Below are 57,671 nucleotides of genomic sequence, written 5' to 3' on the forward strand. Positions count from 1 at the left end.
AAGGCCTGGTCGGCGCATATCGAAAAGGCGTCCGGCGGCCGCGCCCACGGCGCCGTGATGGAAACGTCGCCCGATGCGCGCCTCATCGATGGCAAGCCCTACCATGACCTGAACTTCGTGGAAAACACGCCGGATGCGGCGCACCGCTGGGAAAGTTTCGTCGTCTCCCAGGATGGCAAGCGCATCCTCGTCGACGACGTCGTCAGCGGTGAGCTGATCAGCCTGGAGCAATGGCGCAAGGACAATGCGCCCATGCAGCGCATCGCCACCCAATAACTACCTACGCGCGGCCCCCTGCCGCGCCGCGCACGCGCGCCACCCACCACACGGTCCACAGCGACAAGCCCGCCGCCAGCCAGCCATTGATGCCATAGCCGCTGATGTGGCCGGCCGCATCCGTCTGCAGGGTCAGGCCGCCCAGCCAGGCGCCCAGGCCGCTGCCAAAACTTTGCAGGGCTGAATTGGCGCTGAGAAACGCGCCCCGCTTGTGCGGTTCCGGTATCGTCGTCAGCAGCGCCTGCAGCGGTACCATGCGGCCCGAGACGAGGGCCATAAAGAAGGGAAACGCCAGCATCAGCGCCAGCAGCGGCAGCTGGGGCAAGTGCGTCATGAACAGCAGCGGCGCGATCGACAGCAAGGACACCCAGCGGTACACCTGCTGCTTGCCGGCCCGGTCCGCCCAGCGGCCGATCAGGCGCGCCGTGAAGATCGTGGCGCAGCCGCCCGCCAGGTAGACCCAGGTGACGTCGGCCGGCGCCAGCCCCATATTGCCCACCAGCACGGGCGAAATGAAGGGAATGACCAGCATGCCGGCCGTCATATTGACAATGGACAAGGAAAACGCTTGCAGGTGGCGCCGGTCCCGGAACAGCGCCAGCAGGTTCGGCAGCACCTGGCGCAGCGGCGTGGGAGCGGCGCCCATGTGCGCCGTCAGCGATGGCAGCACGCGCGCCGCGCCCAGCCAGACCAGCAGCGACAGCGCGACCAGCAGGAAAAACGGCGAAGCCCAGCCAAAGTGCGCGGCCAGCACCACGCCGATGGGCACGCCGCCCACGGCCGCCATGGCAAACGAGGTCATGACGACGCCCGTGGCCGCGCCGCGCCGCTCGGAAGGGATCACGTCGCCGATGATGGCCATGACGATGGCGCCCAGCACGCCGCCCGTCAGCCCGGCAAACGCGCGCGACCACAGCAGCACATGGAAGTTCGGCGCCAGCGCGCAAGCGAGGTTCGACACGGTGAACAGGCAAAACATCGTCAACAGCAGCTTCTTGCGGTCGAAGCGGTCGATATACGTGGCCGCCAGCAAGCCGGACAGTCCCGCGCACCAGGCGTAGGCCGAGACGGCGCCCGAGACGGCAGCCGGGCCGATGTGGAAGGCCTGCATCAGCTGGGGCGCCAGCGGCATCATCACCATGAAATCCATGATGACGGTAAATTGCGTCAGCGCAAGTAGCCACAGCATCGCGCGCTCGCGCGCCGGCGTCAGAGCCGCGCCAGCGGAGATATCAGGGGAAGGGCTCGGTACAGGTTTCATGCGGCAGATCTTAAGGATGGCGGCGCTGGACGGCAAGGTTTACTTTCTGGCATCAAAGCCCGATACTCGCCCACATGCCCGCCATCACCATCCGCCCCCTCGCGCCAGACGACGCGCCCGCCTACCGCGCGCTGCGCCTGGCCGGCATCGCCGAACTGCCCGCCGCCTTCTGCACGACGTACGCGGCGGAAAGCGGCTTGCCGCTGGCACAGATCGCCCAGCGCTTGCGCGCCTCTTCCCACCAAATAATATTTGGCGCCTTCCACGAGGAACAATTGATCGCCATGGCCGGCCTGCGCCGCGAAGCGATCGCCGTCGTGCATGACAAGGCCAGCCTGTGGGGCGTGTACGTGGCGCCGCAGGCACGCGGGCATGGCGCGGGACGGCAGCTGGTGCAGGCCGCCATCGCCCATGCCTGCGCCATTCCCGAACTGGGCCGCGTGCGCCTGGCCGTGGCGCAGGACAACCACGCGGCATTGACCCTGTACCTGGGCTGCGGATTTACCCTGGCGGACAGCCCCGCAGCGGATGGCATGCTGCAAATGCAGCTGTTGCTGCCCCGCCCCGCCCCGCTCGTGCCAGTGCCAGTGCAAGCGCAAGCGCAAGTGCCGAAAGTAATGTCTTTATGAAAATCAATACCTTACAAATCCCTGCGAAATAGCGGACAGGCCGTTTTTTCTGTTGCAAGCAAACGCGGCAGGCCTTAGCATCGCGGCTTACAAAAAAAACTTGGGGGAGAGCCAATGTCATCGGCCGAGACACAAACCGCCACGGGCAAAATGCCGCGGCAAATACCGTACATCATCGCCAACGAAGGCTGCGAACGCTTCAGCTTTTATGGCATGCGCAACATCCTGACGCCATTCCTCATCAGCACCCTGCTGCTGATGATCCCGATCGACCAGCGCACGGGCGAAGCCAAGCACGTGTTCCACACCTTCGTCATCGGCGTGTATTTCTTCCCGCTGCTGGGCGGCTGGCTGGCCGACCGCTTCTTCGGCAAGTACAACACCATCTTCTGGCTCAGCCTTGTGTATTGCGCGGGCCATGCCTGCCTGGCCCTGTTTGAAAACAGCGTCAACGGCTTCTATTTCGGCCTGTTCCTGATCGCCTTCGGCTCCGGCGGCATCAAGCCCCTGGTCGCCTCGTTCGTCGGCGACCAGTTCGACCAGACCAACAAGCACAAGGCCAAGCTGGTCTTCGACCTGTTCTACTGGATCATCAACTTCGGCTCCTTCTTCGCCTCGCTGCTGATGCCGATGTTCCTGCGCGACTACGGTCCGTCGATCGCCTTCGGCATTCCCGGCCTGATGATGCTGGCCGCCACCATCGTCTTCTGGATGGGCGCGAAAAAATACGTGCACGTGCCGCCCGCGCCGCCGAATCCCGATTCGTTCACCCGCGTGGCCCGCACGGCCCTGCTGGCCCGCGTCGACGGCGGTTCGCGTCCCGGCCTGTACGTGGCCTACGTGGGCGTGATCGGCGCCCTGTACGCGTTCTACAGCATTCCCGAATGGGGCTTCGTGATTTCCGCGTGTACGGCGCTGGTCCTGCTGCTGGCCTTCGGCAGCATCGGCACGGCCATGCAGCTGGAACGCGCGCGCGGCATCCACCCGGACGAAGCCGTCGAAGGCGTGCGCGCCGTGCTGCGCATCCTCGTCATCTTCGCCCTCGTTACGCCCTTCTTCTCGCTGTTCGACCAGAAGGCATCGACCTGGATCGTGCAGGCGAACACCATGGAAAAACCAAGCTGGTTCCTGCCGGCGCAGATGCAGGCGCTGAACCCGATGCTGGTGATGCTCTTGATCCCGTTCAACAACCTGGTGCTGTACCCGATGCTGAACCGCTTCGGCCTGGAAGCGACGGCCCTGCGCCGCATGACGGCCGGCATCGGCTTTTCTTCGCTGGCGTGGATCGTCATCGGCTTGCTGCAGCTGGCCCTCGACAGCGGCAATGCCGTCTCCATCATGTGGCAGATCCTGCCGTACGCCCTGCTGACGTTCGGCGAAGTGCTGGTCTCGGCCACCGGCCTGGAGTTTGCCTACAGCCAGGCGCCCGTCTCGATGAAGGGCGCCATCATGAGCTTCTGGAATCTGTCGACCACGGTGGGCAACCTGTGGGTGCTGATCGTCAACCGCAGCGTCATGAACGAAGGCGTGATCGGCAAGATCGCCGAAAGCGGCATCAGCGTGACGGCCTTCCAGATGTTCTTCTTCGCCGCCTTTGCCGCGGTGGCCATGCTGGCCTTCGGCCTGTATGCGAAGCGCTACAAGATGGTCGACAACTACCGCCAGGCGGTCATCCCGGCGAAAGCGTGATGACGGTTTGATGTAACGCAATGCAGAAGGGCGCCCTCGGGCGCCCTTTTTTTACGTCGTCACGCTCGGCGCGTCGCGCCCCGTGCGCGCGCGTATCTGCGCCACTTTTTCCGCCACGGCGAGCAGCCCCGCCAGCGCTTGCTGGGTCGGGATGCTGTGCTGCGCGGGATCGGCCTCGTAGCGCTCCAGGTACAGGCGCAGGGTGGCGCCCTCGGTGCCCGTGCCGGACAGGCGCAGCACGATGCGCGCACCGTCCGTCATGATGATGCGGATGCCCTGCTGCGTCGCCACGGAACCGTCGACGGGATCCGTGTAGCTGAAATCGTCGGCCAGCGCCACCGTGTAGCCATCGAACGCCTGGCCCGGCAAGGCGCCCAGCCGGCCGCGCACGGCTTCCATCAGCTGCTGCGCGGCGTCGCTGTCGATGTCTTCGTAGTCGTGGCGCGAGTAGTAGTTGCGGCCATACGTGGCCCAGTGCGCGCGCACGATCTCTTCCACCGATTGTTTTTTCTCCGCCAGCAGGTTGAGCCAGAACAAGACGGCCCATACGCCATCCTTTTCGCGCACGTGGTTCGAGCCCGTGCCGTAACTCTCTTCGCCGCACAGGGTGGCCATGCCGGCGTCGAGCAGGGTGCCGAAAAACTTCCAGCCCGTCGGCGTCTCGTGGCAGGGGATGCCCAGCGCGCCAGCGACCCGGTCGGCCGCGCCCGACGTCGGCATGGAGCGGGCGATGCCCTTCAAGCCGGCGCGGTAGCCGGGCGCCACGGCGGCGTTGGCGGCCAGGATGGCCAGGCTGTCCGAGGGCGTGACGTCGAAGCGCCGACCGACGATCATGTTGCGGTCGCCGTCGCCGTCCGAGGCGGCGCCAAAGTCGGGGCCATCGTCGGATGCCATGATGGCGATCAATTCCCGCGCGTTGACGGGATTCGGGTCCGGATGGCCGCCGCCGAAGTCTTCCAGGGGCACGCCGTTGATGACGCTGCCCTTAGGCGCGCCCAGCATGCCTTCCAGGATGGCCGTCGCATACGGGCCGGAAACGGCGTGCATGCCGTCAAAGCAGATGCGCAGGCCGCCCGCGAACAGGGCGCGGATGGCGTCGAAGTCGAACAGCTGCTGCATCAGTTCAGCGTAGTCAAGCACCGGGTCGATCACCTCGACCGTCATCTGCTCGATGCGCACGGTGCCCAAGGCGTCGAGGTCGATGTCGGCCGCGTCGCTGATGCGGTATTCGCGGATCGTTTGCGTGCGCGCAAACATGGCTTCCGTGACCTTCTCGGGCGCCGGCCCGCCATTCGCGATGTTGTACTTGATGCCGAAGTCGCCATCGGGGCCGCCCGGGTTATGGCTCGCCGACAGGATGATGCCGCCGCTGGCGCCATGCTTGCGGATCACGCAGCTGACGGCCGGCGTCGACAAAATGCCGCCCTGCCCCAGCAGCACGCGCGCGTAGCCGTGCGCGGCCGCCATGCGCAGCACCGTCTGGATGGCCGCGCGGTTGTAGTAACGCCCGTCGCCGCCCAGCACCAGGGTCTGGCCGCGGCAGTCGCCCAGCGTGTCGAACACGCTTTGCACGAAGTTTTCCAGGTATTGCGGGGCGCTGAAGACCGCCACCTTCTTGCGCAATCCCGAAGTGCCGGGCCGCTGGCCGGCCATCGGCGCCGTATTGATAACTTGAATAGCCATGTTGTCTCCCTATTAACTTCCCATGCTAACCGATGCGGGCCGCGGGGCAAAGCGTTGTACGCCTGCCACGGTGCGGCAAGCCGCTTAACGCCGCATCCCGGCATACCGTATAATGAGAATCATTCTCATATGCGGCATTCCTGGCTGCGGACTCAGACATCGGACGCCGTGGTTGCACGCTATTACCAAGAACTGTTGAACTTTTGCTGGCGCAACTTGCGCAACCGCGAGGCTGCTGCCGACCTGGTGCAGGAAAGCTATGCGCGCGTGCTGGACGAAACGGCCGTGCGCGAACCGCGCGCGCTGCTGTACCACACGGCGCGCAATCTGCTGATCGACCAGCACCGCCGCGCCGCCTTGCGCCAGCACGAGGCACTCGACGCCCTGCCGGAGGCCGCGCATCCGCCGCACCGCGCCATTTGCAGCCGGAACAGGCGCTGGAAAGCAGCCAGGACTGGCAAGCCTGCGTGGCCGCCATCGACGCCCTGCCGCCCCGCTGCCGCGACGCCTTCGTGCTGCACATCTTCGAGGAATTGCCGCACGCGCAGATCGCCGCGCGCATGGGCATTTCCGTGAGCATGGTGGAAAAACATATCGCGCGCGGCATGCTCAGTTGCCGGGCGCAGTTGCATTCTTTGCGGGAAGCCACATAATGGCGCCCATGACCGCCCACCCGCCCCGCCATGATTTCGGCCCCTCCGCCCAGGAGCAGGCGGACTTGCGCGAGTACGCCGACTTTGCCGCCACGCAGGACCCGCTGGCGCTGGCGGCCGCCACCTGGTTCAGCCGGCGCGGCAACCTTGATGCGCAACAACAGGCCGAGTTTGCCGCCTGGCTGGCGGCCGATGCGCGTCACGCGCAAGCGTATGCGCAGCTAAAAGATACGCACCGCGCGGCGCGCCGGATTCCCGCCCACGTCGCCGCGCGCTGGCAAGTGCCCCAAGGCCCGCCGGCTTCCGCTCCCCGCCGGCACTGGCTGCGCGCCTTGCCGTATGCGGCCGCCGCCATGCTGCTGCTCGGCGTGGGCGCGGGCGGCTACCAGTGGTGGCAGCAGCAAGCCGTGTTCAGCCAGTCGTACGCCACCGCGCGGGGCCAGCGCCTGGCCGTCGCCCTGCCCGACGGCAGCAAGCTGCAGCTCGACACGGCCACGCAGCTGCACGTCACCGTGTACCGCCAGCGGCGCGAAGTGCGCCTGGCGCACGGCGAAGCGCTGTTCCAGGTGCAATCGAAGCAAGGGCAGCCGTTCAACGTGCTCAGCGGCCCCTTGACGGTGACGGTGGTGGGCACGCAGTTTGCCGTGCGCAACACCCTGGCCCAGGACGGCCAGCTGCGCGTGGCCGTGCAGCATGGCCATGTGCGCGTGGCGGGCGCCCGGCAAGAGCAAGTCGACCTGACGGCCGGCCAGGGCGTGACGGCCGATGCCGGCGGCCGCCTGTCCGCCGTCGCCAGCCTGGCGCCCGGCAGCGTGGCGGCATGGCGCGACGGCAGGATCACCTTCGACAACGTGCCGCTGGGCGCGGCGCTGGCCGAATTCGAGCGCTATGGCGACACGGGCCTGGCCGTGCGCGATCCCGCCGTGGCGCGGCTGCGCATCGGCGGCAGCTTCAGCCTGGCCCAGCTGGACCGCTTCGCCGCCGCCCTGCCCCAGCTGCTGCCCGTGCAGCTCGTGCGCAGCGGCACTGCCAGCGAGATCCGCATGGCGGCAAAAATGCCTGCGCAGGCACCGGCCATGCACATCCAAAAAAATAAATGAAAATAATTCGCATTCGCAGGTGAGGATTTTTCCCGCTGCCGCGTCTACCAGGTTAATCGAAAATAAATTAACCTGGAGAAATGCAACATGTGGTCCCCCCGCTTCAATCTGCAACCCGCCCCCTTCGCCCTGGCCGCCATGCTGGCCCTGGGCACGCTCAGCGCCGCACAGGCGCAAACCTTGTCGCCCGTCAAACTGTCCATCGCCGCCCAGCCGCTGGGGCAAGCCCTGAATGAACTGGCGCGGCAAGCCAATCTGCAACTGCTGTTTTCACCCGACTTGGTGGCCGGCAAGACGGCGCCCGCTCTCAGCGGCACCCTCAGCGTGCGCGATGGCCTGGAGCGCCTGCTGGCTGGCAGCGGCTTGCAGGCGTCCATCGACGGCAGCGCCGTCATCATCAAGGCGTTGCCCAAGGCCACGGGCGAGACGGCGACCCTGTCGGAAATCACGGTGATGGCCAATGGCGAGCGCACGGCCACCAGCGAAGGCACGGGCGCCTACACGACGCGCGCCGTGACACTGGCGGGCGCCGAGCGCTCGCTGCGCGAGACGCCGCAATCCGTGTCCGTCGTCACGCGCCAGCAGATGGACGACAAGAACCTGTTCACCCTGGACCAGGTGCTGGAGCAAAGCACGGGCCTGACGCGCATGAACCGCAGCTTCGGCTCGCATGAATTCCTGTCGCGCGGCAACGCCCTGTCTTACCTGATCGATGGCATGCCCGGCATTTCCGACAATGCCACGGGCTGGCTGATTCCCGACATGGCCGTGTACGACCGCGTGGAAATCCTGCGCGGTTCGGCCGGCCTGATCGTCGGCGCCGGCACGCCGGGCGGCGTCGCCAACCTGGTGCGCAAGCGCCCGCGCGCCGAAGCGCACGCGGATCTGACGGCCACCGTGGGCAGCTGGCAGCAGCGCCGCGTGGAGCTCGACGCGGGCGCGCCGCTGAACGCGGCCGGCACCGTGCGCGGCCGCGCGCTGGTGGCCTATGAAGAGCGCGATTACTTCTATGACGCGGCGCACAGCCGCATGCCATTGTTCTACGGCATCGTCGAGGCCGACCTCGACGCCGCCACCACCGTGCGCGCCGGCGCGCGCCGCCAGCACACGGTGACGGACGGTTACTGGCTGTTCGGCCTGCCCCGCTACAGCGACGGCGCCACCTTGCCGCTCCGCCGCTCGACCTCGCTGGCGCAGGACTGGAACCGCCACGACGCCACCATCGGCGAGCTGTTCGCCGACCTCGAACACCGCTTTGGCGCCGGCTGGAAGGCCAAAGTTGCCATCAACCGCACGTATGGAGCCTTCGACCAGCAGGCGGCCATCGTGCGCGGCAGCGTCGACCCCGCCACGCAGCAGGGAGCGCGCCTGTACACGGTCAACTACCGCAAGCAGGATATCGTCACCACGGGCCTGGACGCCAACGTGGGCGGCACTTTCCAGGCCTGGGGCGGCAGGCATGAAGTGCTGCTGGGCATGAACGCCTCGCGCGCCCTCACCGACGATCACGCGGCCTCGACCTCGCCCGGCCTGCCCTTCGACGTCTTTCATCCGAACAATACGCTGCTCGCGCAGCCCGCGCATCCGGCCTGGGACTCGCTGCCGCACCTGAACGAGCAGCATTACGGCGCCTACGCCAGCACGCGCTGGGAGGACTGCGCCCGGACCTGCATCTGCTGCTGGGCGGCCGCCTGAGCTGGTTCGACAAGCAGACCACGGGCAAGCTGGCCACCGATCCCGTCAGCCGCTACAAGGAAAGCCGCGAATTCACGCCCTACGCGGGCCTGGTGCACGACCTGGGCAAGCAATGGTCCGTGTACGGCAGCTACGCCAGCATCTTCCAGCCGCAGAGCCTGTACTACACGCTGGGCGGACAACCGTTGAAACCCGTCGTCGGCGACACCTATGAGGCGGGCGTGAAGGGCGAGCTGTACGACGGGCGCCTGAACGTGGCGCTGGCCGCCTTTCGCATCAACAAGCGCGACACGGCCGTGTACGACGAGGCCAGCAATGAAGATTGCCTGAAGTGGGACATGACGGGCAGCTGCTACCGCAATGGCCGCCCCATCCGCAGCACGGGCATCGATGCGGACGCCAGCGGCGAAGTGCTGCCGGGCTGGCAGCTGTCGTCCGGCTATACCTACAACATCGCGCGCGGCGAAGGCGACGAGACGCCACCCACCGTCACGCCCAAGCACATGCTGCGCGTGTCGACCAGCTACCGCCTGCCCGGCGCGTGGAACCACTGGACGGTGGGCGGCGGCGTCTCGGCGCAAAGCGGCTATGTCTATCGGGCCGATGACAATCCTGACGTGAGTTTCCGCAACGGCGGACGCGCGGTGTGGGATGCGCGCGCTTCGTACGTGTTCAACCGCAACTGGAGCGCCAATCTCAGCATCGCCAATGTGACGGACAAGGCCTATTGGGCCGCCACGGGCGAATTGCGCCGCGGCAATTACTTCGGCGAACCGCGCAACATCATCCTGACCGTGCGCTACACGCCGGCTTTGTAATCCAGGCAGGTTTCCGGCGCTACACTTTTCCACTCTCGATAAAGATATCCGATGCGACATTTCCGTTTTCAAGTTACCCCCCTCGCCCTGGCCGCCATGCTGGCCCTGGGCAACATCCCCCTGGCACAGGCGCAAACCTTGTCCCCCGTCAAACTGGCCATCGCCGCCCAGCCGCTGGGGCAAGCCCTGAATGAACTGGCGCGGCAAGCCAATCTGCAACTGCTGTTTTCACCCGACCTGGTGGCCGGCAAGACGGCACCCGCCGTCAGCGGCACCCTCAGCGTGGCCGACAGCCTGGAGCGCCTGCTGGCCGGCAGCGGCCTGATGGCTGCCATCGACGGCAACAGCGTCATCATCCGCCCGGCGCCCGCCGCCACGGGCAAGGTGGCGACTCTGGCGGAAATCACCGTCAGCGCGCGCCAGGAAGCGACGCCAGACAGCGAGCTGACCAAGTCGTATGCGGCGCAGGCGGTGAGCATCGGCAAGGGCCGGCAAAGCCTGCGCGAGATTCCCCAGTCCGTCTCTGTGCTGACGCGCCAGCAGCTGAACGACCAGAATTTGCTGAACCTGGACGACGCCATGCGCGGCGTGACGGGCGTCACCGTCGAAGCGAGCAGCACGGGCGGCAACCACGGCAATTTTTACTACTCGCGCGGCCATGCGCTGGACTCGGTACAGGTCGATGGCGTGATGACGCCGGCCAGCACGGGCAACGATCTGTCGGCCGGCTTCGGCCTGGCCATCTATGACCGCGTGGAAGTGCTGCGCGGACCGGACGGCCTGTTCCAGGGCGCGGGCGACCCGGGCGGCAGCATCAACCTGGTGCGCAAGCGGGCGCGCGACACCTTCGCCGCCAGCGGCGTGCTCAGCGCGGGTTCCTGGGACCGCTACTATGCGGAAGCGGACGTCACGGGTCCCTTGAGCGCGGACGGCAAGGTGCGCGGCCGCCTGGTGGCCGCGTATGAACACCGGCGCTCCTTCGTCGACCACGTGTATGCGGAAAAACCGCTGCTGTACGGCACCGTCGCCATCGACCTGGCGCCGGGCACCGTGCTGACGGGTGGCGTCACCTGGCAGGAATACAAGGGCCGTCCCGCCTTCGGCCTGCCCGCCTATGAAGACGGGCGCCTGCTGGACGTACCCCGCTCGACCTACCTGGACCCGGCCTGGAACCACATCACGGAAAAGGTCACGGAATATTTTGCCGAACTCGATCACAAGCTGGACAACGGCGGCCAGTTCAAGGTGACCGCCCTGTACCGCGAACAGGACGAGCCATCGCGCAACTTCGGCTGGCCCGATTGTTCGGCCGACCCCGTCACGGGCGACAGCTGCCTGATCAGCTGGACCTACCGCAGCCACTGGAAGACGCAGGGACTCGATGCCTGGCTGGCGACGCCGTTCCAGGCGTTCGGCCGCAGCCACGACCTGATCGTGGGCGCCGACTACCGCCAGGTGCACAAGAATTTCCGCTACGGCGGCGGCAACACTGCGCCCATCAATATCTTCCACCCGGATAACAATATCGCCCAGCCCAGCTACACTTTTACTGACGGCAACGACAACCGCACCAAACAGTTCGGCCTGTACGCGCGCACCCGCCTGCAAGCGACGGACCGGCTGGCCGTCAACCTGGGCGGACGCCTGACGCACCGGAACAACCATACCGTCAACCGCAATACGTATTTCAACCAGTTCACCGACGTCAGCAACACCATCAAGGCCAAGTTCACGCCGTACGCGGGCCTGGTCTATGAGCTCGACAAGCAGGTCTCGGCCTACGGCAGCTACACGCGCATCTTCTCGCCCCAGACCACCACGGACGCAGCCGGCCAAACCCTGAAGCCGCGCACGGGCCAGCAATTCGAACTGGGCTTGAAGGCGGAACTGTTCGACAAGAACGTCAATGCGCATGCGGCCCTGTTCCGCATGGAAGACGAGAACCGCGACATGCCCGATCCGGCCAACCCGCTGTTTTCCATCGGCGCCGGCAAGATGCGCAGCCAGGGCCTGGAAGCCGAGCTGAGCGGCAGCCCCCTGCCGGGCTGGAACATCACAAGCGGCTATTCCTACACCAGCACGCGCACCCTCGAAGGCAGCGATGACCAGAAAGCGCAACTGTATTCCTTCATCGCGCCTCGCCACAACTTCAACCTGTGGTCCAATTACCGGCTCGCCGGCGCGCTCGACAAGATCAGCGTGGGCGGCGGCTTGCGCAGCGTCAGCAGCATGTACCGCCTGAACGGGCCCGTGAAATTCGAGCAGGGCCCCGTCACCACGGTAGGCTTGCAGGCGGGCTACCGCCTCAGTCCCAAGCTGGAGCTGTCGCTGACGGTGAATAACTTGTTCGACAAGAAATACTACACGCGCGTGTGGGCCGCCTATGGTTCCAACTTCTATGGCGAACCGCGCAACGCCATGCTGACCCTGCGCGGCCAGCTGTAAAAACTCCCGCGCCCCCGCGTCCGCACGGCCGCCGCCAGCAATGGGGCGGTCGTTCTCGTTTACAACATCGCACTCTTGCATGTCTCGCAACCCCACACTATAATAAGAATAGTTCTCATTCACATTTGAATTCCATCCGGAGTCCGCCTCCCGCATTTCCCGCCCGCCATCGACTGGCCAGGACGGCATGACTGGTGCGCAGCTGGATGACACGCTGCGCCAGCCAGGCATCGCCGCCAAGCAAGCTTCCCCCTATCAATCAGGAAAAAAAGGAAGTTCCATGGCACGAATACGTTCGCCGGCCGGCGTAGCGCCGCCACTTCCCGGCACCGATGCGCCGCTGCGACCACCACGTTGCTCCTAACAAAACAAGGGATACACCATGCACATCACTTCCATCGCGCGCCCCGGCGCCCTCGCCACCGCCCTGCTGGGCGCGGCCCTCGCCTGCGGCAGCGCCAGCGCAGCCCCACCAGATCTGGCTGCAGCAGGACGGCAAGGCGGCCAGCGTGTACTTCGGCGAATTCGGCGACAACCTGCGCGAAGCATCGCCCGGCCTGCTGGACAAGTTCAGCATCAAGAACGTGACGTGGGTATCGGCCAAGGGCGCGCAGCCGCTGCAGGCAAGCAAGACGGCCGGCGCGTTCCTCCTGAATGGCAAGGTGGCCGCCGGCGAAAGCATCATCGTCGAGGAAGACAACTACCCGTCGTGGGAAGAGAAGAAGGATGGCAAGAGCACGCGCACCGTGTGGATTCCCGCCGCGCGCCTGGTCGCCGACGCCAAGGCGCAAGCACAAGCGCTGACCCTGGACCTGGTGCCGACCGGCACGCCGGGCCAGTTCCAGGTCAGCTACCAGGGCAAGCCGCTGGCGCAGGCCAAGGTCAGCGCCGTGGTGCAATCGGGCTGGGGCAAGGAAGCGTGGAGCGATGCGCAAGGCCTGGTCAGCTTCCCGCTGCCATGGAAAGGCACGTATGTGCTGGAAGTGCAGCATACGGACAAGACGCCCGGCCAGCGCGGCGCGCAAGCGTATGACAAGGCCATGTTCGTGACCACCCTGAGCCTGCTGCAGCCGCAAGGCGTGACGCCGCTGCCGGCCGGCCCGGCCCTGCCACCGAGCAAGGACCACGACTGACCATGCAAGCGCCAGCCATCCTTAAAATGCCGCGCCTGCGGCTCTCCGCCGGCGCCGTCTAACCGCCTCGGCGTGGCCTCGCGCAGCGTGGCGGCCATCGGCGGCGGCTACGTGCTGGCCGCGCTGGTCACCATGCTGCTGTCGGTGAGCCTGCCCATGGCCCGTTCCGAAGCCGTCATGACGGCCACCCTGCTGTCGTTTGCCATCTACACCTGCGCCGTGATGTGGGTCTTCGCCACGCGCAGCGCCCTGCGCGCCTGGCTCGGGCTCGCAATCCCCGCCGCCGTCATCGCCGCCATCCTGCAATTGATGGACGCACTCTCCTGGAGTCTCGCATGAAAGAAGGTTTCCGCCAGTCGATGGCATGGCTGCATACCTGGTCCGGCCTGCTCGTCTGCTGGATCTTGCTGCTGGTGTTTTGCGCCGGCACGGCCAGCTACTACCGCAATGAAATCACCTTGTGGATGCAGCCCGAACTGCACGGCGCCGCCGCCAGCGACGTGACGACGGAAGTAGCGGCCACCGTCGCGCAACAAGCGATGCAGGAGCGGGCCACGGGGGCGCCACGCGCGCGCTGGTTCATCAGCCTGCCCGGCGAGCGCAATCCCGCCACGCAGCTGGGCTGGAGCAAACCCTCGAAGCCAGGCGAAAAGAAACGCGGACGGCGCGGCAATTTCCATAGCGAGCAAGCCGACCCGGCCACGGGCGAGGTGCTGTCCAAGCCGCGCGAAACGCGGGGCGGCGAATTCCTCTACCGCCTGCATTTCGACCTGCACTACATGTCGGCCATCTGGGGCCGCTGGATCGTGGGTTTCTGCGCCATGTTCATGTTCGTCTCCATCATCAGCGGCATCGTCACGCACAAGCGCATCTTCAAGGATTTGTTTACCTTCCGGCCGAAAAAAGGCCAGCGCTCGTGGCTCGACGCGCACAACGTGACGGCCGTGCTGGCCCTGCCTTACCACATCATGATCACCTACACGGGCCTGGTCACCTTGATGTTCCTGTACATGCCGTCCGGCGCCACGGCCGCCTACAAGGGCGACAAGGACGCCTTCTTCGCCGAAGCCTTCCCGGGCCGTTCGGGCGACAGCAAGCCGGCCGGGGTGGCCGCGCCGCTGACGCCGTTCGCGCCCCTGGTGCGCCAGGCGGAGCAGCACTGGGGCGGCAAGGTCGAACGCATCTCCGTCAACCACCCGGGCGATACCAACGCCACCATCACGCTGTCGCGCGCGTCCGGACGCGACATGTCGTCGAAGCAGCCGTCGATGGAATTCGATGGCGTTTCCGGCAAGCTGCTGGCTACCGACGGCGACGCGCTGCCCGGCGCGGCCGCCACGCACGGCGTGATGTATGGCCTGCACATCGCGCATTTCGGCGGCCCGCTGCTGCGCGCCCTGTTCTTCCTCTCCGGCCTGGCCGGCTGCGCCATGGTCGCCACCGGCGCCCTGCTGTGGGCCGTCAAGACGCGCCAGAAGCAGGCCAAGGCGCTGGCCGCCGGCAAGCGCGCCAGCTTCGGCCTGCGCCTGGTGGAAGCGCTCAACATCGGCGCCATTGCGGGCATCCCGATCGCCTTCGGCGCCTACTTCTGGGCCAACCGCCTGCTGTCGGTGACGATGGAAGAGCGGGCGAAAGAAGAAATCGCCTGCTTCTTCGGCGCCTGGGCCCTGGCCGCCATCATCGCCCAGCTGCGCCCCTCGCGCGCCATGTGGCGCATGCAGCTGGCCGCCGGCGCCTTCCTGCTGGCGTCCCTGCCCGTGCTGAACATGTTCACCAGCGATGTACACCTGGGCGTGACCCTGTTCCTGGGGCGCGGCCCCGTGGCGGTGGCCGCTTTCGACCTGGTGGTGCTGGTGCTGGGCCTGGGCCTCGCGTATGCGGCGTTCAAATTGAAACCGCTGCCCGTGAAGGCGGCCAAGGCGGCACCCGTAAAACCGGCGCCAACGATGGAGGCCGCGTGATGGAATTACTAGCCAATTTCCTCGTCTTCGCCCTGTGCTATGCGGGCCTGTCCGCACTGTGCCTGGCGATGGACCGCCACTACGCCGATCTGCACGGACGCGGCGCCGAACCGCCCGCCCCGCTGCGCCGCCGCCTGCAGTGGACCGGCTGGCTGGCGCTGGCGGCGGCCCTAGCCTGGGCCATGCACATCGCCGGCGGCGGCTACGGCCTCGTCTACTGGGTCGGCAGCCTGACGGGCTGCGGCTTGCTGCTGATCTGGCTGCTGCCCTACGCCCCCCACCAGGCCATGCGCCTGGCGCGCATGATCGGCGTGGCGGCCGTGCTGGCCGCCGTCGCGCTGGCCATTCTGTGAACTACGCCGGGGCGCCGCACCTGAGCAGCGCCTCGACGCCTTCAGGCCCCATGGCGCGGCCGAGAAAATAGCCAAACGCCTCGTCGCAGCCCATCTCGGCCAGCAGCTCCAGCTGCTCGCCGCTTTCCACGCCGCCGGCGATGGTGCGCAATCCCAGCGTGCGCGCCATGGCCACGATGGCGCGCACCATGGCGCCGTCGCCGCCCGGCTTGCCCACGTCGTCGACGAAGCACTTTTCAATCTTCACGGCATCCGTGGGGAAGCGTTTCAGGTAATTGAGCGACGCATCGCCCGTGCCGAAATCGCTGATGGCAATCGCCATGCCCAGCTGGCGGAACTGGCGCAGTATCAGTTCGCAGTTCTGGTTGCGGTCGATCAGGATGCCGGCGGCGATTTCCAGTTCGATGCAGTGCCCCGGCACGCCGGCCGCTTCCAGTGCGGCGGCAAAATTGCGCGCGATATCGCGCTGGTAGAACTGGCGCGCCGACAGGCTGACGGACACCGTCAGCATCTGCCCCTGCGCGATCCAGCTGCGCGCCTGTTGCACCGCCGTGGCCATCACCCACGCCCCCACCGGCAGAATCAAGGCGCTTTCCTCCAGCACCGGTAGAAAGTCGAGCGGCATCATCAGGCCCAGTTCCGGGTGCTTCCAGCGCAGCAGCGCCTTCACGCCCGTGATCCTGCGCGTCTTCAGGTCCATGCGCGGCTGGTAGTACAGCGCGAATTCGTTGCGTTCGAGTGCATGGCGCAGGGCCGTCTCGAGGATGGTGCGCGAGTATGTTTGCGTCTGCATGCGCGCGGCGTAGCGCAGACAGGTGCCCGGCGCGTGGCGCTTGGCCGCATACATGGCCAGGTCGGCCTTTTCGATCAGCGCATTGACGTCGTCGTCGTCGTCCGGGTACAGGGCCACGCCCACGCTGGCCGCCACCGACAGGCTGTATTCGCCGATGACGAAGGGGGCGGCGATGGCGCCGACGATCTTTTCGGCCACCCGCTCGGCGTCGTGCGCCGTGCGCAATTCCGTCAGCAGGATGATGAATTCATCGCCGCCCTGGCGCGCCACCGTGTCGACCTTGCGCACGCACTGCTGCACCCGGCGCGCGAACTCCGTCAGCACCTGGTCGCCCACGTCGTGCCCCAGGCTGTCGTTGATGGATTTGAAGCGGTCGATGTCGACGAACAGCACGGCCAGCAAAGCCTGGTGGCGGCGCGCATAGGCGATGCCGTGCTCGAAGCGGATCTGGAAATGCAGGCGGTTCGGCAAGCCCGTCAAGCCGTCGTGGTGGGCGATGAATTCCAGCTGCTGCTCGGCGCGCCGGCGGGCCGACACATCGTGCAGCAGCAGCACCGCGCCGCCCTGCGCCAGCGGCGCGCAGCTGTACTGCACGTCGATGCGCTTGCCGTCGAGAGGACGCAGCAGCACGGCGCCGCGCGCCACCTCCAGCACTTCCTGGCGCGCCACGCAGTCGCGCACCTGGCGCGCCGCGTCGATAGGCGTACCGTCGTGGAACAGCGGCAGCAGCCCGGTCACGGGCTGGCCCAGGCCATCGTCGCCCAGCAGCCCGCCCATGGCGCTGGCGCGGGGATTCAGGTACTGCACCATGCCATCGTGGTCGGTGCCGATGACGGCGGCCGGCAGCGCATGCAGCAGCGCCAGCGCCTCTGCCATGCGCTGCGCCTGGGCCGCCTGCAGCACCGCGCCGGTCGCATGGCGCATGCGCCACATGCGCGCCGTCTGCCACTGGCAAGCCAGCAGCACGCTCAGCATCACGGCCAGGGTCAGGCACAGCGCCAGCAGCAGCGCCGTCATGCGTCACCCGGCAGGCGGAAAGTACGGGACATGGTTTTCCTTTGCAACGCGCGCCATGCGGCCGGGCGCAGATCCATGCGGAAAGGAAATAGTATAAGAATTTCGGCAAGAATTTTGCCTGATGAAGCGCCGCTTGACTGGCATCAAGCGGCGCTGGGCACGCCCGCCTCAGGCCAGCGACAGCCTGCGGGCCTGCGCGGCGCCAGCCGGTACGGCCACGCCGGGCGTCCCGTGCAGCTGGAAGATGCTGACGGCGTCGGCCAGGCTGGCCGCCTGCTGCTGCAGCGCATCCGCGGCGGCGGCGGCCTGCTCCACCAGCGCCGCGTTCTGCTGCGTCACGCCATCCATCTGGCTGATGGCGATGCTGATCTGTTCGATGCCGTCGCGCTGCTCCACACTGGCCACGGCAATTTCGCCAATGATGGCGTTGACGCGCTGCACGCTGCTGACCACGTCATCCATCGTGCGCCCCGCCTGGCTGGCCAGCACGCTGCCCTCTTCCACCGTGCGCACGGATTCGCCGATCAGCTGCTTGATTTCCATGGCCGCCGCGGCCGAGCGGTGCGCCAGGCTGCGCACCTCGGTGGCGACGACGGCGAAACCGCGCCCCTGCTCGCCCGCGCGCGCCGCTTCCACGGCCGCATTCAGGGCCAGGATATTCGTCTGGAAGGCGATGCCGTCGATGACGGCGATGATGTCGACGATGCGTTTGGAGGAGGCATTGATATGGCTCATGGTCTGCACCACCTGCGCCACGGCCGCGCCGCCGCGCTGCGCCACGTCGGATGCGCCGCCGGCCAGCTGGCGCGCCTGGTCGGCGTTGTCGTTATTCTGCCGCACGGTGGACGTCAGCTCGATCATCGAGGCGGCCGTCTGTTCCAGCGAGCTGGCTTGCTCTTCCGTGCGCGAGGACAGGTCCATATTGCCGCTGGCGATCTCGCCCGACGCCGTGGCGATGGCATCCGTGCCGGCGCGCACCCGTCCCACGATGGCCGCCAGGTTGCCGCTCATGGCTTTCAGGGCCCGCAGCAGGTCGCCGATTTCATCGCGGCTGCCGTCGGCCACCACGGCGCGCAAGTCGCCCGCCGCCACTTGCTGGGCGATGCCGACGGCCGCGCCCAGCGGCACGGTGATGCTGCGGATCAGCCACCACACGGTGACGCTGCCGACAACGAGCGTCACCAGCACCGTGGCCAGCATGGCGATGCTGGCGCTGCGGTGCGCGGCGTTATCCTGCTCCTTCATCTGCGCCATCAGGCCGTGCGACTGCTTGCCGATGGCGGCGACGATGGCGTCGATCTGGCGCGTCGGTTCGCGGTCCATGCCCTTGACCAGGGCATCGACCGTGTGGGCGCTGTCGGCGCGCGCGCCATCATACTTTTGCAGCGCCGCCAGGTAGCTCACGCCCAGCGCGTCGTGCGCCTGCAACGCATGCTCCACGGGCGCCGTGTCGAGTTTCAACGCCCCCATCATGGCCTGCAGGTTTTTCAATTCCTTGCGCGTCTGCGCGCCGCTGGCGACGAACGCTTCGCGGTAGCGCTGGAAGGCGGCCGCATCGCCGCCGCGCAGCAGGATGTTTTTCCATTCCTGCACCTGGATCTTGAATTCCACCTGCGCGCTGCGCGCCGCGTCGACGGCTTCCGTCAGGGCGACGGAGCGCTGCATGGCGTCCGCGCTGCGCGCGCTGGCCGCGTCGAGCGCGCTCCAGCCGCGCGCGCCAACGAACACCAGCGCAAGAAAGAAGAAGGTGCCCAGCAGACCCAGGCGGATGGAAATTTTCAGGTTCGCGAGTTGCATGTGTTTCTCCCGGCGGCAAGAACAGGATGGCAACAAAGGCGCCGCCAAATCTATCCAATTCTCACCAAACAAGGAAATCATGCGGCGCGCCCCGTGAAAAACCAAGCAGCGCTTTCGCTAGAGAAACACTTTCAACATAGAAACAACAAATTACAAGGAAAAGTTGACTAAGCAGCCACATCGCCGGCCGCAGCGCCCGCGAACTCCTCGCGCAGCAGCGGATACAAGCGCCGGTAGCGCGCCAGCCGTTCGTCGAGCACGTCGGACGACTGCGGCGCCACCGTTTCCTGCACGGACGGGCGCGTGCACACCTGCGCGGGCGGCAAGCCCGTCACCGCCATCTGCGCCAGGCGCGCCGCGCCCAGGGTGCCGCCAGCCACGCCGTGGTCGTGGCGCAGCACGTGCAAGCCCGAGGCATTCGCGCACAGCTGCGCCCAGAAGCGGCTGCGCGAACCGCCGCCCACGAACGACGCTTCTGTCAGGTGCGTGCCGGCGCCGCGCAGGGCTGCATTGCCGTCGGCCATGGCAAAAGCCACGCCTTCCATCACGCTGTAGGCCAGTTCCGCGCGTCCGTGCTCCGTCGACAGGCCGAAAAACACCCCGCGCGCCGCAGCGTCGTTGTGCGGCGTGCGCTCGCCGCTCAAATACGGCAGGAAGACGGGTGCCGTGCGCGCCTCGACGTTTTCCGCCAGTTTGACCAGTTCGCCGATGTCGTTCGACTGCGTCAGCCGCGCCACCCAACTGAGGCTCGACGCGGCGCTGAGGATCACGCTCATCTGGTGCCAGCGCCCGGGCAGGCAATGGCAGAACGCGTGCACGCCCTGGCCGGGATTCGGTGCAAAACCGTCGCTGCCGGCGAACAGCACGCCGGACGTTCCCAGCGACAGCAAGCCCGCGCCCGGCTCCACCACGCCCAGGCCCACGGCCGCCGCCGCGTTATCTCCCGCGCCGCCGGCCAGCAGCACCGTGTGCGCGATGCCCCATTCCTGGCACAGGGAAGACTGTACCTGCGCGGCGGCGGCGCTGCCTTCGACCAGGCGCGGCATGTGTTCACGCGAGAGGCCGGTGGCGGCCAGCATGCGCTCGGACCAGTCGCGTTTGGCCACGTCCAGCCACAGGGTGCCGGAAGCGTCGGACATGTCGGAAACATACTCGCCCGTCAGGCGCAGGGCCACGTAATCCTTGGGCAGCAAGACTTTACTGATGGCGCGGAACAGCGCCGGCTCGTGCTTTTGCAGCCACAGCAGCTTGGGCGCCGTGAAGCCCGGCATGGCCTGGTTGCCCGTGATGGCGCGCGACCCGGGCACCAGCGCTTCCAGTTCCGCGCATTCGGCGGACGCGCGCGTGTCGTTCCACAGAATCGCCGGGCGCAGCACGCGCTGCCGCTCGTCGAGCAGGGTGGCGCCATGCATCTGGCCCGACAGGGCTATGCCGCGCAAGCCGGAAAACGCCAGCGGCTGGGCGCTGCGGATGGCGGCGATCACGTCCAGCGTGGCCTGCCACCAGTGTTCGGGATGCTGTTCCGACCAGCCGGGATGGGGACTCGACACGCGCAGGGCCACGCCGCTGCTGGCGAGGATGGTTTGCGCGTCATCGGTGAGGATGGCCTTGACTTCGGAAGTGCCGATATCGATGCCGAGATAGGTCACGATGGTTCCATGAAAAGTGTATGGGCGGCCGCGTGCGGCGGCGATGTCACGCTATGGTAAGCGCCCGGCGCCGCCGGCAGCGGGCTTTTCCGCATACTTTTCCCCGCTTTGCCGGTACGCGCCGGCCAAGCTAGCCAAGCAATCTAGCCATGCTGGCGGAAATCGCGGCGGTAGACATTCGTATCCTTGCCGTCCGGCTGGCGCCGCGTAAAGCGTTCGAAGCGCAGTCCCAGCTTGTTGAGCAGATTGATCGACGCCTGGTTCTGCAGCGAGGTGATGCCGTACAGCGTGGGCAGGCGCAGCACGTGCTGCGCATGCCGCACGATGGCCGCCGTCGCTTCCCAGGCATAGCCCTGGCCCCAGTAGGCGGGACGCATGGCGTAGCCGATATCGGGGCCGGGCAGGCTGTCGCGGCGCACCAGCCCCGCCATGCCCACGGGCGCGCCATCGCTGCGGCGCTCGACGATGTACAGGCAGTCGCCATGCGCGCGGAACTGCGCCATCGGTCCCGACTCCAGCGCGGCGCGGGCCGCTCCCAGGGTGTGGATGTTGCGCTGGCCGATGTTGGCGATCCACGACGGGTCGTTGACCAGCTCCATGTAGAAGGCCGCATCGTCCAGGGTGGCCGTGCGCAAGCGCAGACGGGACGTCTCGATCACAGTGACGGCGCCGCTCATGCCGGCCACTGCATCGGGTCGGTCAACAGCTGGTACATCACGTAGGCGTCGACATAGCCCAGCTGCGCATGGCGGTAGGCCAGCGGCAGGGTGGCGACCACCGTGAAACCCAGCTTTTTCCACAGGGTAACGGCGGCCAGGTTGGTGCTGACGACGAAGTTGAACTGCATCGCCAGGTAGCCCGCGCGGCGCGCCTCTTCCATGCAGTGCACGCCCAGCAGGCGGCCCACGCCCACGCCCTGCGCGGCCGGATCGACCATGAACGAGGCATTGGCCACGTGCGATCCATGGCCCGGCTGGTTCGCCACCAGCTTGTACATGCCCAGCAGGCGCTCGCTGCCCATCACGGCGACAAAGCTTTGCACGCCGGGGCCGAACCAGTAGGCGTGGCACTCTTCGCGCGTAGTATCGGCGGGGAAGGTGTAAGTGTCGCCGCCGGCCACCAGGGTCTGGAAGATCGGCCACATGGCGTCGAAATCGGCTTCGTTGGCCGGGCGGATATCAATTTCTTTCAAGGCGGTGCTCCCGATAACAAGTGATGGCCGATTGTATCAGCGCCCCAGGCGAAAGTTCACACTCTCGGGCCGCCCCGGCAGGTGCAGGCGCGATTGCGCGCGCGGCGCCTCGCTGACGACTTTCCCGCGCCGCAGCACCAGACGCCGCGCCGCGCGCAGGCGCAGCGCTTCCACGGTGCTGCCGCAATCGAGGATCAGCAAGTCCGCATGGCAGCCGGGCGCGATGCCGTAGCCGTCCAGGCCCAGGATGGTCGCCGGCGTTTCCGTCACGGCCAGGAAGCACTCGTGCATGGCCTGCTGGCCCGTCATCTGCGCCACGTGCAATCCCATGTGCGCCACTTCCAGCATGTCGCCGGAACCGAGGCTGTACCACGGGTCCATCACGCAATCGTGGCCGAAGGCGACGGGGATGCCGGCGGCTAGCATCTCGGGCACGCGCGTCATGCCGCGCCGCTTCGGATACGTGTCGTGACGCGCCTGCAAGGTGATGTTGATGAGGGGGTTGGCGATGGCCGCCACGCCCGCCTCGCGGATCAGGGGCAGCAGCTTGCTCACATAATAATTGTCCATCGAGTGCATGGAGGTCAGGTGCGAGCCCGTCACCCTGCCCTGCATGCCAAGGCGCTGGCTGTGGAAGGCCAGGGTTTCGATGTGGCGCGACAGCGGGTCGTCCGACTCGTCGCAATGCATGTCGACCATCAGCCCCCGCTCGCAGGCAAATTCGCACAGCAGGCGCACGGATTCCGCGCCATCGGCCATGGTGCGCTCGAAATGCGGGATGCCGCCCACCACGTCGACGCCCATGGCGATCGCGCGTTTTAGATTATCGAAGGCGCCGGGACTGCGCAGGATGCCGTCCTGCGGGAAAGCCACCAGTTGCAGGTCCAGATACGGCGCCACTTGCCGCTTGACGTCGAGCAGCGCCTCGACGGCCAGCAGGCGCGGGTCGCAGATGTCCACGTGCGAGCGGATGGCCAGCAGTCCGCGCGCCACGGCCCAGTCGCAATACTGCAGCGCGCGCTCCACCAGCGCGTCCTGCGTCAGCTGCGGCTTCAGCTCGCCCCACAGGGCAATGCCTTCGAGCAAGGTGCCGGAGGCATTCACGCGCGGCAAGCCGTAGCTGAGCGTGGCGTCCATGTGGAAGTGGGCGTCGACGAAGGGCGGCGTGACGAGGTCGCCGGCGGCGTCGATCTCTTGCGCACCCGTCACGGGCAAGGCGGGGCCGACGGCGGCGATGCGGCCGCCCTCGATGGCGATATCGATGGCGCGGCGCCCGTCGGGCAGGCTGGCATTGCGGATGACAAGGTCCATGCGGACACTCCTTCGGTTGACTACGGTATCGGGTGCTTCCAGTGCATTGTCAGCTTATCTTCCTCAAGGATGCTGCAGTGCACGAATATAGTCACTGGCAAAAGCGTAGCCATAGATTTCATGACAACGCTTTGCGCGCGCGCAAACTTCCTGCAAATGCTGCCAGGCGCATGAATACATGCGAACATGCAGAAAACACGCGGTGCACGCCCTTGAGAAAATAGCTTTCAACTAACTCGAATCACCGCTAGAATATTCATATTGCGTTGCATCATAATCAGTCCATGTTTAGCTGTTCAGCACGCTACCCATTTTACAAAACGCGGCCAACTCTGGTTTTCGGGATTTTGCAGAGCGTTTTGCCAGCATTTTAATCCGTACAAAGGAGTAAATATGTTTCCGCTTCCAGAACACATTTCCAGCGCCGCCAAGTCGCAACTGGAAAACCAGCTGCAAATCTTCAGCCTTCTGACCAGCAAAGTCTTTGAAAGCGCCGAGAGAAAATCATCGCGCTGAACCTGAACGCCGGCAAGGCCGCCATCTCGCAGACGGCAGAAACGGCGCAGCACCTGCTGGTCACGCAGGATCCGCGCGACTTCTTCAGCTACAGCACCAGCCAGGCGCAGCCGAATATCGCTAGCGTGCTGGCCTACAGCCGCCAGCTGTTCGGCATCGCCTCGGGCACCCAGGCGGAATTGCTGGCCTCGGCCAAGGCCCGCCTCGATGCGGCCGCCCCTGCCGTCGCTCCGGCGCCTGCTCCTGCCGCAGCCAAGCCCGCGCTGGCCGTCACCCCGCCTGCACCTGCACCAGCGCCGGCGCCGGCAGCGGTACCTGCCCCCGTTGCCGCCAAGCCTGCCGAAGTAGCCAAACCGGCCGAAGTAGCCAAGCCGGCCGCCAAGGCCGCGCCAGCCCCCGCTCCTGTTGCCGCGCCGGCAGCCAAGCCAGCGGCAGCGCCTGCCAAGGTTGCCGAGAAGGTTGCCGACAAGCCTGCCGTGAAAGCCGTGGAAGCCAAGCCGGCGGCCAAACCGGCAGCCAAGCCGGAAGCGGCCAAGCCCGCACCGGCTCCTGCCGCAGCACCAGCGAAAGCGGCCGCGGCCGCGCCAGCCCCCGCCAAGCCGGCCGCGAAATCATTTCCTACGAGCAAACCGGCCGCCAAGCCGGCCAGCGCCGCCGGCAAGACCGTGGCCAGGGCCGCCGTGAAGCACGCCCCTGCGCCGGTGGCCAAGGCGGCAGCCAAGGCAGCGCCCAAGGGCACGCCATCGAAGCAGCTCGACATGCTGGGCGGCGGCAAGGGCAGCGGCCGCAAGTAAGCCTCCTGCACGGCAGTGACGCAGCAAAACAACGGGCTACGGCCCGTTTTTTGCGTGCCCGTCCACAGCGCGCTTTTCCGCCTTGTTGTATCCTACGCGTACTTTTCCGTCCGCGTGCCCGTCCTTCCGCCCCGCGACACCCCATTACTCAAAACAAAAGGTAACCATGAGTTTATCGAGGCTCATCGCCGGCTTCGTGCGTCAGCATTGGCCGGCGTATGCCGCCGCCGCCGTCATGCTGACCGGCGTGGCAACACTGACCGTCTGGATCCCGCGCCGCGTGGGCGCCATCATCGACGCCCTGGCCGCGCACCGCATGACGGCCGCCGAACTGTGGCTTGAGCTGCTGACCCTGCTCGCCGTCGGCGTCGTCATCTACTTCCTGCGCGTGGGCTGGCGCATCACCCTGTTCAAGGCCGCCTACCAGCTGGGCGTGATGCTGCGCACGCGCTTCTACACGCGCATGTCGCAGCAGGGCGCGTCGTTCTACCAGAACCAGCGCACGGGCGACCTGATGGCGCTGGCGACGAACGACATCGACGCCATCGAAATGGCCGCCGGCGAAGCCATGCTGGCCGGTTTCGACGGCACTTTGACCCTGCTGATGGTGCTCGGCATCATGCTGCTGGGCGTGGACTGGCGCCTGGCCTGCATCGCCTTGCTCCCCTTCCCGCTGATGGGACTGGCCTTCTGGCGCATTTCCAGCCATATCCATACGGCGTCGACGGATTCCTTAAAGCGCTTTTCGGCGCTGAACGACCATGTGCAAGAGTCCTTGTCGGGCGTGCGCACCTTGCGCGCGCTGGGCCTGGAAGAGCGCAGCAGCGCGCAGTTTTCCACCCTGGCCGGCCACGCGGCCAACGCCAGCCTGACGGCGCAGCGCTGGGAAGCGGCGTACGAACCTGCCGTCGGCCTGACCCTGACGGCCGCCACGGCGCTGACCCTGGGCCTGGGCGGCTACCTCGTGTGGCAAGACCAGCTGACCATCGGCGCGCTGACGAGCTTTTCCATGTACCTGGGCCAGCTGATCTGGCCCATGTTCGCCGCCGGCTGGGTGCTGTCGTTGATCGAACGGGGCCGCGCCGCCTGGCAGCGCCTGCAGCCCATGTTAGATGCGCCGCTGGCCATCGACGACCATGGCACTATTGATACGCTGACGCCCGGGCCCCTGCAATTGCAGGACATCGGCTTTGCGTATGCGGGCCAGACGGCGCCCGCGCTGTCCGGCATCTCTCTGCTGTTGCAGCCGGGCCAGACCCTGGGCCTGGTCGGTCCCACGGGCAGCGGCAAGTCGACCCTGCTGCGCGTGCTGCTGCGCCAGGTCACGCCCCAATCGGGCACGGCCACGTGGAACGGCCAGCCGCTGGACGCCTACACCCTGCATGCGCTGCGCGCGGCCATCAGCTGGGTGCCGCAGGAATCGTTCTTATTCTCCGCCACCATCGCCGACAATATCGCGCTGGCCCGTCCCGGCGCCACGCGCGAAGAAGTGGAACGGGCGGCGCAGCTGGCCGATATCCACGCCGATATTTTGCAGTTCCCGGACGGTTATCAAACGCACGTGGGCGAAAAAGGCATCACCCTGTCCGGCGGCCAGCGCCAGCGCGTGGCGATTGCCCGGGCCCTGCTGGCCGACAACGGCCTGCTGCTACTCGACGATGCCTTATCCGCCGTCGATACGGGCACGGAAACGCGCATCCTGCAGCACCTGGAGGAATTGCGCCGCAAGCGCCCCGAGCGCAGCGCCATCATCGCCAGCCACCGCCTGAGCGCCGTCGTCAACGCGGACCTGATCCTGGTGCTGCGCGACGGCCACGTCACGGAAACGGGCAACCACGACGCGCTGATGCAGCGCGACGGCTGGTATGCCAGCCAGTGGCGCTATCAACAACTGGAGGCCAGCCTCGATGCCATCTAAGAACGACCAAGCCACCACCGCCACGCCATCCGTGCGCCGCCAGGCCGCGCAAGCCGTCGGCCTGCTGCGCCGCGCCGCCGCGCCCGACCTGCGCCATTTATATTGGGCCACGTTCTGGCTGATTCTCGCCGCCGCCCTGGAAGTCACGGGCCCCATTTTAGGCAAGGCCCTGATCGACCAGCACTTGCTGCCGCGCAACCTGGACTGGACGCGCATGTCCCTGCTGCTGGGCGGCTGCCTGCTGACGGGCTGGGTCGCGTCAGGCCTGCGCTATTTGCAGCTGGTACGCCTGTCCGGCCTGGCCATGCGCTCGGTGCAGCGGCTGCGCGAAACCGTCTACCAGCACGTGCTGCGCCTGCCGATGAGTTTTTTCGACCGCGCCATCACGGGCCAGCTGGTCAGCCGCGTCACCAACGACACGGAAGCCGTGAAATCGCTGTACGTGCAGGTGCTGTTCGTCATCCTCGACAGCTCCATCGTGCTGGTCGGCACCATGGCCGCCATGGCCTTCCTCGACTGGCGGCTGATGCTGATCGTGCTGGCGCTGCTGCCGGCCGTGCTGCTCATCGTCTTTTTGTACCAGCGCTGGAGCGCGCCGGCCGTCACGCGCGCGCGCGCCCTGCGCAGCGAGATCAACGGCCAGATCGCCGAATCGATCGGCGGCATGAGCGTGCTGCAGGCGAATAATGCGGAAAAGCGCTTCGGCGCGCGCTTCACGGGCATCAACCAGGACCATTACACGGCGCGCATGCAGGAATTGCGCGCCAACGCCTGGCTGCTGCGCCCCGCGCTCGACATGCTCAACATCGTGCTGCTGGCCGTCGTCATCTTCAGCTTCGGCCGGCGCGAGATGGGCGCCGTGGAAGTGGGCGTGCTGTATGCGTTCATCAGCTACATCGCGCGCGTGATCGAACCCTTGATCCAGATCACCATGCAGTTCAGCCAATTGCAGCAATCTGTGGTGGCGACGGCGCGCGTCTCGGCCCTGCTCGATGAAGCGCAGGCGCTGGAACACGCGCCCGGCAAAGCCGCGCCGGCGGCACGCCATGGCGCGCATGACGGCAACACGCCCGCCGTGGACATCGCGCGCCTGACGTTTGCGTATGTGGAAAACCAGCCCGTGCTGCACAAGCTGTCGCTGAGCATCCCGCAGGGCGCCTTCTTTGGCATCGTCGGCCACACGGGCAGCGGCAAGTCGACCCTGCTCTCCTTGCTGCTGCGTTTTTACCCCGTCACGCAGGGCAGCATCGCCATCAATGGCGTGCCCCTCGACAGCATCGACAACGAGCAGTTCCGCGCCGACGTGGGCCTGGTGCCGCAAGACCCGTTCCTGCTGGCCGCCTCGGCGCGCGAAAACATCGACATGGGCCGCGGCTACACGCAGGCGCAGATCGAGACGGCGGCGCGCGCCGCGCATGCGCACGACTTCATCGCCGCGCTGGAGCACGGCTACGACACGCCGCTGGGCGAAGGCGGTTCGCGCCTGTCGTCGGGGCAGAAGCAGCTGATCGCGATTGCCCGCGCGCTGGCCGGCCAGCCGCGCATTCTGCTGCTGGACGAAGCGACCTCGCGCATCGATAGCCAGACGGAGCAGATCGTGCAGACGGCCCTCAATGAATTGCGCGGCAAGGTGACCATCATCGCCATCGCCCACCGCCTGTCGACCATCCGCGAAGCGGACCGGATCATCGTGCTCAACCATGGCCGCATCACGGAAGCGGGCCCGCACGACAGCCTGATGCAGATCGAAGGCGGCCTGTACCAGCGCCTGTATCTGCTGCAGCAACTGGCAGTCTGATAGGCAGGGGGCGCCGTTGCATGGCGCCACTTTTTTTCTGTACGGCATTAGAAATGCCGTACAGACGGGAGTATATTCATCTGGCGGGCAGCGCCGACGGCCCCAACCACACTTCCGGGGGGCACCATGCGCAGCAAACTGTCGATCAAGAATATCTTCACCGCCATTTTCCTGCTCAGCCTGGCGCTCTCCGTCATCAGCCTGTGGGCGCTGTTCCGCGTGGCGGGCAAGCAGGCCGAGGCGAACCGCGTCACGGAAACGCGCTACCAGTCCTACCTGCTGGCAGACGAACTGCGGCAAAGCTCGGACGACCTGACGCGGCTGGCCCGCACCTACGTCGTCACGGGCGACGCCAGGTATGAGCAGCAATACCTGGACATCCTCGACATCCGCAACGGCAAGAAACCGCGCCCCGACCATTACGAACGCATCTACTGGGACTTCGTGGCGGCTGGCATGCCCGTGCCGGCGTCGACGGGCCCCGCCGTGCCCCTGGCCGAGCTGATGCGCAAAGCCGGCTTCAGCGAGCAGGAATTCGCCAAACTGCAGGAGGCCCAGGCCAATTCCGACGGCCTGGTCAAGACCGAGGTGATCGCAATGAACGCCGTCAAGGGCCTGTTCGACGATGGCAGCGGCAACTTTACCAAGAAGGGGCCGCCGGACCCGGAAATGGCCCGCACCATCATGCATGATGCCGCCTACCACAGCAACAAGGGCAAAATCATGCAGCCGGTGAATGAATTCCTCACGCTGCTCGACCAGCGCACGAGCACAGCCGTGCAGACGGCGATGAGCGGCACCATGGCCGCCTACTCCGTCACGGTCGGCGTGCTGCTGGTGTCGGTGATGGTCTCGCTGCTGTGCCTGTTCCTCGTGTACCGCCACATCAAGCGCAGCCTGGACCAGGCGATCGCCACGGCGCAGCTGATCGCCGGCGGCGACCTGAGCATCGACGCCGTCATCGAAAGGGCCGACGAAATCGGCGTGCTGCTGCATGCGATGAACACCATTAACGCCAACCTGACGGGGCTGATAGGCGACATCCGCAGCAGCACCGGCGAAATGTCGGTGGCCACGCACGAAATCGCGCTGGGCAATGCCGACCTGTCGGCGCGTACTGAAGCGCAAGCCAGTTCCCTCGAAGAAACGGCCAGTTCGATGGAAACGCTGACGGCGACGGTGCGGCAAAACGCCAGCAACGCCGGCGAGGCGAACCAGCTGGCCGCCACCGCCTCGGCCGTCGCCGTGCAGGGCGGCGCCGTCGTCGCCCAGGTGGTCAGCACGATGGGCGCGATCAAGGAAAGTTCCAGCCAGATCGCCGACATCATCGGCGTCATCGACGGCATCGCCTTCCAGACGAATATCCTGGCACTGAACGCGGCCGTCGAGGCGGCGCGGGCCGGCGAACAGGGGCGCGGCTTCGCCGTCGTCGCCGGCGAGGTGCGCAGCCTGGCTCACCGCAGCGCTGCCGCCGCGCAGGAAATCAAGACCCTGATCGGCGCCTCCGTGGAACGGGTCGACGCCGGCAGCAAGCTCGTCGACGAGGCGGGGCGCACCATGGCGCTGGTGGTGGAATCGATCCAGAAGGTGGCCGCCATCATGAGCGAGATCACCAGCGCCAGCCACGAGCAAAGCGCGGGGATCAGCGAGGTCAACCAGGCCGTCACGCAGATGGACAACATCACGCAACAGAACGCCGCCCTGGTCGAGCAGGCGGCGGCCGCTGCCGAGAGCCTGCAGGAACAGGCGCAAGCCCTGATCACGGCCGTCGCCATCTTCCGCCTGAAGGGCAGCGCGCCAGGCCCGGCGGCCCTGGCCCTGCGCTGAAGCGCAGCCAAAGTGTGCATTTTCGCAAAAATCTGCACATGCCATGATATTTCTTGATTGCAACATCATATAATCGCTGCAGACAAGCATGGTCATTGCGGGGGCGGGACGTTGGCAGGCAGACAGAAACGGGCATCATGGGGCAAGGCGCATTGGCTGCTGGCATTGGCCTGCCTGCTGCCGCCCGCCGCCCATGCCCAGGCCGGCAACCTTGAGCAGCATATCGCCGCCGTGCGCGAGGATGGCCGCTTCGTGCCCGCGCGCGCCCTGCAGCGCCTGCAAGAGGTGGAAACGCAGGCGCGCAGCGCCCCCCTGCCCGTACGCGCGGAATTCCTTACCCAGCTGAGCAACGCCCGCATGCGCCTGGGACAGAACGACCTCGCCATGCAGCTGGCCGAGGAGCTGATCGGCTATGCCCGCATGAACAAGAGCGACGTGGCACTGGCGAAAGGCATACTCTGCAAGGCCTACATCACGTTCGCCATGAACGAACGCCGCGCCTCGCACCTGCTGGCCTTCGAAGCGGAACGCATCGCCAACCGCACGGACGACTTGCCCGTGCGCGTGCAGGCGACCATCAGCGCGGGCCAGTCCTGGGCCGAGGAAGGCAATTTTCCGTTTGCGCTGGCCAAGCTGCAGGCGGCCGTCGACCTGGCGCGCCAGAGCAACTCCCCCTCCAGCCTGGCCGCCGCCCTGAACGCCCTCACCCTGCTGTACACGCAGATGCGCGAATACGACAAGGGCTTCGAGGTGCTCGACGAGCTGCTGGCCGTATCAGGCACGCTGGCATCGCCGGGCCGCATGGCGCAGGCCAAGAATACGGAATACGGACTGGCGCTCGATGCGCAGCAGCCGCAGCGGGGCCAGCGCGCCCTGCTGGCGGCCCTGGCGCTGGAACGCCAGCTGGACGCGCGCGGCATGGTGGCCGTCACCCTCGTCAATCTGTCGGACAGCTACCTGAAGGAAAACGACTACGCGCGCACCCTGCGCTACGCGAATGAAGCCATCACGGCGGGGCGCCTGGTCAACAACGAGCAGGTGGAGGCGACGGCGCGCCTGAACATCGGCCAGGCGCTGATCGGCCAGGGACGCTTGCAGGAAGGCAAGCAAAGCGTGGCCACGGGCCTGGCCTACTACGAACGCACGGCCAACCAGCCGGATATGCAGGCCGTGCTGCTGGAATACGGCACGGCGCTGGAAAAGGCGGGCGACCTGCGCGGCGCCGTCACGGCCTACCACCGCGAGCGGAGCATTTCCAACCAGCTGTTCGAGAAACAGCGGCAGAAGGCCGTGTATGAATTACAAGAAAAATATGAGGCGGAAAAGAAACAGCGCCAGATCGAGCTGCTGAGCCGCGAAAATCAGCTGAAAAGCACGGAAATCGACAACCGCCGCCTGCAGCAGCGCGTGTGGTGGCTGCTGGCGCTGGTGCTGGCGATGGCGTCCGTCATCGTCGGATTGCTGTACCGCAAGGTGCGCCACGCGAACGTGCAGCTGAAGGTGAAAAACCAGGAACTCAAGCGCCAGAGCTCGCGCGACCCGCTGACGGCCCTGTACAACCGCCGCCACTTCCAGGAATTCATGCGCAGCCATGCGGGCAAGCCGCAGCAGACGCACACGGGCAGCGACGTGGTGGGCGCGCTGTTCCTGCTCGATGTCGACCATTTCAAGCACATCAACGACCGCTACGGCCATGCGGCGGGCGACCTGGTGCTGACGACGATCGCCGAAACCCTGCATGAAGTGTTGCGCGAAACGGACATGATCGTGCGCTGGGGCGGCGAGGAATTCCTCGCCTTCCTGCCGGCCGTCGCGCGCGACGGGCTCGACGATATCGCGCGGCGCATCCTCAACGGCATGGCGGCGCAACGCATCGACTACCAGGGGCAGAGCATCGAGGTGCACGTGTCCGTGGGCTTTGCGCCCTATCCGCTGGCGCCGCTGGGACGGCCGCTGACGTGGGAACGCAGCGTCAACCTGATCGACATGGCCCTGTACCTGGCCAAGGCGCACGGGCGCAACCGGGCGTATGGCTTGCGCGGTTTCCATCACGTGGAACGCACGACCCTGGAAGCGGTGGAGCAAGACCTGGAACGCGCGTGGCGCGACGGCTATGTCGATTTGAGCGTGGTGCTGGGGGGAACGGACGGGATGGATGCTGCAAGTACTGGGACAGGGACAACGGCGCACGGCAGGCCAGCGGGCGCCAGCGATGGCGTGGCCGCCGCCGCCATCACCTGACGGTTGCCGCCGTGACCGGACCGGCGGCAGCCGGCCCTGGCGCGCTTATTGCGGTGATTACTTGTGCGCGGCGTCCTGCATCTTTTCGCCGGCTTTTTCCACTTTCTTGCCCACGGCATCGGCCGCTTCGCTCATCTTCTTGTCGGCGTCAGCGGCGACCTGATCCATCTTGGCGCCCGTATCGGCTGCAGCCTTGCTCACGGCGTCGTCAGCCTTGGTCGCGGCAGCCTTGATGTCGGCTTCAGCCTTGGCAGCGGCCGCATCGATCTTCTGGCCAGCCTGTTCCGCAGGACCGGCGGCGACATCGTCCTTCTTCTGGCAGGCAGCCAGTGCCACAACCATCATCCCGGCGGCGCACACGGTCATCCAATTTTTGCTTACTTTCATGATATTCCTTTCATTGTTATCAAAAGACACAGATCAGTTCGCAATATACACCCGCCTAAAATTTTCTAGCGTGCGCTAACGCACATAAAAACAGGCTTTTGTGGCGTAGTTGTAAGCAATGGTATCTTGACATCGTCATGGCACCTTGCACGCTGGGCACAATGTTGCTGTGTGCTACTGGCCCGGCGTTGCGTCCAGCAGCGAACGTTCGAGCAATTGCGACAGCGCCGTGCGCAGCGCCTGCGTGCGGGCCGCCAGTTCCGGCCGCTTGTAGCGCTCGGCGGCGATCAGGCTGCTTTCCAGGCAGGTCCGGTCCGATCTGGCCAGGCAGGCGTCGGCTGCATCGAGCTGGGCGCTCGCTTGCGCCACTTTCACCCTGGCGTCGAGTTCCAGGGTGTCGGGATCGTCGCCCCAGCGCTTCACATGCGCGGCCAGGCGTGTGGCGGCCAGGTCCGGCTTACCCGCGTCGAGCGCCTGGTTGACGCTGCCCTGCAGCACCATCCACGCCTGCGCCCGCTGCTGTTGCCTGTCGCAGGCGGCGGCGGACTTGGTGATGCTTGCTTGCAAGCGTTTGATCTGCGCGGCGGGCGCCTTGGCGCTTTTCAGCACGGCCAGCGCGCTGCGCGCCCCGTCCAGGTCGCACTGCACCGCCAGCGCAGCGGCGGCCTCGACCTGTTCCGCCACGCTGGCCGGCTTGTCGGCGGGCTTGTTATAAAACCAGATACCGGTCAACACCACGGCCGCCGCGATCCACGTGCGCAAACGCACGGGCGGGCGCGGCGGCGGCACCGAGCCCCTGGCCGCAGGCTTGGCGGGCGGCGCCTTGGCTGGTGCGGATGCCGGTGCGGGAGCCGCTGCGGGAGCCGGTGGCGGGACTGGCTGGGGCGCGGAAGCAGGCTGCGGCGCGGGCGGCGGCATGGGAGCGGCTACCGGCACCGGCGGCGGCACGCGTGGCACCGGCGGCGGCACCACGGTTTTCTCCAGGACCGGTGCTGGCGCCACCTGGCGCGCGCCGCAAAACGGGCAATGCGCCACGCGCAGCGGCAAAGTCCGGCCGCAAGCGGCGTTGATGCAAACGTCATTCACTGTTTCAGACACATTCCAACCTTTTCCTGGATTTACTCTGCTGCATTCTGCCGCAATATTACCTTACGCACGCACCGCCACGGCGTACCGGCACCGTGTTGAACAGTCTTGATATCGATCAAAAAGCGTCCGCAGCAGCGTCCTAAGCTACAAGCACAGGCCACGGACAAGGAGAACGCCATGCCAGCCCATCTGATCATCGAAGACGGCCAGCCCTGGTGGTGGGACAGCGCCGATATCTGGGTCGTGCCGGGCAATGATCCGAATGGCCCGCCCGGCGCGCCCATTGCCGGCATCAGCAATTACCTGTGGGGCCGCGTGCACAACACGGGCAACAGCGCCTCGAACGGCGTGCGCGTGGACTTTTACTGGGCCGACCCTTCCGGCCAGATCGCCGTCGGCGCCGCCACGCTGATCGGTTCCGCGTTTGCCGACTTGCCGCCCGGCGCCACGCAGGAAGTGCTGTGCCTGGTGCCCTGGATCCCCGTCATCGTCAATGGCGGCCACGAGTGCCTGCTGGCCGTGGCCCACGGGCCTGGCGACGTCAACCCGCTGCCCGATCCCCTGCCCAACGGCTTTCCCTTCCAGCCCAAGCAGCACGAGCAGATTGCCCAGCGCAACGTCACCGTGGTGCTGGCGGCAAGGCGCGCGCAATTGCTGTCCATCGCGGTGGCCGCCCTGCCCCGCGCAACGAAAAAAGTGGAACTGCAGATCGAGTATGGCGGCGAGCTGCCGGAGCGCCTGCTGGCCACGCTCGGACTTGAGCGGTGGCAACCGGCCAGGGATGCCCAACTGGTCGCGGGCCTGGCGCGCACGCCCCACTGCAATGGCGACGTGCCCGGCGAGCAAAAACTGGCGCTGGAAGTGCCGCGCGGCCAGGCGCAGGCCGTGTACCTGAGCCTGCGCGCCGAAGCCTTGCCGCCACGCCAATATGCGCTGCTGCGCGTACTGGAAACGCAGGAAGGCAAGGTCATGGGCGGCATCACGTATGTCGTCACCGATCTGGAAAAAGAACAAGCTCAAGAACAGCAAAGCCCCGAGGAGCAGGCATCATGAGCGATACCCCCATGCAGGTGCTGACGCGGCCGTTCGCGATCGAGCCCGTCACCAATATCATGCTGCCCGATGGCATCTTCGACAATGCCATCTATGGCTTGCGCATCGCCGCCCACGTCACCAACATGTCCGGCAGCCCGCTGACGAATGTCACGGTGTACCTGGAAAGCGTGGGCGACCCCGGCATCGTGCCCGTGGCGCGCACCTTCTTCTTTGCCAGCGTGCCCGCCGGCGCGGCCATGCTGGTGATGTGGGACGCCGACTTCCAGCACGCCACGCCCGGCAAGCGCCTGGTCAGCTTTGTCGCCAAGGCCGACGGCTACACGCCGCACCGCTCGATCCAGCAAATCTTCGTCTCGCAGACGCGCTTCGACAGCATGAGCAATACCTATACCTGCACGGTCGAGGAAGGCACGCTGGAACTGTCCAAGCCGCAGGGTCACCTGCCGGGCAAGCGCTGGGGCAGCACGGGCACGGATGGGAAGGAGTGCCGCTGCCCGCCCGGCTTCGGGCCCATCGTGCCGACTGGCATGACCCTCGTCTGGACGCCGAATCCCGCCTACGCGGGCACGCATGGGGATTTGCCGTTTTCCGATCCGTGGTGGAAGATTCTCGCCATCATCATTGCCATCATCGCCGCGCTGGTGGCCATCATTTCGGCGGCGCTCGGCTCAGGCAAGGCCAGCTTCAGCGTGGGCGGCACCTTCGAGGAAACAGATCCCAGTGTCGATTGCTGCTCGCTCGAAGGGGCCGGCTCGGGCCAGCCCGAGTTCACGGTCGCCGGCGTGGCTTCGGCCATCGCCTCGGGCGCCATCGCCGTCGCCTGCTCCGATATCGCGGACCCGTTCTGGCGTGGCCGGAAGCAACACCACCGGCCGCCGGCGAACTGACTCTGGCCGAAAGAGTGGTGGCGAAATGGGTGTTACCGGAAGCGCCGAACGCGGGCCTGCCCTACACGGCCGACATCAGCTGGGAGTATGAGCGTTTCACCACGGGCGCCACCTACCAGCACGCCGTCACCGAAACGCAAGTCAACATCCATGTGGCGGGGCCGGTGGAAACGGACACGCCCGCCGTCGTGCAAGCCTATGAACCGTTGTGGCTGCGCGCCAGCTTCAAGCGCGACGATGGCAATGTCTTCCGCGGCACGGATCTGTACGCCTTCGTGCTGTTCCAGGCGCCGCAGGGCCTGTACTTCGTGGAATCGCTGACGGACGACGGCCTGGGCTTCGACCCGGGCGCCAATGACGGCGTGTACGCAGGCAGCCTGGACTTGAAACGGGCTTACCGCACCCTGCTGCAATACGATCAAAAGGTCTTTGGCACCTGGCGAGTCTTCGTCTTCGCCCAGGACGTCAACCACCTGACCAAGCCCGGCACGCCGCCCGAAATCGCCGCCCAGCACATCGGCGGCATGTTCGTCGCCAGCGCCATCGAAATCACCTTCGACGACACCCTGCCCTGCCCGCTCAAGGCGCAGGCGAATATCATCGTGGTGTGAGGGGGAAAATCGAAAACGGCCGGGAAAAACGCGCAGGGCTAGGCGCCGCCTCGAAGACAGTACGTCAGTACGGCGAGAGGCAGGCAACAACGCCTTGGGCGTTTTATCAGCCGCTCTTAGACCTTGACGGCGTCAACTTTCGCAATCACCGTGCGCGGGATGATATCCGTAACCGGACACGTATCCATCGCATCCGAATACGCGAGCCAGCGCTGCAGGCTTTCCATGCGGCGGATGGTGATGCCCTTGCCGTTAATGTAGCCGATCTGCTCGAAATAGGCGGGGTTGGTAGTCAACTTCGACACGGTGGGCGCATTGTCCACCAGGCGGTCGTAGGCCTTGCGCGCCTTGTGCTCCCACTTGGCCAGCACGGGGTCGTCGAAGCGGTTGCTTTCAAAATACACGGTGATGGTGCGGTCGTGGTTGGCAAAGCCAACGATGGCCGCACCCTTGCGTATGGTCAACAGGACATCTTCCTTGACGCCCGTGACGGGAACAAAGACGGCAGCGCGCCCATCCGTATCTGGCCGCTCCATGGGAATATCTTGTCCGATTATGCTCATCACATCACACTCTTTGTAATCGCCTGTTGGCCTGTTGTATTTGTATCTAGTTTTTGAAAGCATGTCGTACGCACGCGGACGGGGCCGCTGCGACTGGCCGCTTCCAGGCTCGCTGCCATAGCCTGTCATACCATTTTTCAAATAATACATTGCTGTAAAGCACTACACAAGATAATCAGGGCCGCGGCGCCCCCATGTCCTCCGCCGGATGGGGAATGGTGTGCACCGCAGCAATCGCCTTATAATGCTGCGATTACCTCACGCCCCCACCTTCGCACCATGACGCTTCCCGAGAATGACACCAGCCGGCTCGACGCCATCAGCGCCGCCGCCACCGAAGTGGCCGCGCAAAACGTGGCCGACCTGCTGGCCATGGCCATCTGCCACCGCCCGGACGAACCATCCCTGATCGTCTGCGACAAGCGCAGCTGGCTCAATGTCGTGCTAACGGAAGCGTACCGCCAGGCCTTGCCGGACGCGAGCTTCATCGACTTCGACGAGGTCACGCCGGACGCCGTGCTGGCCGCGTTTGCCGACCTGCCGGCCGGCAGCCTCGTCGTGCTGATCCAGTCGACCAGCTTCCGTCTGGAAGCGTTCCGCATCCGCATCGAGCTGTTCAAGCGGGGCCTGAAAGTCATCGAACACGTGCATTTGTCGCGCATGCCCGGCGTGCAGGGACTGCACTACATCGCTTCGCTGGCCTACGATCCCGCCTACTACCGGGGCGTGGGCCACGCGCTGAAGGCGCGCATCGACGGCGCCCGCCACGGCATGGTCGACAGCGGCGGCGAGCAGTTGTCTTCGCTTCCCCGTTCGAACCGGCCAAGCTGAATATCGGCGACTACAGCGGCATGAACAACATCGGCGGCCAGTTCCCGCTCGGTGAAGTGTTTACGGAAGCGCAGGACCTGGAAGCGGTGAACGGGCGCGTGCGCATCTTCGTCTTCGGCGACACGCACTTCATGGTCAACCGCCCCGACACGCCGATTACCCTGATCATCGACAAGGGCCGAGTCACAGGCACGGAAAACGCCACGCCGGAATTTACCGCCATGCTCGAGATCATCCGCGCGCATGAAGGCGAAGTGTGGGTGCGCGAACTGGGCTTCGGCATGAACCGCGCCTTTTCGCGCGAACAGCTGGTCAACGACATCGGCACGTATGAACGCATGTGCGGCATCCACCTGTCGCTGGGCGCCAAGCACGGCGTGTATACAAAACCGCAGTTCAAGCGCAAGGATGCGCGCTACCACGTCGACATCTTCGCCGTCACCGAAGCCGTTTATCTGGACGACGAGCGCGTGTACGCCGATGGCGCGTGGACGGTGGAAGCCGTCGCGTTCAATTGACCGTCAGCTGAAAAATCCGGCGGCGTCCAGCTCGCGGTCCCATGGCGGCACGGGCTGGTATTCGGCCACCAGGAAATCGATCAGCGCGCGCACCTTGGGCGACATTTGCCGGCTGGCCGGATACAGGGCGCTCAAGTGATTCAGCGGCAGCGCCCAGCCGGACAGCACGGGCAGCAGGCTGCCATCGAGCAGATTGCGCCAGGCGAGAAAGGTGGTGCTGTAGACGATACCCAGTCCCCGCTGCGCCGCCTGGTGCAGCACCAGGCCATTATTGGCCGTAAAGCCCGCCTGCACGCGCACGCTCACTTCCTCGCGCTGTTCCCCTTCTCCCCGCTGGAAATGCCAGTTCGTGCCATCAGTCAGGTGGCTGAAATGCAGGCACTGGTGCTGCAATAAATCCTGCGGCGACTGCGGCACGCCCCATTGCGCCAGGTAGGCGGGACTGGCGCACAGCACGGCGCGGCACGGCGCCAAAGGCCGCATGGCCAGCGCGCTGCTGTCCGGGATGCCGCCCACGCGGATGGTCAAGTCGAAACCGTGGCGTATCGGGTCGAGCAGGGCATCGTCGACAAACAGCTCGGCCCGCACCTGCGGGTGCAGCAGGCTGAAACGGGCGACGGCATCGGCCAGCCACGCGCTGCCGAAACTCGATGGCGCCTGGATGCGCAGCGGCCCGGCCAGCTCCGCCCCCGCTCCCGCCTGCGCCACGTGCGCCACCATGCGCGCCGCTTCCTGCGCCTGGCTGACGGTGGCCATGCACGGCGCCAGATAGGCGCGGCCCGCGTCCGTCAGGCTCACTTCGCGCGTGGAGCGGTGCAGCAGGCGCGCATTGAGGCGCTCTTCCAGCTGCATGATGGTCTTGCTGACCATGGCGCGCGTCAGGCCCAGGCGCTGTCCCGCCGCCGTGAAGCTGCGCAGGCGCGCCACTTCGACAAAGATTTCCATCGCTTTTAGTTGATCCATGTCAAAGATTGTCTGCGTTTTGGCGACAATCTGTCAACCAGAGGGCGATTGTTTGCCACCCTCGGCCATCCTACAATGGCGCTTTCCACTGACCTTCCGGAGCCGCCGCCATGCTGACGATCGAACAACAAGAACAATACCAACGCGACGGCTACATCATCCTGCCCGGCTTCAAGGGCGCGGATGAAATCGCCGCCTTGCGCGCGCGCGCCGAGCAGATTGTCAACGAATTCGATCCCAGCGTCAGCCAGTCGATCTTCACGACGCGCGACCAGGCGAAGAACACCAACGATTATTTCCTCGCCTCCGACAACACCATCCGCTGCTTCTTCGAGGAAGAGGCGTTCGGCCCGGATGGCCAGTTGAAACAGGCGAAATCGCTGTCGATCAACAAGATCGGCCACGCCATGCATGACCTGGACCCCGTCTTCCGCACCTTTTCGGCCGACCCGAAACTGGCCGACGTGGCGCGCGACCTGGGCCTGGCGCAAGCCCAGGTCTGGCAATCGATGTACATATTTAAACAGCCCGGCATCGGCGGCGAAGTGCGCTGGCACCAGGACGCCACGTATTTCGAGACCACGCCGATCAGCGTGACCACCTTCTGGTTCGCGCTGGAAGACGCGACCCTGGACAACGGCTGCCTGTGGGCCGAGCCGGGCGGCCACCGCGGCCCCCTGCGCGAACGCTTCATCCGCAACGGCGACCAGGTAAGAGTGGAAAAACTCGATGCCATGCCCTGGCCCGACGACAGCACGGCCGTGCCGCTCGAAGTGAAGGCCGGCGCCCTCGTCTGCTTCCACGGCTTGCTGCCTCACTACAGCGCGCCGAACCGCTCGCCCGTCTCGCGCCACGCCTACACCTTGCATGCGACGGACGGCCAGACCGAGTACGCAGCGCATAACTGGATACAGCGCGACGCGGCGTTTCCCGTGCGGGGCTTCGTCTGATGCGCATCCAGGTTTTCGCCGCCCACTGGGGCAATAACGACCTGGCGCCCGAGGTCTTCATCGACAAGGTACTGGCGGCCGGCTTCGACGGCATCGAAATGTCGCTGCCGCTGGACGCCGCCCTGCGCGAGGAATGGACGGACCGCATCGCCAGGGCTGGCCTGGACTTGATCGCCGCGCAGTGGGAAACCGTCTTCCACGCTGACTTCGCCCTGCACCGCGCCGCCCTGGCGGAACTGCTGGAAAACGCCTGCCTGGCGCGCCCCGTGCTGGTCAACACCCACACGGGCAAGGATTTTTATACGCCGGCGCAGAACGGGGAGTTGATCGACCTGGCCGCCGCCATCTCGGAAAAGCACGGCGTGCCCATCGTGCATGAGATCCACCGCAGCCGCTTTTCCGGCCACCCGATGCTGCTGCTGCCGTATCTGCAGCAGTATCCGCAACTCCCCTTGACGGCCGACCTGTCGCACTGGTGCTGCGCCTGCGAATCGCTGCTGGAAGACCAGCCGCAGACCCTGGCGCAGGTGCTGCCGCTGGTACACCACGTGCATGCGCGCGTGGGCCATGCGCAAGGGCCGCAGGTGGCCGACTTCCGCGCGCCGGAAGCCAAGCCGGCGCTGGACGCCCACCTGGCGTGGTGGGACGCCATCGTCGCCCTGCGCCGCGCCTCTGGCGCCGAACGCATGACGTTTACGCCGGAGTTCGGCCCCGCGCCGTACACGCAAACGCTGCCCTGGACGCAGCAACCGGTGAGCGACGCGTGGGAACAGAACGTCGCCATGCTCGCCCTGCTGCGCGCGCGGTACGCCGGGTAAAGCGCCCGCGTCCCGGCGCCGGATCGCCAGGTCCGGCGCCGCGCATTGCAATTAAATAGCGCACTATATATACTGTGCCCATGGATACCACCACCCCTCCCAACCCCTTGCACCAGGTGCCGCGCCTGGACAGCCAGCTGTGCTTTGCGCTGTATTCGACCTCGCTCGCCATGAACAAGCTGTACCGCAAGCTGCTGCGCAAGCTCGGTCTTACCTATTCGCAATACCTGGTGATGATGGTGCTGTGGGAGCGCGACGGCCTGACGGTGTCGGAAGTGGGCGAGCGCCTGTTCCTCGACTCGGCCACCCTGACGCCCCTGCTCAAGCGCATGGAGCAATCGGGCCTGTTGACGCGCACGCGCGCCGCCAGCGACGAGCGCCAGGTCATCATTTCGCTCACAGAGCAGGGCGACCAGCTGCGCCACGCAGCGGCCCTGTTGCCCGAAGCCATCCTGACGGCCAGCCACTGCAGCGTGGAACAAGTTGTGGACATGAAACAACAGCTGAACCAGTTGCGCGATAGCCTGATGAAAAGTGAGTAAACGCGCCGCTTTTCCGAGCAAAATCAGGCGAAATATCCCCCTGACAGCGCCAGGCAAAAGCTGGCGCACAATCCGCCTTTCTTTATTACAAATCGATACAAGGATGGCCCCACCCTGCGTATAGAATAGTTGCCACTATTTCCTTACAACAACATCAGGGTGAATATGCGCATTTTTTCGGCTCCGTTGCCTCGTTGGCTCTCTGCTTTACCGTGTCGGCCTTCGCTGCCGAACCATTCGACGACAAGTTCCGCCAGCTCGAAGAGGTGCTGCCCACCCCGAATACCTACCGCACCGCGTCCGGCGCCCCTGGCCACGCCTACTGGCAGCAGCGCGCCGACTACACGATCCGCGCCACCCTGGACGAGGCCAAGCGCGAAATCGCCGGCAGCGGCACCATCACCTACCATAACCAGTCGCCCGATACCCTCGGCTACCTGTGGCTGCAGCTGGATCAGAATATCTACAAGCCCGATTCCGACGCGCGCCGCATGACCACGGCGCCCTCGCGCCAGGCGTGGGCCAAGACGGCGGGCGAAGACACGATGAAGTTCGAAGGATTGCGCGGCATGCTGGCGCGCGGCGACTTCCAGGGCGGCTTCAATATCCGTGCCTTGAAAGGGGCCGATGGACAGCCTTTGAAGTATGTAGTGAACCGCACCATGATGCGCATCGACCTGCCGCAGCCCCTGAAGCCGGGCCAGGATTTCGTCTTCCAGGTCGACTGGGATTACCGCATCAACGAACAGAAGGTGCTGGGCGGGCGCGCCGGCTATGAAGTCTTCGACGACAAGAACGCGCTGTTTGAGGTGGCGCAATGGTTCCCCCGCATGGCCGCCTATTACGACGCTGCCGGCTGGCAGCACAAGCAGTTCCTAGGCTCCGGCGAATTCACGCTGGAATTTGGCGACTACGACGTGCAGTTGACCGTCCCCGCCGACCATATCGTCGCCTCCACGGGCGAATTGCAAAATCCGCAGGACGTGCTGTCAGGCGCGCAGCGCGAGCGCCTGGAGAAGGCCCGCCGCAGCGACAAGCCCGTCGTCATCGTCACGCAAAAAGAAGCGGAAGCGGCCGAAAAATCCGTCAGCCGCGCGCAAAAGACGTGGCACTTCAAGGCGGCCAATGTGCGCGACTTCGCCTGGGCCTCGAGCCGCAAGTTCATCTGGGATCGCAGGGCTACAAAAAGGGCGGCAGCGACGTGATGGCCATGTCCTACTATCCGAAAGAGGGCAATCCGCTGTGGGAAAAATACAGCACGCAAGCTATCGTGCACACGATAGAACAGTACAACAAGTACAGCATCGACTACCCATACCCGACGGCCATTTCCGTCAACGGCCCCGTGGGCGGCATGGAGTATCCGATGATCTCGTTCAACGGCCCCCGTCCCGTGAAGGACAAGAAAACGGGCGCGCTCACGTACTCCAAGCGCACCAAGTATGGGCTGATCGGCGTCATCATCCACGAAGTGGGCCACAACTACTACCCGATGATCATCAACTCGGACGAACGCCAGTGGACATGGATGGACGAAGGCCTCAACACCTTCGTGCAATACCTGGCGCAGCAGGCGTGGGAAGAAAACTACCCGGCCTCGCGCGGCGAACCGCGCGAAATCGTCGACTACATGCGTAGCCGCGACCAGGTGCCCATCATGACCAATTCCGAGTCCCTGCTGCAGTTCGGCAACAACGCTTACGCCAAGCCGGCGGCGGGCCTGAACATCCTGCGCGAAACCATTCTCGGGCGCGAGCTGTTCGACTACGCCTTCAAGGAATATGCGCAGCGCTGGAAATTCAAGCGTCCCACGCCCGCCGACTTCTTCCGCACCATGGAAGACGCCTCCGGCACGGACCTGGACTGGTTCTGGCGCGGCTGGTTTTATACGACCGACCCGGTCGACATCAGCATCGACGGCATCAGCGAATACGGCGTGAGCTCGAAAGATCCGGCAACGGAAAAGGCCTGGAAAAAGGCGCAAAAGGACGCCCAGCCGGAATCCGTCACGAGCCGCGCCAACAAGGGCATGCCGCGCCGCGTCGACGCGCATCCGGAGCTGAAGGATTTCTACAACCAGCACGACGATTTCACGGTGACCAACAAGGACCGCAACGCCTACGCCGAAGCGCTGGCCGGCCTGGAACCGTGGGAGAAGGATTTTGCTGAAACAAGGCAAGCACCTGTACCTGGTCGACCTGTCGAACGTGGGCGGCATGGTCATGCCCCTGATCCTCGAGATCGAGCTAAAAAGCGGCAAGAAGTACGTGGAGCGCGTGCCGGCCGAAGTATGGCGCTACTCGCCGAAGAAAATCACCAAGGTCGTCATCACGGATGAACCGATGGTGGGCCTGGTGCAGGACCCGTACTGGGAAACGGCCGACATCGACACCAGCAACAATAGCTGGCCGAGAAAAATCACGCCCTCGCGCCTGGAACTGTTCAAGAGCGAGAAGTCGCCCAGGGAGAACCTGATGCGCGATTTTCATACGCCGCTGAAAGGCCAGAACGGCGGCGCGGCCAAGGGCGACGAGGCGTGAAGCGCTGGCGCCTTCTCGCGGCGAGCCTGCTGGCCTGCGCCAGCATGGCGGCCGGCGCCCACAATTTCCACATGGGCATCGCCGACATCAGCTATAACGGGGCCAGCGGCAGCACGGAAGTGGTGCACACCTACACGGGCCACGACGTCGAGGCGCTGCTGACGAACCTGTACCAACGCCAGTTCGACCTGGGCCAGGAAGACAGCGAAGCGGCCCTGCGCCGCTATGTCGAAAAACAGTTTTACCTCGTGGGGCCGGACGGCAAGCGATTGCGCCTGAACTGGGTCGGCATGAAGGTCAATGCCGACAACGTGGTGATCTTCCAGGAAATCGAGCACACGCGCCTGGTCCCCGCCACGCGCATCCACAACCAGTTGCTGATCGACTTCCTGCCCAGCCAGCGCAATACCCTCAACGTGCAGGACAGCGGCAGCATCCAGACGCTGATCTTCGACCGCCAGAACACGGAATTGCCGATCCGCCAAGCCCCAGTACACCCATGACGCCACGCTATCTGCCCCTCTTCCTCGCCGCCCTGTTTTCCGCCACCGCCGCCCATGCCGACGACATCTTCCAGCGCGTGCTGGTCGACGGCTCCCGCCTGAACCAGCTGGGCGTGGCCGATTCGGCCAACGCGGGCAGCGTCACGCAACAGCAGCTCGACGCGCGCACCAGCTACCGGCCCGGCGAATTGCTCGAAGCAGTACCGGGCTTGATCGCCAGCCAGCATAGCGGCGAGGGCAAAGCCAACCAGTTCTACCTGCGCGGCTTCAACCTCGATCACGGCACCGACTTGCGCACCACGGTCGACGAGATGCCCGTCAACCAGCGCAGCCATGGCCACGGCCAGGGCTGGACGGACCTGAACTTTTTGATCCCCGAACTGGCCATGCGCCTCGATTACAAAAAGGGGCCGTATTCGGCGGCGCAAGGCGATTTTTCCTCGGCGGGCGCGGCGTCCGTCATCTACGCGAACCGCCTGACGCAGGGCATCGCCAGCGCGGGCATCGGGCAAAACGGCTTTCGCCGCGCCCTGCTGGCCGATTCGTTTGACGCGGGCGACGGCAGCCTGCTGTACGCGCTCGAAGCGCAGCATAACGACGGCCCGTTCACGCAGCCGGACCGCTACCGCAAGCGCAATGGCGTGCTGCGCTACAGCGAAGGCTATGCCAACAACGGCTTCAACGTCACAGCCATGGCGTATGACGCCAGCTGGAACGCCACCGACCAGATTCCGCTGCGCGCCGTGCAGGACGGCAGCTTGGGCCGCTTCGACGCCATCGATGCCAGCGATGGCGGCAAGGCGCAGCGCTACAGCCTGTCGGGCGCCTGGCGCCAGACGACGGACGACGCGTCGTCCAGGGTCAGCGCGTATGCGATCGCCAACCGCCTGGCCCTGTTCTCGAATTTTACGTATGCGCTGGACGACCCGCTCAACGGCGACCAGTTCGCCCAGCCCGACCGGCGCGTGACGGCCGGCGTCAATGCCAGCCACACCTGGCACCGCCACACGGACAGGGGCAGCAGCGACACCACCATCGGCCTGCAGCTACAGAACGACAATATCCACAATGGCCTGTACAACACGCGCCGGCGCCAGATCCTGTCGACCACGCGGCAAGACCATATCGTCGAAACCAGCATCGGCGTGTATGGCGAAAACAGCACGCGCTGGTCGCGATCGCTGCGCACCGTGGCCGGCCTGCGCGCGGATGCCTACCGCTTCGACGTGCGCAGCGACCGCGCCGCCAATGCGGGCACGGCCAGCGACCATTTGTTCAGCCCCAGCCTGAGCGTGATCGCCGGTCCGTGGCGCGAGACGGAAGCGTATTTCAACATTGGCAATGGTTTTCACAGCAACGACGCACGCGGCACGACCATCACGGTCGATCCGAAGACGGGCGAGGCGGCCGGCAAAGTCACGCCATTGGTGCGCTCGCGCGGCCTGGAACTGGGCTTGCGCAGCGCCGCCATCGCCGGCCTGCAAACGTCGCTGTCGCTGTACCGCCTGGACTTCGATTCCGAGCTGCTGTTCATCGGCGACGCCGGCGCCACCGAGGCGGGCCGCCCCAGCCGCCGCTACGGCATCGAGTTTTCCAGCTACTACAAGGCGGCCAGCTGGCTGTCGCTGGACCTGGACCTGGCGTATGCGCGGGCACGCTCGCACGGCAGCGACCCGGCGGGCGACTTCATCCCCGGCGCCATCGAAGGCGTGGCCCAGCTGGCCATGACGCTGACGCCGCAGGGGCCATGGTCAGGGTCCTTACGCCTGCGCTACTTCGGCCCGCGCCCCCTGATCGAGGACAACAGCGTGCGTTCCGCTGCCAGCGTGGGCTTGAACGGGCGTATCGCCTACCAGATCGACAAGACCCTGCGCATGGAACTGGAAGGCTACAACCTGGCCAACCGGCGCGACTCGGCCATCGATTACTACTATGCCTCGCGCCTGCCCAGCGAGACGCAGCCGGTCGACGATATCCACTTCCATCCGGTGGAATCACGCTCGCTGCGCCTGACCCTGGTAAAGAATTTTTAACTCAACAAGAATAATTCGTATCGCACACTGCACAGGAATCGCCGCGAAGTCGTAGAATGCCAGGCTGGATAAACTGATACAGGCCGCGTTCCGGCCGACCGCCATGAGCACTTCCGCACCGATCTTTACCGACCCGTCCCACGTCAAGGACGCCTTGCGCGATGACGGCTATGCCGTCCTGCGCCCGCAGGACGTGGCCGCGCTGGCCGGCTGCCCGCTCGACGCGCTGCGCGCGCTGGAACCAAGCTGGAATACGCTGGCGCTGGACAATTACCTGAAGGATGGCGGCCGCTATCGGCGCCGGCGCCACTCGTGCTTCGTGCAGGATGGCGAGCGCCTGACGCAGACGGCGCACCGTCCGCACTGGCAACCGGTGGAATACAACGCTCTGCACGGCGGCATGCACCGCCTGTTCGAACCGGTCGAACCGGCTATCGTTGCGCAAGCGGCCTGGCAGCAGCTGATCCGCGCGCTGGGGGACGCCTGCTCGCAGGTCAAGGGCCGCCAGCCGTGGTTCATCGAGGCGCACCAGTTCCGCATCGATACGACCGATGGCATCGGCCGCCCCACGCCGGAAGGCGCGCACCGCGACGGCGGCGTCGACTTCGTCGCCGTGCTGCTGATCGGGCGTGAACAGGTCAAGGGCGGCGAGACGCGCATCTTCGAAGCCAATGGTCCCAACGGCAAGCGCTTTACCCTGACCGAGCCGTGGTCGCTGCTGCTGCTCGACGATGCGGCCGTCATCCATGAATCGACGCCGATCCAGCCCGTCGGCGAACATGGCCACCGCGACACCCTCGTGCTGACCTATCGCGCCGGCCAGTTCCAGGGCGAAAACTGATAGACGGCCACAGCATTCCCATGGGCCAAAATAGTTACTTGGAAGTTACTTTTACAGACCTAAATCCGATATAGTCACAGGATGTCGATCTTGCGCGCTCAACGCGCCCAGCATCACCACACTGAAATCCTAGGAGAGGTCTGTGGACTCCAACAACCAAATCAAGCCTGACGAAATCGAGATCCTGATCGTCGAGGACAGCCCGACCCAGGCGGAGCGCTTGCGCCGCCTGATCCAGTCGCTGCACTACAACGCGCGCGTGGCGGCGAATGGCCAGCTGGCCCTGGCCGCCATCCGCGAGCGCAAGCCGCACCTGGTGCTGTCCGATATCGTCATGCCTGAAATGAATGGCTACGACCTGTGCCGCGCCATCAAGTCCGATCCGACCCTGCGCGACATTCCCGTCATCCTCGTCACCTCGCTCAACGACCCGAAGGACATCATCCGCGGCATCGAGTGCGGCGCCGACAATTTCATCCGCAAGCCCTATGCGGAAGACTACCTGCTCAACCGCATCAGCCACATGCTGATGAACCAGAAGCTGCGCAAGAACCAGAACGTGGAAATTGGCATCGCCCTGTACCTGGGCGACCAGAAGCACTTCATCAATGCGGAGCGCCAGCAAATCCTCGACCTGCTGATCTCCACGTATGAACAGGCGGTGCAGGTCAACGGCGAACTGCAGGCGCGCGAACGCCAGGTGATCGAGCTGAACATGCGCCTGGCGCACCATGCGGCCGAACTGGAAACCATCAACCGCGAAATCGCCCTGAAAAACCTGGAACTGGCCGAGGCGAGCCGCATGAAGTCCGCCTTCATCGCCAACATGTCGCATGAATTGCGCACGCCGCTGAACGCCATCATCGGATTCACGGGCGCACTGCTGATGAAACTGCCCGGTCCCCTGACGTCGGACCAGGACAAGCAGCTCAATACCATCCGCGCCAGCGCGCGCCATCTGCTCTCCTTGATCAACGACATCCTCGACGTGGCCAAGATCGAAGCGGGCAAGCTGACCCTGTCGATCGAGCCGGTGCACTGCCAGGACCTGATGGCCGAAGTGGCCGACACCCTGCGCCCCCTGGCCCAGCAAAAGGGCCTGGCGCTGGAGATGGCGCTGGGCGAAGCGGGCCAGCCGCCCGCCATCATCGAGACGGACCGCCGCGCGCTGACGCAAATCCTCATCAACCTGCTCAACAACGCCATCAAGTTCACGGAACAGGGCACGGTGCGCATCAGCCTGGCCCAGCGCGAGGAAGACGGCGTGCTGGTGACGGAAATGAGCATCGCCGACAGCGGCGCCGGCATCAAGGAAGAAGACCAGGCCAAGCTGTTCCAGGCCTTCTCGCAGCTCGATTCCACCTCCACGCGCCACGTGGAAGGCGCGGGACTGGGCCTGTACCTGTGTCAGAACCTGGCCAACGCCATCGGCGGCGCCCTGTTCTTCAACAGCGACTACGGCTCGGGCAGCACGTTCACCCTGGCCCTGCGCAGCAAGGCCTGAACTGCGATGCACCGCAACATGCCATTGTGATGTTTGCCATCCTGGAGAGATGGATACAGTAGCTCTACGGTATTGCACTGCAACATATTCAGCGCTATAGTGAACCTGTCTCCTCCAATTCGTTCTCCGAACATTGGATTCAGCCCGCGCCAGTTCGCGGGCTTTTTTTTGCCTGCGTTTTCCATGATCTTCATCTTTCCTTAACTAAATCAAGCGATTTAGTTATATCAATCGTTTGAGATATATGATTAAATCCGACATGATTGAAAAAAACATTTCCCCAACACCAAGCGCCGACGACGGGCGCAAGCCCCGCTCCGATGGCGAGCAGTCGCGCGAGCGCCTGCTGCACAGCGCCATCCGCCTGTTTGCCGAGCAGGGCTACGCCAAGACCTCCACGCGCGAACTGGCGCAGGCGGCCGGCACCAACGCGGCGGCCATCCGCTATTATTTTGGCGACAAGGCGGGCCTGTACCGCGCCGCCTTCTCCCATCAACTATCGAATCCACAAGACAATATCGCCCTGTACGAGCAACCCCATTTCACCCTGCGCCAAAGCCTGGAAGGCTTTTATGCGCAATTGCTCGCCCCCATGCAGCAGGGAGAAATCGCGCGCGACTGCATGCGCCTGTGGTGCCGCGAGATGCTCGAACCGACGGGCCTGTGGGCGCGCGAGGTCGACCAGAACATCCGTGCCGAACACGAGGCGCTCACGCGCGTGCTGGCGCGCCACCTGGGCGCCCCCGACGACAGCGACGACATGCACCGCCTGGCGTTTTCCATCGCCTCGCTCGCCCTGCAGCACATGGTCGGCGCCGAGGTGCTGCACACCCTGCGTCCGCAACTGATGGAATCGCCGCACGCCATCGATACCTGGCTGGCGCGCATGACCGACTACGCGCTGGCCATGGCCGACGTGGAGCGCCGGCGCCTGGCCCTTCCTCCCTCTCCCCCCACCGCTCAACGACAAGCACAAGGACCAGCATGACGACTATTCGATGCACCGTTCAAGGCGCCCTGGCCGCCGGCATCGCGCTGGCGCTGGGCGGCTGTGCCCTGCAGGGACCGCCCGCCGCGGTGGCCGCCAGTGCGCCCGCGCAGTGGCAGGCGCCGCTGCCGCACAACGGCAAGCTGACGGACCTGGCCAGCTGGTGGCAGGGCCAGGGCGACAGCCTGCTGGTGGAATTGATCACCGATGCGCAGCAGGCCAGCCCCACCATCGCCGCCGCCGGCACGCGCATCGTGCAGGCGCGCGCGGACAGCATCGGCAGCGGCGCCGCGCTGGCGCCCACGCTCGATGCGACGGGTAGCGTGGTACGCACCAGCCAGCAATCGGCGCAGCCCGGCGGCACCACCTCGCAGGCGGCCTTGCAGGCGTCGTGGGAAATCGATGTGTTTGGGGCCAACCGCGCCACGCGCGATGCGGCGCAAGAGCGCTACAACAGCGCCCGCGCCGGCTGGCATGAAGCCCGCGTCTCGGTGGCCGCCGAAGTGGCAAACCAGTACTACGCCTTGCGCACCTGCCAGCAATTGCAGGCCGTGGCCGAACAGGATGCCGTCTCGCGTCGCGACTCGGCACGCCTGACGGCATTGAGCGCCGGCGCCGGCTTCCAGCCGCCCGCCAACGCCGCTCTGGCCCGCGCCAGCGCCGCGGAAGGCGCCAGCCGCGCCATCGAACAGCGCGCCGCCTGCGACGTGAACGTTAAGGCGCTGGTGGCCCTGTCGGCCCTGCAGGAAGAGACGCTGCGCCAGAAGCTGGCGGCCAGCCCCTTTGTTGCGCCCTCGCCCGTGGCGATTGCGCAACTGCCGGCGCAAACCCTGGGCCAGCGTCCCGACATTTACAGCGCCGAACGCGAAGTGGCGGCCGCCAGCTTCGAAGTGCGCGGCGCCCAAGCGCAGCGCTACCCGCGTCTGAGCCTGGCCGGCTCCATTGGCAAGGGCAATATCCGCGCCGGCGGCAGCAGCATCACGGCCAGCACCTGGAGCATCGGTCCGCTGGCCGTCAGCCTGCCCATCTTCGACGGCGGCACCCGCCGCGCCCAGGTCGATGCCGCCACGGCGCGCTACGACGAAGCGGTGGTGAAGTACCGCGCCGGCGTGCGCCAGGCCGTGCGCGAAGTGGAAGAGGCGCTGGTCAACCTGGCCAGCACGGACGAGCGCAGCGGCCACGCGAAAACGGCCCTGGAAGGCTACCGCGTGTCGTTCGTCGCCACCGAAGACCGCTACAAGAATGGCCTGGCCAGCCTGATCGAACTGGAAGACGCGCGCCGCACGCGCCTGGCCGCCGAAAACACGGTGGTCAACCTCGAGCGCGAACGCAGCGCCGCCTGGGTGGCGCTGTACCGCGCCGCCGGCGGCGGCTGGAACAGCAGCAGCGCCATCGCCAACAACGCCCCCTGACGGATACGACAACATGAAAAAAATGACCTTGAAACCGATGGCGCTCGCGCTGGCCGCCCTTTGCGTGGCGCTGGGTGCCGGCGTGGCCCTGTACTCCCCGTCGTCCACGGCGGCCGACGAGGCGAAGGACAAGAACGCGGCGCAAAAACCCGCACTCACCGTCACCACGGCCAAGCCGCAGACGGCCAGCCTGCCCATCAAGCTGAGCGCCAACGGCAACGTGGCCGCCTGGCAGGAAGCCATCATCGGTAGCGAATCGAACGGCTTGCGCCTCACCGACGTGCGCGTGAATGTCGGCGACGTCGTGCGCGCCGGCCAGGTGCTGGCCGTGTTCTCGAACGACACAGTGAACGCCGACGTGGCGCAGGCCAGGGCCGCCGTGCTGGAAGCGGAAGCCAACGCGGCCGAGGCAGCCGCCAACGCGCAGCGCGCCCGTTCGCTGCAAAGCACGGGCGCCATCAGCGCGCAGCAGATCAGCCAGTACCTGACGGCAGAACAGACGGCCAACGCGCGCATCGCGTCGGCCAAGGCGCAGCTGGCGTCGCAGCAGCTGCGCCTCAAATACACGCAGGTGGTGGCGCCCGACAGCGGCATCATCTCTGCGCGCTCGGCCACCGTGGGGTCGGTGGTGGGCGCCGGTACGGAATTGTTCCGCATGATCCGCCAGGGCCGCCTCGAATGGCGCGCCGAAGTGACGGCCACCGAGCTGCTGAATTTAAAACCCGGCACGCTGGCGCAGGTGAAGGCGGCCAATGGCAGCGTTTTGACGGGCAAGGTGCGCATGATCGCCCCTACCGTCGATCCGCAGACGCGTTCCGCCCTCGTGTACGTGGACCTGCCGGCCAGCAGCGGGCAACAATGCGCCGTTCAAGGCCGGCATGTACGCCAGCGGCGAATTTGAACTGGGCACCTCGGGCGCGCTGACGGTGCCGCAGCAGGCCATCGCCGTGCGCGACGGTTTTAGTTATGTCTTCCGCCTCAATCCCGACCAGCGAGTCAGCCAGATCAAGGTGCAGGCCGGACGGCGCCTGAGCGACCGCATCGAGATTGTAGGCGGTATCACGGCCGACACGACGATTGTCGTCAGCGGCGCCGGCTTCCTCAATGACGGAGACCTGGTACGGAATGTGGCGACGCCAACAGCAGCCAAGCCGGCCGCAGCGAAAAAGTAAGGAGAGGCCATGAATTTTTCCTCCCTCTCGATCAAGAATCCGATCCCGGCCATCATGCTGTTCGCGCTCTTGACCCTGGCCGGCCTGCTGGCCTACAAGGCCAATCCGGTGCAGGATTTCCCCGACATCGAACTGCCCATCGTCACCGTCAGCGCGGTGCTGCCCGGCGCCGCGCCGGCGCAGCTGGAAACGGAAGTGGCGCGCAAGATCGAAGACTCCGTCGCCACCCTGCAAGGCGTGAAAAACATCTACACCAAGGTGCTCGATGGTGTCGTCACGGTGACCGTCGAATTCATCCTGGAAAAGCAGATCGCCGAAGCCGTCAACGACGTGCGCGACGCCGTCGCAAGGGTCAAGGCGGACATGCCGGCAGAACTGCGCGACCCCACCGTCACCAAGGCATCCACGGCAGGGCGCGTGGTGCTGACCTTTATCGCCACGGCAAAACCCGGCGTGGACAACCCGCTCGACTCTCCCGACCTGTCCTGGTACGTCGACAACACGGTGGCCAAGCGCCTCTTGACCGTGCCCGGCGTGGGTGCCGTCACCCGCGTGGGCGGCGTCTACCGCGAGATCCAGGTGGAACTCGACGAGGCGCGCATGGCGGCGCTGAAAGTGTCGGCGCTCGACGTCTCGCGGCAGCTGCGCCTGGTGCAGCGCGAAGCGCCGGGCGGCCGGGGCGACGTCAGCGGTGCCGAGCAGTCGGTGCGCACCATCGCCACCGTGAAAACGGCCGATGAACTGTCGCGCGTGGAAGTGCCGCTGCCGGACGGACGCCATGTGCGCCTGGACCAGGTGGCCAGCGTGCGCGACACCATCGCCGAGCCGCGCGCACTGGCCGAGCAGGATGGCAAGACCGTCGTCGCCTTCGAGGTGTTCCGCACCAAGGGCGCCAGCGAAGTGGCCGTCGCCAACGGCGCGCGCGCCGCCATCGCCGACCTGCAGAAGGAAAACCCCAGCGTGGTGCTGCAGCAGTCGATCGACAATGCCTTCCCCGTCGAGGAAAACTTCGACGGTTCGATGGAGCTGCTGTACGAAGGCGCGCTGCTGGCCGTGCTGGTGGTGTGGTGGTTCCTGCGCGACTGGCGCGCCACCCTGGTGGCCGCCGCCGCCCTGCCCCTGTCCGTGATGCCGGCCTTCCTCGGCATCTACTGGTTCGGCTACACGCTCAATACCGTCACCCTGTTGTCGCTGGCGCTGGTCGTCGGCGTGCTGGTCGACGACGCCATCGTGGAAATCGAAAACATCGAACGCCATCTGCGCATGGGCAAGTCGCCGATGGAAGCGGCCATGGAAGCGGCCGATGAAATCGGCATGGCGGTGATCGCCACCACCTTCGCGCTGGTGGCCGTGTTCCTGCCGACGGCCTTCATGAGCGGCATTCCCGGCCTGTTCTTCAAGCAGTTCGGCTGGACGGCCGTGCTGGCCGTGCTGGCCTCGCTGGTGGTGGCGCGGCTGCTCACGCCGATGATGGCCGCCTACATATTAAAACCGCTGCCGCACAAGGAGGAACAGGATGGCTGGCTGATGACGCGCTACCTGACCGTCATGCGCTGGTGCCTGAAGCACCGCGGCATCACGGCCATCGCCGCGGCCCTGTTCTTTGTCGGCGCCATCGCGCTCGTGCCACTGCTGCCGACCGCTTTCGTGCCGGCCGCCGACCGCGCACAGACGCAGATCAACCTGGAACTGCCGCCCGGCTCCACCCTGGGCGAAACGCAGGCCGTGGCAGCGCTGGCGCGCGATGCGGCCATGCGCACGCCGGGCATCCAGGGCGTTTTCAGTTCGATTGGCGGGGGCTCCAGCGGCGATGCCTTCGCCCCCGGCGCGGCGGCCGAGGCGCGCCGCGCCGTGCTGACCCTGACCACCGTGCACCGCACCGAGCGCAAGGAATCGATGGCGGACCTGGAAACGCAGCTGCGCCACAAGCTCGATACGATCCCCGGCGCCCGCTTCACGGTGGGGCCGCCCGACACGGGCGTCAAGATGCAGCTGGTGCTGCGCTCGGAAGACCCGGTGGCGTTGATGGCGGCGGCGCAAAAGGTCGAGCGCGAGCTGCGCGGCCTGAAAGGCATCGGCAACGTCAATTCCAGCGCCTCGCTGGTGCGCCCGGAAATCATCGTGCGTCCCGATTTCGCCAAGGCGGCTGACCTGGGCGTGACGGCGGCAGCCATCGGCGAGACCGTGCGCGTGGCCACGGCCGGCGACTACGACACGGACCTGACGAAAATGAACCTGCCCGAGCGGCAGGTGCCGATCCGCGTCAAGCTGCCCAACAGCGTGCGCGCCGACCTGGCCGCCATCGAGCGCCTGACGGTGCCCGGCAAGAATGGCCCCGTGCGCCTGGCGAACGTGGCCACGGTGACGATGGAAAGCGGCCCGGCGCAGATCGACCGCTTGAACCGCAGCCGCAACGTGACTTTGGATGTCGAACTCGGATCGCGCACGCTCGGTGAACTGAATGAAGAAGCGCGCGCGCTGCCGTCGATGAAGAATTTGCCGCCGTCCGTGAAGATCGCCGAACTGGGCGACGCGCAGGAAATGGCCTCGCTGTTCGCCAGCTTCGGCCTGGCCATGCTGATCGGCGTGCTGTGCATCTACTGCGTGCTGGTGCTGCTGTTCAAGGACTTCATGCAGCCGGTGACCATCCTGGCGGCGCTGCCGCTGTCGATCGGCGGCGCCTTCGTGGCGCTGCTGATCACGGGCAGCGCCCTGTCGATGCCGTCGATGATCGGCCTGATCATGCTGATGGGGATCGTCACGAAAAACTCCATCCTGCTGGTCGACTATGCGATCCTGGCGCGCCAGGCCGGCATGAACCGCTTCGATGCGCTGGTCGACGCCTGCCACAAGCGCAGCCGCCCCATCCTGATGACGACGATCGCCATGGGCGCCGGCATGATGCCGCTGGCGCTGGGCTGGGGCGCCGACCCCAGCTTCCGTTCGCCGATGGCGATTACCGTCATCGGCGGCCTGATCACCTCGACCTTATTGAGCCTGCTGGTGGTGCCGGCCGTATTCACCTATATCGACGACCTGGAGCACCTGCTCAAGCGCGGCATGGCCAGACTGCGCCGCCAGCAGGCGCCGCTGCGGCGCGATGACAGGGTGGCGCTGGAAAAATAAGCGCCAGGCGGATTGCAAAAACGCCCCCTGCGGGCAAGGAAGCGGGGGACCGGCCGCCAGGCCGCGCTCCCCCGCTTTCATCTATCTGGCATACTGCGCCCATTCTCCATGAACGCAATTTGCCCTGCCTATGAATTACCCCACTCCGCTGGCCCTGCTGTTGATCTGCTCCCTGCTGGGCGCCTGCTCGGAAAAAACCGCGCCCGCCACGGCACAGGAAGCCGCCGACGCACCGGCAGCAGCCGTCGAACCGGCGCCGGCCGACATCGTGCCGCCGCCGTCCGCCACCGCGCCCAAGACCGACGAAATGAACACGCCGCAGGCGCGCGAGCGCGAAGCGGCCATGATGCGCGCCGTCTTCGGCAAGGCCTACCGCGGCGACAGCGACGACGCGCTGGCCGACCTGCCCGATCCGGACAACCACGTCGACAAGCTCAGTTACGTCGTCAGCGCCGTCAGCCACAAGCTGCTGCCCGATGGCGGCGCCATCCTGGTGGCGAATGCGGAAACGGCCAATACGGAAGGCACGGCCGAATCGGCGCATGCCTGCCTCGCGGGACTGCTGAATGTCTTTTTCCTGGCGCCCAAGGGCGCGCCGCAAGACGGCCAGTGGCAAATCGTGAAACGCCTGGAAAACATCGCCGCCCTGGGCTCGTCGGGGCAGCTCGGCGAAGTCCACTGGGTCATGCTGGGCGCGAACAAGCCGGGACTGGCGATCCGCCACGGCTATACGGGCCAGGGCTACACCATCACGCAACTGGCCCTGTTTGAAATCGGCGACGGCAAGGTCAGCTCGCTCGATGGCGCCATCGACCTGTACTCGGACAATATGGGCGCCTGCGGGCCTGAAACGGACGAGTGCTGGATGGTCAGCGGCAAGTGGCGCTTCGCGCCGGCGCGCAATGGCGGCGCCTACGACGACTTGCTGATCGACTTCACGGGCGCGTCCGAAAAGATCAAGCCGGGCGTCACGGTCAAGCCGGACGAAGACCCGCCGCGCATCGCCACGCCCCTGAACGGCCACGCGCGCTATGGCTTCGATGGCAAGGGGTACAAAACTGCTTGAAGGGAAGAATACGGTGCCTGGCGTGTAAGCAGCTCCGTCACACCGCTACTTGCGCGCCGCTTCCAGGCGCGCCAGCAGCGGCGCATACATCGAACGCGTATGGCTGCTCCAGCGGGCCATGGCGCTGTCGATATCGAGCAGCAGGCGTTCCGACAGCACCTTGTCGCCCTGCTGCAGCGCCCAGATCGCGCACTCGGCGCGGCACTCGAAGCTGTTGTAGCGCGTCAGCGCATCGTCGAATTCCGCCTTCGCTTCTTGCTGCCGCCCGCTTTGCGCCAGCGCGCGCGCCGTCAGCAGGGACACCATCTCGGGACGGAAATGGATATCCGTGCGGCGGATGAATTCCAGGTGCGTCAGCGCTTCGGCGCCGCGCCCGCACTCCAGATAGGCCCGCGCCGCGCCGAGGCGAATTTCCAGATCCGATGAAAACGCTCCCCGCAGGCAGGCTTCGTACGTCGCCGCCGCTTCCTGCGCATCGCCCGCCTCCAGCTGCGCGCTGGCCAGGCGCATCTGGTTCTGCGCCGTCGGCGTGTACTCGAAGGCCGCTTTCGCCTCGCGCAGTTCCCGGTTCGGATCGAGCACCTGCACGGCCACAGAGGCGACCTTGCGCGCGCCTTGCGGCAGGCGCGAATTGGGCAGGTAGATGGCGAAGAAATACACCACGCTGCCCAACAGCGGGAACATGAATAAAATGAGCAGCCAGTACAGCTGCTGCCCGTTGC

At 65.8% G+C, this 57,671-nt stretch carries 45 protein-coding genes and 4 pseudogenes (2 of these 49 cut by a window edge); 36 read left to right on the forward strand and 13 right to left on the reverse strand.

Annotated features, from left to right (window positions below; all coding sequences use genetic code 11):
• A protein-coding gene (locus tag ACQVLG_RS01715) for a hypothetical protein (protein WP_474292544.1) crosses the window boundary here: on the forward strand, window positions 1-276 show its 3' portion. The gene continues 195 nt to the left of window position 1, outside the view; only the last 276 of its 471 coding nucleotides appear in the window; its start codon lies off the left edge, out of view; its stop codon occupies window positions 274-276.
• A 4-nt stretch (window positions 277-280) separates the two neighbouring features.
• Here the strand turns inward: ACQVLG_RS01715 and ACQVLG_RS01720 are convergent, their stop codons facing one another.
• Window positions 281-1,537, reverse strand: a complete 1,257-nt coding sequence (locus tag ACQVLG_RS01720) for an MFS transporter (protein ID WP_474292545.1) — start codon at window positions 1,535-1,537, stop codon at window positions 281-283.
• Window positions 1,538-1,611: 74 nt separating this feature from the next.
• Here ACQVLG_RS01720 and ACQVLG_RS01725 point away from each other — a divergent pair, with 74 nt between their 5' ends.
• Both ACQVLG_RS01725 and ACQVLG_RS01730 read left to right on the forward strand, forming a co-directional pair.
• On the forward strand, window positions 1,612-2,166 hold the full coding sequence (locus ACQVLG_RS01725) for an N-acetyltransferase family protein (protein WP_474292546.1): 555 nt from the start codon (window positions 1,612-1,614) through the stop codon (window positions 2,164-2,166).
• A 150-nt stretch (window positions 2,167-2,316) separates the two neighbouring features.
• Complete coding sequence (locus ACQVLG_RS01730) at window positions 2,317-3,855, forward strand: POT-type proton-dependent oligopeptide transporter (protein WP_230539798.1); 1,539 nt, start codon at window positions 2,317-2,319, stop codon at window positions 3,853-3,855.
• A gap of 51 nt (window positions 3,856-3,906) precedes the next feature.
• Here ACQVLG_RS01730 and ACQVLG_RS01735 read toward each other — a convergent pair whose 3' ends face one another.
• Window positions 3,907-5,538: an alpha-D-glucose phosphate-specific phosphoglucomutase gene (locus ACQVLG_RS01735; RefSeq protein WP_474292547.1), complete on the reverse strand. Its 1,632-nt coding sequence runs from the start codon at window positions 5,536-5,538 to the stop codon at window positions 3,907-3,909.
• 129 nt (window positions 5,539-5,667) lie between these two features.
• Between ACQVLG_RS01735 and ACQVLG_RS01740 the strand changes: the two are divergent.
• The 10 genes and pseudogenes from ACQVLG_RS01740 to ACQVLG_RS01785 all read left to right on the forward strand — a co-directional run.
• A pseudogene (locus tag ACQVLG_RS01740) lies at window positions 5,668-5,835 on the forward strand (hypothetical protein); the annotation flags it as partial.
• A 122-nt stretch (window positions 5,836-5,957) separates the two neighbouring features.
• A complete protein-coding gene (locus tag ACQVLG_RS01745; RefSeq protein ID WP_474292548.1) occupies window positions 5,958-6,191 on the forward strand; it encodes an RNA polymerase sigma factor in 234 nt (77 codons plus the stop codon).
• On the forward strand, window positions 6,191-7,291 hold the full coding sequence (locus tag ACQVLG_RS01750) for a FecR family protein (RefSeq protein WP_474292549.1): 1,101 nt from the start codon (window positions 6,191-6,193) through the stop codon (window positions 7,289-7,291). The genes ACQVLG_RS01745 and ACQVLG_RS01750 overlap by 1 nt, the downstream gene beginning before the upstream one ends.
• 87 nt (window positions 7,292-7,378) lie before the next feature.
• Window positions 7,379-8,986 (forward strand): TonB-dependent siderophore receptor, encoded by a 1,608-nt coding sequence (locus ACQVLG_RS01755; protein WP_474292550.1) that lies wholly within the window; start codon window positions 7,379-7,381, stop codon window positions 8,984-8,986.
• Entirely contained in the window at window positions 8,983-9,804 is an 822-nt protein-coding gene (locus ACQVLG_RS01760; RefSeq protein ID WP_474295495.1) for a TonB-dependent siderophore receptor, read from the forward strand. Before ACQVLG_RS01755 ends, ACQVLG_RS01760 begins: the two co-directional genes overlap by 4 nt.
• 51 nt (window positions 9,805-9,855) lie before the next feature.
• Complete coding sequence (locus tag ACQVLG_RS01765; protein WP_474292552.1) at window positions 9,856-12,249, forward strand: TonB-dependent siderophore receptor; 2,394 nt, start codon at window positions 9,856-9,858, stop codon at window positions 12,247-12,249.
• Between the two features lie 509 nt (window positions 12,250-12,758).
• Window positions 12,759-13,382, forward strand: a complete 624-nt coding sequence (locus ACQVLG_RS01770; protein WP_474292553.1) for a DUF4198 domain-containing protein — start codon at window positions 12,759-12,761, stop codon at window positions 13,380-13,382.
• A gap of 72 nt (window positions 13,383-13,454) precedes the next feature.
• A complete protein-coding gene (locus ACQVLG_RS01775) occupies window positions 13,455-13,721 on the forward strand; it encodes a DUF3649 domain-containing protein (protein WP_474292555.1) in 267 nt (88 codons plus the stop codon).
• Window positions 13,718-15,343 carry a PepSY-associated TM helix domain-containing protein gene (locus ACQVLG_RS01780; RefSeq protein WP_474292557.1) on the forward strand — a complete coding sequence of 542 codons (1,626 nt, stop codon included), beginning with the start codon at window positions 13,718-13,720 and terminating at the stop codon, window positions 15,341-15,343. The genes ACQVLG_RS01775 and ACQVLG_RS01780 overlap by 4 nt, the downstream gene beginning before the upstream one ends.
• Window positions 15,343-15,696: a DUF3325 domain-containing protein gene (locus tag ACQVLG_RS01785; protein ID WP_230539983.1), complete on the forward strand. Its 354-nt coding sequence runs from the start codon at window positions 15,343-15,345 to the stop codon at window positions 15,694-15,696. The genes ACQVLG_RS01780 and ACQVLG_RS01785 overlap by 1 nt, the downstream gene beginning before the upstream one ends.
• Before the next feature lies 1 nt (window position 15,697).
• Here ACQVLG_RS01785 and ACQVLG_RS01790 read toward each other — a convergent pair whose 3' ends face one another.
• The 6 genes from ACQVLG_RS01790 to ACQVLG_RS01815 form a co-directional block, all read right to left on the reverse strand.
• Entirely contained in the window at window positions 15,698-17,506 is a 1,809-nt protein-coding gene (locus ACQVLG_RS01790) for a putative bifunctional diguanylate cyclase/phosphodiesterase (RefSeq protein WP_474292558.1), read from the reverse strand.
• 168 nt (window positions 17,507-17,674) lie between these two features.
• Complete coding sequence (locus ACQVLG_RS01795; RefSeq protein ID WP_474292559.1) at window positions 17,675-19,303, reverse strand: methyl-accepting chemotaxis protein; 1,629 nt, start codon at window positions 19,301-19,303, stop codon at window positions 17,675-17,677.
• Between the two features lie 167 nt (window positions 19,304-19,470).
• Window positions 19,471-20,952 (reverse strand): xylulokinase, encoded by a 1,482-nt coding sequence (gene xylB / locus ACQVLG_RS01800; RefSeq protein ID WP_474292561.1) that lies wholly within the window; start codon window positions 20,950-20,952, stop codon window positions 19,471-19,473.
• A 143-nt stretch (window positions 20,953-21,095) separates the two neighbouring features.
• A complete protein-coding gene (locus ACQVLG_RS01805; protein WP_474292562.1) occupies window positions 21,096-21,629 on the reverse strand; it encodes a GNAT family N-acetyltransferase in 534 nt (177 codons plus the stop codon).
• On the reverse strand, window positions 21,626-22,144 hold the full coding sequence (locus ACQVLG_RS01810) for a GNAT family N-acetyltransferase (protein WP_070257992.1): 519 nt from the start codon (window positions 22,142-22,144) through the stop codon (window positions 21,626-21,628). The genes ACQVLG_RS01805 and ACQVLG_RS01810 overlap by 4 nt, the downstream gene beginning before the upstream one ends.
• Before the next feature lie 36 nt (window positions 22,145-22,180).
• The gene (locus tag ACQVLG_RS01815) at window positions 22,181-23,455 is read right to left on the reverse strand and encodes an amidohydrolase family protein (RefSeq protein WP_230539811.1); all 1,275 of its coding nucleotides are present in this window, start codon (window positions 23,453-23,455) and stop codon (window positions 22,181-22,183) included.
• Window positions 23,456-23,848: 393 nt separating this feature from the next.
• On the opposite strand from ACQVLG_RS01815, the gene ACQVLG_RS01820 reads away from it, so the two are divergent.
• The 6 genes from ACQVLG_RS01820 to ACQVLG_RS01845 all read left to right on the forward strand — a co-directional run bounded on the left by ACQVLG_RS01820 (window position 23,849) and on the right by ACQVLG_RS01845 (window position 32,549).
• On the forward strand, window positions 23,849-23,971 hold the full coding sequence (locus tag ACQVLG_RS01820) for a hypothetical protein (RefSeq protein WP_474292563.1): 123 nt from the start codon (window positions 23,849-23,851) through the stop codon (window positions 23,969-23,971).
• Between the two features lie 23 nt (window positions 23,972-23,994).
• Complete coding sequence (phaP, locus tag ACQVLG_RS01825) at window positions 23,995-24,765, forward strand: TIGR01841 family phasin (RefSeq protein ID WP_474295497.1); 771 nt, start codon at window positions 23,995-23,997, stop codon at window positions 24,763-24,765.
• A gap of 166 nt (window positions 24,766-24,931) precedes the next feature.
• A complete protein-coding gene (locus ACQVLG_RS01830; protein ID WP_230539813.1) occupies window positions 24,932-26,683 on the forward strand; it encodes an ABC transporter ATP-binding protein in 1,752 nt (583 codons plus the stop codon).
• On the forward strand, window positions 26,673-28,481 hold the full coding sequence (locus tag ACQVLG_RS01835; protein WP_230539814.1) for an ABC transporter ATP-binding protein: 1,809 nt from the start codon (window positions 26,673-26,675) through the stop codon (window positions 28,479-28,481). The genes ACQVLG_RS01830 and ACQVLG_RS01835 overlap by 11 nt, the downstream gene beginning before the upstream one ends.
• A 126-nt stretch (window positions 28,482-28,607) precedes the next feature.
• Window positions 28,608-30,308 (forward strand): methyl-accepting chemotaxis protein, encoded by a 1,701-nt coding sequence (locus ACQVLG_RS01840; RefSeq protein WP_230539815.1) that lies wholly within the window; start codon window positions 28,608-28,610, stop codon window positions 30,306-30,308.
• Between the two features lie 111 nt (window positions 30,309-30,419).
• Window positions 30,420-32,549, forward strand: a complete 2,130-nt coding sequence (locus ACQVLG_RS01845; protein WP_474292565.1) for a sensor domain-containing diguanylate cyclase — start codon at window positions 30,420-30,422, stop codon at window positions 32,547-32,549.
• Window positions 32,550-32,606: 57 nt separating this feature from the next.
• Here the strand turns inward: ACQVLG_RS01845 and ACQVLG_RS01850 are convergent, their stop codons facing one another.
• On the reverse strand, window positions 32,607-32,936 hold the full coding sequence (locus ACQVLG_RS01850) for a hypothetical protein (protein WP_230539816.1): 330 nt from the start codon (window positions 32,934-32,936) through the stop codon (window positions 32,607-32,609).
• Between the two features lie 174 nt (window positions 32,937-33,110).
• Entirely contained in the window at window positions 33,111-34,034 is a 924-nt protein-coding gene (locus tag ACQVLG_RS01855; RefSeq protein ID WP_474292567.1) for a hypothetical protein, read from the reverse strand.
• 168 nt (window positions 34,035-34,202) lie between these two features.
• Here ACQVLG_RS01855 and ACQVLG_RS01860 point away from each other — a divergent pair, with 168 nt between their 5' ends.
• The 3 genes from ACQVLG_RS01860 to ACQVLG_RS01870 are packed head-to-tail and all read left to right on the forward strand — an operon-like array spanning window position 34,203 to window position 36,579.
• Window positions 34,203-35,078 carry a hypothetical protein gene (locus tag ACQVLG_RS01860; RefSeq protein WP_474292569.1) on the forward strand — a complete coding sequence of 292 codons (876 nt, stop codon included), beginning with the start codon at window positions 34,203-34,205 and terminating at the stop codon, window positions 35,076-35,078.
• Window positions 35,075-35,968 (forward strand): hypothetical protein, encoded by an 894-nt coding sequence (locus ACQVLG_RS01865; RefSeq protein WP_474292571.1) that lies wholly within the window; start codon window positions 35,075-35,077, stop codon window positions 35,966-35,968. Before ACQVLG_RS01860 ends, ACQVLG_RS01865 begins: the two co-directional genes overlap by 4 nt.
• A 14-nt stretch (window positions 35,969-35,982) precedes the next feature.
• On the forward strand, window positions 35,983-36,579 hold the full coding sequence (locus ACQVLG_RS01870; RefSeq protein ID WP_474292572.1) for a choice-of-anchor X domain-containing protein: 597 nt from the start codon (window positions 35,983-35,985) through the stop codon (window positions 36,577-36,579).
• A 116-nt stretch (window positions 36,580-36,695) separates the two neighbouring features.
• Here the strand turns inward: ACQVLG_RS01870 and ACQVLG_RS01875 are convergent, their stop codons facing one another.
• Window positions 36,696-37,115: a hypothetical protein gene (locus ACQVLG_RS01875; protein ID WP_083708161.1), complete on the reverse strand. Its 420-nt coding sequence runs from the start codon at window positions 37,113-37,115 to the stop codon at window positions 36,696-36,698.
• A 306-nt stretch (window positions 37,116-37,421) separates the two neighbouring features.
• Between ACQVLG_RS01875 and ACQVLG_RS01880 the strand changes: the two are divergent.
• Window positions 37,422-38,491 (forward strand): annotated as a pseudogene (locus ACQVLG_RS01880) (M29 family metallopeptidase).
• Between the two features lie 3 nt (window positions 38,492-38,494).
• Here the strand turns inward: ACQVLG_RS01880 and ACQVLG_RS01885 are convergent.
• Window positions 38,495-39,454: a LysR family transcriptional regulator gene (locus tag ACQVLG_RS01885; protein ID WP_230539823.1), complete on the reverse strand. Its 960-nt coding sequence runs from the start codon at window positions 39,452-39,454 to the stop codon at window positions 38,495-38,497.
• Window positions 39,455-39,564: 110 nt separating this feature from the next.
• Between ACQVLG_RS01885 and ACQVLG_RS01890 the strand changes: the two genes are divergently transcribed.
• The 13 genes and pseudogenes from ACQVLG_RS01890 to ACQVLG_RS01950 all read left to right on the forward strand — a co-directional run bounded on the left by ACQVLG_RS01890 (window position 39,565) and on the right by ACQVLG_RS01950 (window position 56,949).
• Window positions 39,565-40,404 (forward strand): phytanoyl-CoA dioxygenase family protein, encoded by an 840-nt coding sequence (locus tag ACQVLG_RS01890; protein ID WP_474292573.1) that lies wholly within the window; start codon window positions 39,565-39,567, stop codon window positions 40,402-40,404.
• Window positions 40,404-41,222, forward strand: coding sequence for a sugar phosphate isomerase/epimerase family protein (locus ACQVLG_RS01895; protein WP_474292575.1), 819 nt, complete (start codon window positions 40,404-40,406; stop codon window positions 41,220-41,222). Before ACQVLG_RS01890 ends, ACQVLG_RS01895 begins: the two co-directional genes overlap by 1 nt.
• Window positions 41,223-41,302: 80 nt before the next feature.
• Window positions 41,303-41,764 (forward strand): MarR family winged helix-turn-helix transcriptional regulator, encoded by a 462-nt coding sequence (locus ACQVLG_RS01900; RefSeq protein WP_076567936.1) that lies wholly within the window; start codon window positions 41,303-41,305, stop codon window positions 41,762-41,764.
• An 830-nt stretch (window positions 41,765-42,594) separates the two neighbouring features.
• Window positions 42,595-44,304, forward strand: a pseudogene (locus ACQVLG_RS01905) (M1 family metallopeptidase).
• Window positions 44,301-44,807 (forward strand): DUF6702 family protein, encoded by a 507-nt coding sequence (locus tag ACQVLG_RS01910; RefSeq protein ID WP_230539828.1) that lies wholly within the window; start codon window positions 44,301-44,303, stop codon window positions 44,805-44,807. Before ACQVLG_RS01905 ends, ACQVLG_RS01910 begins: the two are co-directional and overlap by 4 nt.
• The gene (locus ACQVLG_RS01915) at window positions 44,804-46,840 is read left to right on the forward strand and encodes a TonB-dependent receptor (protein ID WP_474292577.1); all 2,037 of its coding nucleotides are present in this window, start codon (window positions 44,804-44,806) and stop codon (window positions 46,838-46,840) included. The genes ACQVLG_RS01910 and ACQVLG_RS01915 overlap by 4 nt, the downstream gene beginning before the upstream one ends.
• 103 nt (window positions 46,841-46,943) lie before the next feature.
• On the forward strand, window positions 46,944-47,681 hold the full coding sequence (locus ACQVLG_RS01920) for a 2OG-Fe dioxygenase family protein (protein ID WP_474292579.1): 738 nt from the start codon (window positions 46,944-46,946) through the stop codon (window positions 47,679-47,681).
• A gap of 142 nt (window positions 47,682-47,823) precedes the next feature.
• A complete protein-coding gene (locus ACQVLG_RS01925; RefSeq protein ID WP_474292581.1) occupies window positions 47,824-49,185 on the forward strand; it encodes a hybrid sensor histidine kinase/response regulator in 1,362 nt (453 codons plus the stop codon).
• 259 nt (window positions 49,186-49,444) lie between these two features.
• The gene (locus ACQVLG_RS01930) at window positions 49,445-50,173 is read left to right on the forward strand and encodes a CerR family C-terminal domain-containing protein (RefSeq protein ID WP_474292584.1); all 729 of its coding nucleotides are present in this window, start codon (window positions 49,445-49,447) and stop codon (window positions 50,171-50,173) included.
• On the forward strand, window positions 50,170-51,585 hold the full coding sequence (locus ACQVLG_RS01935; RefSeq protein WP_474292586.1) for an efflux transporter outer membrane subunit: 1,416 nt from the start codon (window positions 50,170-50,172) through the stop codon (window positions 51,583-51,585). Before ACQVLG_RS01930 ends, ACQVLG_RS01935 begins: the two co-directional genes overlap by 4 nt.
• Window positions 51,586-51,598: 13 nt before the next feature.
• Window positions 51,599-52,757: pseudogene (locus ACQVLG_RS01940) on the forward strand (efflux RND transporter periplasmic adaptor subunit).
• A 9-nt stretch (window positions 52,758-52,766) separates the two neighbouring features.
• Window positions 52,767-55,883 carry an efflux RND transporter permease subunit gene (locus ACQVLG_RS01945; RefSeq protein WP_474292588.1) on the forward strand — a complete coding sequence of 1,039 codons (3,117 nt, stop codon included), beginning with the start codon at window positions 52,767-52,769 and terminating at the stop codon, window positions 55,881-55,883.
• 130 nt (window positions 55,884-56,013) lie between these two features.
• Window positions 56,014-56,949 (forward strand): hypothetical protein, encoded by a 936-nt coding sequence (locus ACQVLG_RS01950; protein ID WP_474292590.1) that lies wholly within the window; start codon window positions 56,014-56,016, stop codon window positions 56,947-56,949.
• A gap of 45 nt (window positions 56,950-56,994) precedes the next feature.
• Here ACQVLG_RS01950 and ACQVLG_RS01955 read toward each other — a convergent pair whose 3' ends face one another.
• Window positions 56,995-57,671 carry the 3' portion of a tetratricopeptide repeat protein gene (locus ACQVLG_RS01955; protein WP_474292592.1) on the reverse strand. Its footprint extends 64 nt past the window's final position, so only the last 677 of its 741 coding nucleotides appear in the window; its start codon lies beyond the right edge, outside the window; its stop codon occupies window positions 56,995-56,997.

The organism is Janthinobacterium sp. TPC_1, from assembly GCF_056037845.1.

Coding starts and splice junctions, on each gene's coding strand:
- ACQVLG_RS01720 (WP_474292545.1), bottom strand. CDS start 1,537: ATGAAACCTGTACCGAGCCCTTCCCCTGATATCTCCGCTGGCGCGGCT.
- ACQVLG_RS01725 (WP_474292546.1), top strand. CDS start 1,612: ATGCCCGCCATCACCATCCGCCCCCTCGCGCCAGACGACGCGCCCGCC.
- ACQVLG_RS01730 (WP_230539798.1), top strand. CDS start 2,317: ATGCCGCGGCAAATACCGTACATCATCGCCAACGAAGGCTGCGAACGC.
- ACQVLG_RS01735 (WP_474292547.1), bottom strand. CDS start 5,538: ATGGCTATTCAAGTTATCAATACGGCGCCGATGGCCGGCCAGCGGCCC.
- ACQVLG_RS01750 (WP_474292549.1), top strand. CDS start 6,191: ATGGCGCCCATGACCGCCCACCCGCCCCGCCATGATTTCGGCCCCTCC.
- ACQVLG_RS01755 (WP_474292550.1), top strand. CDS start 7,379: ATGTGGTCCCCCCGCTTCAATCTGCAACCCGCCCCCTTCGCCCTGGCC.
- ACQVLG_RS01765 (WP_474292552.1), top strand. CDS start 9,856: ATGCGACATTTCCGTTTTCAAGTTACCCCCCTCGCCCTGGCCGCCATG.
- ACQVLG_RS01780 (WP_474292557.1), top strand. CDS start 13,718: ATGAAAGAAGGTTTCCGCCAGTCGATGGCATGGCTGCATACCTGGTCC.
- ACQVLG_RS01785 (WP_230539983.1), top strand. CDS start 15,343: ATGGAATTACTAGCCAATTTCCTCGTCTTCGCCCTGTGCTATGCGGGC.
- ACQVLG_RS01790 (WP_474292558.1), bottom strand. CDS start 17,506: ATGACGGCGCTGCTGCTGGCGCTGTGCCTGACCCTGGCCGTGATGCTG.
- ACQVLG_RS01795 (WP_474292559.1), bottom strand. CDS start 19,303: ATGCAACTCGCGAACCTGAAAATTTCCATCCGCCTGGGTCTGCTGGGC.
- ACQVLG_RS01805 (WP_474292562.1), bottom strand. CDS start 21,629: ATGAGCGGCGCCGTCACTGTGATCGAGACGTCCCGTCTGCGCTTGCGC.
- ACQVLG_RS01815 (WP_230539811.1), bottom strand. CDS start 23,455: ATGGACCTTGTCATCCGCAATGCCAGCCTGCCCGACGGGCGCCGCGCC.
- ACQVLG_RS01820 (WP_474292563.1), top strand. CDS start 23,849: ATGTTTCCGCTTCCAGAACACATTTCCAGCGCCGCCAAGTCGCAACTG.
- ACQVLG_RS01830 (WP_230539813.1), top strand. CDS start 24,932: ATGAGTTTATCGAGGCTCATCGCCGGCTTCGTGCGTCAGCATTGGCCG.
- ACQVLG_RS01835 (WP_230539814.1), top strand. CDS start 26,673: ATGCCATCTAAGAACGACCAAGCCACCACCGCCACGCCATCCGTGCGC.
- ACQVLG_RS01840 (WP_230539815.1), top strand. CDS start 28,608: ATGCGCAGCAAACTGTCGATCAAGAATATCTTCACCGCCATTTTCCTG.
- ACQVLG_RS01850 (WP_230539816.1), bottom strand. CDS start 32,936: ATGAAAGTAAGCAAAAATTGGATGACCGTGTGCGCCGCCGGGATGATG.
- ACQVLG_RS01860 (WP_474292569.1), top strand. CDS start 34,203: ATGCCAGCCCATCTGATCATCGAAGACGGCCAGCCCTGGTGGTGGGAC.
- ACQVLG_RS01865 (WP_474292571.1), top strand. CDS start 35,075: ATGAGCGATACCCCCATGCAGGTGCTGACGCGGCCGTTCGCGATCGAG.
- ACQVLG_RS01875 (WP_083708161.1), bottom strand. CDS start 37,115: ATGGAGCGGCCAGATACGGATGGGCGCGCTGCCGTCTTTGTTCCCGTC.
- ACQVLG_RS01885 (WP_230539823.1), bottom strand. CDS start 39,454: ATGGATCAACTAAAAGCGATGGAAATCTTTGTCGAAGTGGCGCGCCTG.
- ACQVLG_RS01890 (WP_474292573.1), top strand. CDS start 39,565: ATGCTGACGATCGAACAACAAGAACAATACCAACGCGACGGCTACATC.
- ACQVLG_RS01895 (WP_474292575.1), top strand. CDS start 40,404: ATGCGCATCCAGGTTTTCGCCGCCCACTGGGGCAATAACGACCTGGCG.
- ACQVLG_RS01900 (WP_076567936.1), top strand. CDS start 41,303: ATGGATACCACCACCCCTCCCAACCCCTTGCACCAGGTGCCGCGCCTG.
- ACQVLG_RS01915 (WP_474292577.1), top strand. CDS start 44,804: ATGACGCCACGCTATCTGCCCCTCTTCCTCGCCGCCCTGTTTTCCGCC.
- ACQVLG_RS01920 (WP_474292579.1), top strand. CDS start 46,944: ATGAGCACTTCCGCACCGATCTTTACCGACCCGTCCCACGTCAAGGAC.
- ACQVLG_RS01930 (WP_474292584.1), top strand. CDS start 49,445: ATGATTGAAAAAAACATTTCCCCAACACCAAGCGCCGACGACGGGCGC.
- ACQVLG_RS01935 (WP_474292586.1), top strand. CDS start 50,170: ATGACGACTATTCGATGCACCGTTCAAGGCGCCCTGGCCGCCGGCATC.
- ACQVLG_RS01945 (WP_474292588.1), top strand. CDS start 52,767: ATGAATTTTTCCTCCCTCTCGATCAAGAATCCGATCCCGGCCATCATG.
- ACQVLG_RS01950 (WP_474292590.1), top strand. CDS start 56,014: ATGAATTACCCCACTCCGCTGGCCCTGCTGTTGATCTGCTCCCTGCTG.